The sequence below is a fragment of the Azospirillum himalayense genome, from assembly GCF_042657465.1.
In the GTDB taxonomy this organism is placed as follows: domain Bacteria; phylum Pseudomonadota; class Alphaproteobacteria; order Azospirillales; family Azospirillaceae; genus Azospirillum; species Azospirillum himalayense.
Window position 1 is genome coordinate 1 of the sequence record NZ_JBHSLC010000002.1, and the last position, 48,297, is coordinate 48,297.

The following is a 48,297-nucleotide window of genomic DNA, read 5'->3' on the forward strand; positions in this document are numbered from 1 at the left end:
AACTTCTCGCCGGTGATCGGGCAGGTATCGGGATGGTAGGACATCGAGGCGAGCGCGCGGCTGAACGCTTCCCGCTCCGCCTCCATCTCCGCGACGCGCGCGGACAGGGCGACGATCTTGCGGCCCATCTCCTTGGACACCTTAGCGACGCTCACGGGTCCGCAGTCGCGTCCGGTCAGCCAAACGAAGTGGTTGCAGGCGTACCCGTCGTCAGCGACGGCATCGGCGACGCTGAACAGCGGGGCGGTGTCGGTGGTCATGGGGTCAGTCCTCCTCGTCGGTGTCCAGCGGGCAGTGGCGGCGGCTCTTGGCTGGCTCGCCGTCGCGAAGTTGCGGACAATCCGGGTGGTTGCACTCACCGTCCTTGCCGGCGGCGCAGTGCGTGAGGGGCTTGGTCGCCTCCCCTGCGGAGGGGGCGGAGGGGAGGGAGTCGTCGTTGTCTTCGTCCTCGTCGCCGTTCTCGGCCTTCCACGCGGCGTAGGCGTCGGCGTTGCACTTCGGGCAGGGATGGAAGAAGTCGCTCTCGTCGAAGCCTTCGGTGAAGATGTCGATGTCGATCATGTGGCCGTTGCGGCAGACGATGCTGTTCGGCTCGTCGGCATAGCTCATGGTGAACTCACAGCCAGCCGTTTGCGGCTCTGGGACACGGTCGGTCCAGTCGTCGGCGTCGGTGTATTCCGCCATGGCATCGTCGATGGTCAGGGCTTCCCGTCCGTCGCTCACCCACAGGTCATTGTTCCAGGTGAGTTCGGCCAAGGTGATGTCGGCGGCGGGGTAGATGGCCGCGCACTCGCGAAGGAACTCCCTCGCCCCGTCGTGGCTCTGCTTCGGGATCTTCGTGACCGGCACGTTCCCCGGCTCCCGGATGATGATCCAGCGACGTTTGATGGTGTCGTCGGCGTCCTGCCCCTGTGCCGTGGGGGCGGCGGAGATGCCCCGGCAAGCCATCTGCTCGTCGATGTAGTCAGCCACCGCCTTGGGGTCGCTCCACCGCCGGGCGAAGTATCGAGCGTCGCTGAGCAGGCGGATCGCGGCGTCTGCCAGTCCGTCCGCCGCAGTTGCCGGGGCGGCCTCCTGCACGGAGGAGCGGCGGGGGAAGGCTTCGGACAGTGCGTCGATCAACGCGCGCCCGGCACCCGGCTCAGCGGTCTTGCCGATGACGCGGGCGACCTCGGCATCATGCAGGATGATCCACCATCCGGTGTCGTCCCCCAGGTGCCCGGCCGTCTCGGCTTCCGCGGCGTGGTGGGCGCGCGAAATCTCGCCGACGTAGAGGCTGGAGCCGTTGCCCAGCCCGAAGGACAGGCCAACGTCAGGCCCCTCGTCCTCCCCGCTGGAGTGCCACGTCACGCGGCCCGGATGGTCGATCTGCGCGAGGGCTTCGGTGGTCTTGTCTTCCATGGGTGTCTCCTCAGGCCGCGGGCGTGGCGGCATCGACGGGCTTGACGGTCAGTTCGTAGGCCATGCCGTCGCCGCGGGTGACGTTGAGCGTCGCGCCCTTCGGGGCCTTGTGCAGGACGTGCTCAATCACCGCCCCGATGCATTCCCCGGTGGCGTCTCGGGTGTCCAAGGCCACCGTCCCGTCTTTGCCGACGCGGGCGATCCGGATGCGGTTCGTCAGCGGGGATGCGTCGATGCGGATCTTCTTCAGGTCCATGGGTGTCTCCTTGCGCTCTGCGCTCAGCGCGGCGCGGGGGTGGTGAGGTTGGGCTAAGCGGCTTGCCCGGCTTGGGCGGACAGCGTGGCGAGGTCGGTGTCGATCAGCGCGGCGATCACCTCCAGCACGGCGTCCTTGCTCGCCTGGAACTCCGCCTTGCCCATTGCCTTCGCCGACTGGCTGCGGGCGGTCCACACCGTCACGGTGGCATCCGACACGACCACGACGGCATAGCTGTCCATCGGCTTGACGAAGGCGGCCAGCCGGACGGCCTCCGCCTTGGACGAAGCGACGAGCGTGCGGCTGTCGGCGTAGCCGGCCCGGATCAGGGCGAAGCGGCGCAGATGGTCAGGGGTGGGGAAGTCAGCGGATAGCCGCTCGGGCAGGTTCTCCCACGCCGTGTTGATACAGGCGAAGTAGTGCTTGTGCGAGGCGGCGGAGCGGTCTTCCTGCTCCACCAGACGGTAGACGGCGCCGACCGTGAACGCCTCGTCACAGCGCCGTCCGAAGCCCGGCATCGGGGTGAATGCGTCTCCCTGCCACTGGAACGGGATCGGGTTGGTCACGGCACGCACTCCCAAAAATCGCTGTTCTTCCAAAGCTCCTCCGCCTGCCGCCTTCCGAACTCTGGAAAGCCAGTCTTCTCGCGGAAGAAGGCGTCTTCGTCGCCACGTCGGTGGACGCCATTCCGCCCCCTGTGATGGCCGAAGCAGAACGGAATTCCGTTCCGGTCATCGGAGCGCCGGCCGGCTCCACGGATCCCGACCCACGGGTTCAGCAGATGATGGACCTCCACAGGTCCATCGCACTCGCCAAGCCCGGCCAGACAGCAGCAGTAGTCATGCAGGCTGGCGATGTGCTTCGGGTTCACGTATCGGCCCGGCTTGACGCGCCCGACCTTCCCACCCTTTGGGATAGCCAAGGCGCTGTAGTCGATGCCGCTGGTCTGGCGGGGCTGTTGGCGGCGCTGGAGCATGGCCGTCACTCCGCCGGGTGGGCCGGGGTGACAAGGAAGCGCTTCCGGTCGCCCGCGTAGTTGATGACCTCTTGCTTCAGCGGCTTCGGCAGATCGGCGATGTTCGCCTTGTGCTCGCGCCAGAAGCCCTCAAGCTGCTCGACCGTCTCGCAGCAGTCGAAGCCAAGCTTCAGCGCGGCGGCGGCGCCCTTCTCTCCTTCGGTCGGCTCGGCGGCCTTCGCGGCGTAGAAGGCTTCGGACTCCTCCCGGTACTTGCTGTCGTCGAACTGGCCCATGTAGATGTCCGCCGCCAGCCCCAGCAGCAGGGAGGCTTTGCCAACGGCGTCCGTGACCGCCATCTTGAACGCCTCGTCGTTGGGCGCCGGAGGGCCTTCCTTTCGGTGCTTGAACAGCACATCGCCGCCGTACTGGACACCGCTTTCCCGCCGCTGCCCGGTGTCGTCCACGTACCAGAGGCGGGCGCCGACGAAGACCAGCCCGTCGTGAACCTGAGTGTCCACAATGTCGTATCCCCAGCCGGTTCCGCACGGGCCGAACGCCTCGGTGAGCATCTGATAGCGCCACGTCGGGTCGATCTGCGTCCCTTTGAAGCCGGAGCGGGTGAAGGGCTTGGTGGCCTTCGGGTCCGTGCGCTTCAGCTTGTTCCAGAGAGCGAGGTTGTCGGTGCCCATTGTTAGCTCCGGCGAATGGTGAGGGAGGTGCAGCCGTTGCCCATCATGGCGAAGGGCAGCGTGTTGCCGGCCTTGAGCGCATCCTTGATGGCAGCCTTGTCCACCTCGGTCTTGACCTTGGCGTAGCCGGCGGCGATGGCGGCCTCTTCGTCGGTGACGATCACGCCGGGCTGGCGATTGCCGACCGAAACGGTAGCCTCGGGAAGCGTCAGCTTCTTCATGCCGGCGGCCTCCATCGCGGCGAGGATGGCGCCCCGCATCGTGTCGGCGCTTTCCTCAAGCCGCTTGGCCCGCTCCGCGATCTCCTTGGACCGCTCACGGGCGGCCTTCGCCAGCATCTCGTAATCGCCGATCTGGCCGATGACGGCGGCGATGGCCTTGTCCAGATCGGTTTCGCCTTCCAGCGTGTCGGCGAGGGCCTGGGCATCTTCGGCGAGCGACGGATAGCGGCGGACCAGCTCGTCGCGCAGGATGGCGGCGGTGCGCGTCTCGTGGCGCAGGGAGTTGATGGCGTTCATTGGCGGAAACTCAGCGGCTCGGAGGCGTTGAAGATGCCGGCGACGTCGCGCCCGGCGTCGAGAAGGCTGTTGTCCACCCACTCCAGGCCGTCCACCTTGGAGGACATGAGGTCCTTGGTGATGGCGTGAGCGCGGACGATCAGGCGGTGGAGTTCGGCGAGCTGTTCGCGGCACTCCGGGTCGGTCGTGCGGGTGACGAGCATTGGCCTTACTCCGCGGCGATGCTGAAGGTGGTGGAGCGGTTGGCGACGAAGCTGTCCAGGGCGGCGAGGCAATGCTGCTTCGAGCCGTACCCGACAAGTTCCCCGTTCCCGAACGTCTCGGTATAGGCGTGGACCGTCCACAGACCGGCGGGGCCGATGGGGCGGTTCGAGTAAGCCGCCTGGAACCACAGGCCCGTGGCCTTCGTGGCGGCATCAATGGCGGCGTCGATTTCCTTGTCCATGGATCACCTCACAGGGCGAAGAGGAAGGAGAGGAGCAGGAGGAGCGCGGCCAGCTCGGCCAGGAATTGCCGGGCGGTCATGTCGCGTCCCTCACGACGGCAGGAGGAGGGCGAGTGCACCCGCCCAAATCGCGATGGTGAAAGCGGAGAAGGCGACGGCGCCGGCAATCTTGACGTCCGTGGCAAGCTCCGAACGGGCGCGCTCAGCTGCTTCCAAGGGTCCGGCGACGGCGGGGTCTTCGAGGGCGGAGCGCATCACGCGGCCTCCTCAGTAGGCGATGGAGATGCGCGGCACGTCGCCTTTGGCGATGGCCGTGACGGCGGTCTTGGCGGCGCCCTCGGACAGACCAGCGGCAACCATGGCGGAGACGGCAGCGTTGTTCACGCTGGCCCGATGCGCCCGGTCGGCTTCGCGGCGGCGCTGCGCCTCTTCCTCGGCCTTGCGCTCGTCCTCGATCCGCTGGCGCTCCTTGCGAGCGGCCTCCTCGGCCTGCCGCTGTGCGCGCTCTTCTGCGGCCTTGCGCTCCTCTTCTGCCCGGAGCGCGGCCTCGATGCGGTCACGCTCCGCCTGTTCGGCGGCGGCCTTGCGCTCGGCCTCGGCCCGCTCCTCCGCTTCCTTGGCGCGGCGCTCGGCGTCCAGCCGGTCCCGCTCGGCCTGGGCGGCGCGTTCCTCGGCTTCGCGCTTCTCACGCTCGACACGGGCCTGTTCCGCAGCAGCGCGCTCACGTTCGGCCTGGGCCTCCCGCTCAATCCGCTCACGCTCGGCAGCGGCGGCGCGTTCGGCCTCCTCGAGCTTCTTGCGGGCTTTCTCCTCAGCCTCGCGGCGGGCCTGTTCGGCGGCGCGGGCGGCGGCTTCCTGCTTCTCGCGCTCGATCCGCTCGGCTTCTTCGCGGGCGGCACGCTCGGCTGCTTCCTGGCGCAGGCGTTCCAGTTCGGCGCGCTCGTCGTCACGCGCGCGGCTGGCCTCCAGGGCGGCGGTCAGCTTGGTGACGGTATCGGCCTTGGCCTTCTCGGCGCGGGCGGTGAACTCTTGGAAGCCATCGGTCGGCATGGCCACGATGTCCGCCAGCAAGGAGGCGATGGCGTCGGTGGTGTCGGGCACCGGGACGCCGAACGCGGCGATACCGGCCTCGTGCAGCTCGATGCGCGCCTTCTCGGCGGCCTCGAACTCGTCCAAGGGCTTGCGCACCTCGTCCTTCAAGGCGTCAAGGCGGTCGCGGACCTTCTTGCGGTCGGCGTCGATCAGCGCGACCTTTGCCTTGGTCTCAGCCACCAGTTCCTTTCCCATGTCGTCCAGGGCGGTCTTCGACCGGGCGACCTTGTAGGCCAGCGAGGCGACTTCCTTGCGGCCCTTCGTCGTGCTGATGTCCAGGTCGGCGGCGGCGGCGCGGGTCTCGGCCTCGACCTTTTCCAGCAGGGCGTCGATGCCGCCCGGCGCGAAAACGGCGGTCGGAACCAAAGCGGTGGTGTCGAGTAAAGCGATGTCGGTGCTCATAGGGGTGTCTCCCTTGGTCTCGGCTATCGCCAGAGCCCCCCGAGTGGATGGAGGCCCTTGCGGTAGCCGGCGGCGCTGGTGGCCGCTGGCTGATGGTCAGTCGGTAATTTTCGTGTAAGTGAAGCGACCGTTGTTCACGGTCGGTCCGCGATGACCGAAGGTTCCGTCACCCAAGTACTCGAAGATGTCCGCAGCCGTGACCGGACCTTCGTACTGCCCGGTAAACACCATGGTTGACCCGGATCGGCCGTCATCAGAGATGTTGAAAATCCTTCCGCCGTGTGGAAAGGCGTGTCCTCGCGCCCTGGCCTCTTCCCACTCCTTCAGCCATTTGCTGCAGGCGTCCTGGCTCTCTTTGCTGAGCGGGACATATTTGGCCGCAGGTTCTTCCCACCCGCATTCGTCACAGACCAGCCGGTTGTCGGTGCAGTAGCCGCACGGCGCGCTGATGTGGCAGGAGCAATTCTCGACCTCAGGCCAATGCAGCACTCCACCGCACCCATCCGGGCATGGCGATCCGTCTTCAATGAATGCGTCGGCGCTCATCGCTGCTGTCTCCTGTCTGGTGTCCGGCGGAGGGGTGGGGAGGGATCAGGCGAGACCGGCCCTGCGGAGGGCTTCGGCAAGTTCGCGTTCCTGGCGGCTCATGGGGCTTTCTCCCGGAACCAGTTCAGGACGTCGGCGCACATGCCGCGCTTCATCAGCTCGTCGGTGGCGGCGTCGATGATTGCCGCGTTGGCGTAGGGAAGGGCGGGGACCGAATTCCGCTGGGTGCTGCGGATCATGCCGCACAGGTAGCTCGCGTGGTCGTCCGCGTATTCGCCACTGAGGCGGCGGTACATGCGGACGTAGCTCTTCTCGTCCATTTACGCCTCCCCCGTGCCGGTGGCTGCGGAGAGGGCGGCGCGGTCGAAAAACCAGCGCGCCGTGTGACGGAGCTGGGCAGCGACATTCTCTGTGTCGCGCATCGGCTCGTATGGGCCGACGTCTGCGGCGATCTTTTCCAGCCGGTCGGCAATCGACCAGATTTCGTCACCGCGCTCGCGGTCGATGTTGATGCTCATGGTGTCCCCTCTTGCGTCTACTCCCCTCCCTTGCTGCGACAGAGCGCGCTGGGGAGGGGGTGGTAGGTGCGGTTAGGCGGCGATTGGAGTGGTCAGCAGCCGATGCGGGCGTTGCGCAGAATGAGGCAGCCGTCGCGCCAACGGTGCCCGGCTGCGACACCGCGGTGGACGGTGTAGAAGCGCTTGGCCGTCCCGCAGGCCAGCATGGCCATCTTTACCGCCTCGACGCTGTAGCGGGCGGCGAACCCCCGGCCGGCGCGGTCGTTCCAGAAAACCCAATCCGCGCCGCCGCACACCGTCCTGGCTTTCACGGATTGCAGGGTCGTGGCCTCGGTCTTGACGCTCATTGCTTGGTTCCCCTCGTTGAAATCCCCGTCTCCAAGAAGGCCCCGGCGGCAGCGGGATGGCGCGCCGCCGGGAAGTCTAGGGAGGGGAAACGCCCTACTGGGCAGGCCACCACCCAACCGGTGGGATCGGTGATCCCGAAGAGGGGTGGTGTGAGGAGAACTCTCGCAGAATTCTGCGTAGGCGTCAACCGTAATTCTCGCAGAATTCTGCGTTTTGGGAGCTTTTGCGCGGCTGTCATACTCGCACGGGTGGCGCTCGCTGGGGCGCAAACATCCTTGGGTATGCGGAAGGTAACTAGATGAAGTGGCTCGCTGCGGCGTTGGCTGTCGGTTTGGTTTGCTGGTCTCACCCAGGAGGCGCGGCAACGTTCGATGCCCTCACGCTGGAAGGCGCTATCGCCTGTGCGTCACCATCGGCGTACAGGGAAGCGGAAAAGGCGGCCGGCGCGGACGACAGGAAGTGGCTGGAGTCCACCGGATGCGCAACTGTGAAGTCAGGGCTTCAGTTGTCTCTCATTGAACTGGGGAGCCAGTATCAGCCGCTCGCCAAGGCGCGATTTTTAGATGCCGGCGTGACTGCCTACATCGGGCGTTGGCACTACCTGTCGGTTGCCCAGCCGACCCAGAGCGATCCTTCTGGCGGCACCGCGAAGGATATCAGCACCAAGATCGTGGCGCACTTGACAGCCTGCGCCGGGAACTACACTCAGCCCCCCAGGGGATATCGTGCCTTTGGTGCGAATTTTTACATATTCGAAAGCTATGATGGCGTGCGGCTGGAAGTGGAGGCCGTTACCTACTCTGACTCCCTGGCCGGTAGCGCTTTTAACATCTCCTATGCCCATCGGGCTTTGGACGCATTTAAGCGTTGCTCAGTCATCAAGAGCAAGCCGCTCAGCACGCTTTTGAAGAAAGCTAAGCCGACGCGGGTGACGGTCATCTTCCCTGATGCTGACTGAGTGCCCCCTAAGCTAGGGGGTTGAGAGTGCCTGCGGAAGCCCATCGCCTTTCTGGCGATCCACGAAAATCAAAACAAATTTCGCGATGTCACGATTTGACACCTGAAACATTCGTGTCGTGACTGTTGAGACTCAGCAAAGGCAGCGCAACTGTAGCTACGCGTGACAACCCGTCGCGGTGAGGTTAAAGTCTTTGATCTGCCCAACCTCATAGCCATCATATCATAGCCCGATATGTCATTGCAGTTGCGAAATCAACTGAACGCTTGCGTATGAGGTAATCTGTTTGTAACGTAAACGTCACGAAGCTGGCGGCCCGTGGTTTCCAAGGCAACGGGCCGCCGCCGCTTCCAGGCCGGCGCACACCGACCGTTCCGCTCCGCCATCCGTAAGTACGGGCGGCGTCATACTATCGTATGCCAACGGTGTGCCATGTCCAAGACCGTCCGAAACTCCTATTCATTCGCGAACTTAGCCATTTCAACAAGCCGATTATGTAGTCGGATGAATGGCTTATCGGCGCAAATCGCATCGCAATACGAGAGTCGATTATGCGTTTGCGAATTACTGGACTGGTCAATGCTGAAAAAGCTCGGGTGTGTGGACGGATTATAGGAACGCATACGTATGAAATCGTGCGGCGCTTGACTGTGTTCCTATTTTGTTCCAACCTTGAGCGCAGATATGGGAGGCGAGGTATGGCCCTGGGCGAAAACCTGTCGAAGCGATGCAATGAATGCTTGGCAGAGCCGGATTATGCAGATGACCCGCTCGCTAAGAAGCTGCGAACCCTATCTGATGACGCCATAGACAGGTTGTTTGCCGTTGCCGAGGCTGAGGTGACTAGGTATCTAGACAGTATCCAGGCTACCCGCGGGATGCCTGATCGGTGATTGCTCGATCAGCATCTTCGTCGGTTAGTCTAGCCGCATCAAGGATCATTCTCTCCCTGACGTTTCTTGCGGCGTCTTCTCCAATAAGCGCGGCTACCGGAAGGTTTACCGCTCGCGCAAGGGCAACGTAATTCACCATTGTCATGCTGCGCGTTCTGTTCTTCGGGTCTTCTTTGGTGAACATCCGCAAGGTGGACTCAGGAAGGCCGGCTTTTTTGCACCAGTCTGTCGGGCTCTCAATGGCCCCTGCTGCCTCAAGCTCCTTAACGAGCTTGCGCATGAGGTCCCGGAGGCGCTCTGCTTCGATATCGTCCATCCCGGCATTCTGACCGACCCGCAGAAAACTGCGAGCGCAGCGTTCTGCGATATTGCTCGTTGACAGAACGCAGAATTCTGCGATCATGCGGTCATGACCAACGACCCCATGAACCGCTATCGGCAATCGCTGCGCGATACCCTCGACGATCTCGTGAGAAGGAAAGTTTTCACGAGCCTCTCTGATTGGTGCGCTCATGCGAAAATCCCAGAGTCCACGCCGCGCATGTTCCTGAGCGGTCGGACAAAAAGCCTGACCATTGAGACATGCGCAGCTTTGGCGGCTGCGGCGGACATGCCCATCGCAAATCTTCTTGGAGAGAATTCCGGTTCTCGTCGCCGCAAGGCCGCTCCCCACGAAGCTCGCGCATAAGGACTCCCACCATGAGCAACCTCGTTCACCCGTCCGGTGCCGTCGTCCACATGGCTGGCGAGCGCCTGAACCTCACCGACATGTGGAGGGCCGCCGGTTCCGACCCGTCGCGTCAGCCCGCGGAATGGCTTCGCTCTGCCGACGCCCGCCGGTTCACAAGTTTTCTGGCCGAAACCCTCAACCTGGGAATTACCCAGAATGAGGTGCCCGAGGGCGGTGATAGCCATTTCGGTTTGGTCAAGACCAAGCGTGGCGGCAAGAACCCTGGTACTGAAGCGCATTGGCAGATCGGACTTGCCTACGCCAAGTACCTTTCCCCGTCCTTCCATGCTTGGGCAAACGGCGTCGTCCGCGAGCGGATGGAAGGAAAGCCGGTCCCGGCTTCCGACGAACTGACCCGCCGCATCGACGGCATCGCCCGCACGACGGTCCACAAGGTCACGGCCATCGAGAAGGTTGTCACCCTCATGGCCCATGCCCTGGAGGAGCGCGACCGGGAGATCGGCGAGCTGACAGACATCGTGAAGGGGCTGGTGAAGTGCGCCGACAGCCGGTTCGCCGCTGTGGACGCGATCCCGGCCTTGCAGGTGGCCGTTGACGCCAAGGTGCCCGTCTCGGGCCGCCGCCCCATCGTTCGCGCCATCAGCAACAGCTTGGCCCGGCACTGCGAGGCCAAGGGGCATGTGATCCGGCGGGACGCTCGGGGGACCAAGCTCTATCCACTCACCGCGGTCCACGACTGGAAGCGTGACGGCGGCGACGCGGAGATCCGCAAGCTGGTCGCGGCCAACACGATCATCGGCCCGCTGTTCGCCATCTGCGGCGGAAAGGTCTGAGCCATGTCGGAACACGCCTGCCTCCTGGCCTCCCGCCTTTACGATCCCTTCGGGCACACGGATCGCCACTTTACCACGCGCCAAGCGTACCGGCCCATCTGGAACCGTGTCACGCGCGCATGGGGACGGGTGGCGTCCTCCTCTCGGGGGATCGCCTACCGCTTTGTCGTGATCGCGATCTTCGCTGCCCTGATGGCCGCGCTCTGAAGCGCAAATCGAAAGGCACCACCCATGTCCACCTTGCAGAGCAATTGGTCGGCTTCTGACGTCTTCAGTCCGCGAGAGCATGAGATTGCTCAATTCGCCGCTCGCGGCCTGACCAACAAGGAGATTTCCAAGCGCACCGGCATCACGCCGGGAACCGTGGGGCACACGCTTCGCGCCGCTCTCCTCAAAGTCGGCCTGAACCGCAGGACGCAGCTCGTCCAGATGTTTCCGCCTCTCGAAAAGCCGGAGTTCGTCACGCTGATCCCGAAACGGGAGCGTGACGTGATGGAGTTCGTTGCCAAGGGCGACTGCAACAAGGAAATCGCCAGCAAGCTCGTCATCTCCGAGGCGACGGTGAAGGTGCATCTGAAGTATGTCTTCGCCCGCATCGGCGTCCGAAACCGCACCGAGGCTGCCGTCTGGTGGCGCGCTCATGCTCACGGCCAAGTGAAGGGCGCCTGAGCCATGCGGTACGCCCTCGTCTTCCTCGCTCTGTGGGCCGCTTGCATGACGCTCATCGGTGGCTTGGCCGCCGCTGGTGCTGGCGTGTGGCTTCTGGCCCGCGCGATCATCGGGGGCTGACGCCATGCCCGCCACGATACGCACGAGCTTCGAGCGCAGCGGCGCCGGCCAGCATCTCCGCCTTGACCAGCGGGGCGTCTTCGTCGGCAGCGGCGAGGCGCAGGGTTTGCGCTTCGGTCAGGAGTTCAACGGGGTTCTTGAGGGACATGACGGGTTCGTCTCCGGTTTCGGCGCGCAGCTCGATCTGGATGGCTGTCGCCATGAGGCGGATCCACCAGTAGCCGCCGACGCTGTGGTAGCCGGCCTGACTGCGGAACCACTCCGCACGCTCCAGGCCACTCGGAACGCGGTCGGTGCTCACCTACTCGGTTCCCTCTGCAGCCTCTTCCGGCGGCTCTGGGAACTCTCTTTCCAGTTGAACACAGATGTGTTCACAGAAGTCGGCCTTATGAGGCTCGCGCTCTGCAATGCACATCATAAAGTTTTGAATTGCCACGCAAAGCATGCGGCTGGTCGGGGAGATGGGTTTGTCTTCCATGACCGTCATTCTGCGCATCGGGGGTTGCAATGAACATCGGAATACACGGAAGCGCATCCGCCAAGCGCGGAAGCAAGGCTTCCATGCTGGCGCGAGGCGGTGCCGATTGCGCGAAGCGATTGGCGGCTGCCCTGCGCCGGTACTTCCAGGAGAAGCACGGGTACGAAAAGGTCCGTGAGAAGGTCGCCGCCGACTATGGCGTGAGCGACCGACAGGCGGGCACGTGGCTGCGCTCCGGACCGCCCATGCCGCGCTTCGCCCAGATGATCGCCCGCGAGGGGATGGAGTTCGTCTCCCGCGTCATCCACCCCATCGCCACTGTGAAGGACATCCATGGACGCCGACTGGACACCCGGCAAAACGCCCTCGAAGCCCAACTCGCCGCCGAGCGCGCCGACCTGGAAGCAGACGTTGCGTCGGGTGGTGCAATCTCTCGTGGCCGCCGGGATCGCGCTGTCTCGGTCATTGGGGCGCTGAAGGCCCGCCTCCGCCGGGAGGTCGCGTGATGCAGCATCACTTAGATACCCTCCACGATCTGAGCCTCCAGCCGCCGATGGACGAGCGGCCGCGCGCCCTGGAACTGGCCCGCCTCGCTGAGCAGGCCATTGCCGCCGGATATCCGGTCAAGCGGCTCGCCGGCTACGAGGTTGCCGAGCACAACATCCGCCGGGCTGAGACGATCTTTGCGGAGGCATCAACCAAGTCCAAGCGCCGGTTCAACGGCTCTACGGGCGTTCGCAAGATGAAGAAGGCGGACGCCTGATGACCATTCTCGGCATTGACCCTGGCCTGTCCGGCGCCCTGGCCTTCATCGACGGCGCTTCCGTCCGTGTCTACGACATGCCGGTCCTCTCGCTGAAGCGGAACGGCAAGGCCAAGAACGAGCCGGACTTTCTGGAACTGGCCCGCATCATCCGCGAGGTGGAGGGCGTCCCGTCCTTCGCCGTGGTGGAGCAAGTCAGCGCCATGCCCGGTCAGGGCGTGTCGAGCATGTTCGCCTTCGGCAAGACCTACGGCGGCATCCTCGGTGTCCTGGCCGCGCTCAGCATCCGCACGGAACTGGTCGCGCCGGTCGCCTGGAAACGCTGGCACCGCATCAAGCCGGACTCCGGCAAGGACGCCAGCCGGGCCGCCGCCAAGAACCTCTTCCCCCATCAAGCCGGGCTGTTCGCCCGCGTCAAAGACGATGGCAGAGCCGACGCCACGCTGATCGCGTCGTGGGGCCTGCACCAGACGAAGGAACTCGCCGCATGATGCAATTGTCTCCTGCCGTGCTTTCCGCCCCAGCCCGTACCGCCGTGGCTGCCATGGTGAAGACCGGCCAGCCCGCCGTCGTACAGTACGAGCGCGGGGAGCGGAAAGCCTACTACCGCACCACGGGCGGACGCGAAAAGCCCATGGACCCGATGGCCGTTGACGAGCTGGTCAAGGCCGGCATCGTCGCCGACCGGCAGGACGGACTTTTCGCCGGCATCGGCCAGACCTACGAGCCGCGCCAACACGCCGTCCTGAAGATCCGTCTCGGCGGCACCCGCACCGACAAGGCGACCGGCGCCCGCTTCCGCAAGGCGGAGGTGGAGACGACCGCGGGGGCCTTCCAGTGCGAGGTCTGCGCCCGCCAGAGCAAGGACGCCGACCCGCTGGACGGCGACAGCATCAAGGCCGAGGTCCGCCGCCTGATCGCCGAGAAGCGCCCCATGCTCGGGGGTGAGCAATGAACCCCGAAACGCAAGCCATCCTCGCCGCTCTCCCCGGCCCTGGAGAGCGTGGCGAGACCATCCCGGCGGTAGCGGTGAAGGCTGGCCTTCCCGCCTGGAAAGCCCGGTGCGCCATGGCCGCACTGAAGGTCATCGCCCCCGGCTCTGTAGAAGACATCGGGCCTGCATCCACCAAGCGCGGCGCCACTGGCGAGCATCTGTATCGGAGGGCGTCATGAGTGACATTGGCGGTATCGCCGCGGACCAACTGAAGTCATTCGTTGAGCGCATCGAGCGCCTGGAGGAGGAGAAGCGCGGACTCCAAGAGGACATCAAGGAAGTCTACGCCGAGAGCAAGGGCGCCGGATTTGACAACAAGATCGTTCGTCAGATCATCCGGCTTCGGAAGATGGACAAGGCTGACCGGCAGGAAGAGCGAGCGATCCTTGAGCTTTACTGCGAAGCTCTGGGAGATGAACTGTGATCGGCGCCGATGAGATTTGGAGAGACGTGGTCGGCCACGCCGGCTTCTACCAAGTAAGCAGCCTTGGTCGCGTCAGAAGCGTTGCGCGCATGGTTCGCGTGTCCGCCGGGCGAGGCTGTGCGTACGATCGCCCTGTCCGGGAAAGGATACTGCGATCGACGGTCTCGCATGGATACCCGTCTGTGACGCTTTGGAGGGGGCATGTGCCGCGCGTCGAGCGCGTTCACTGCCTTGTCCTGGAAGCTTTTGTAGGGCCGAGACCGGACGGCTTTTACGGGTGCCATCGCGACGACGTTCGAACGAACAACTCGCTAGAAAACCTCTATTGGGGCAGTCCGACAGAGAACTGCGCCGACAAGATCGCCCTGGGAAACCAGCCGCGCGGATCGCGCATCCCGTGGTCGAAGCTGAGTGAGCAGGACGTGGCGTCCATTCGAGCGCTTCGTGGGAAGGCGTCGCAGGAAGCTATCGGTAAACTATTCGGCGTTCCGCAGAGCCGTGTCAGCAGGATCGTGAATGGTGAGTGCTGGCGGCACGTCGCATTCCAATCCAATCAGTGAGGACGCGAAATGTCCGCATCATCCAACCCAGTTGCCGATCTCCGCCGCTTCCGTGAGCGCCTGAAATCGGCCCGCATCGACCAGAAGATGACGCAAGGCGACGTCGCCCGCCGGATGGGCAAGGACCCTCGCACCGTCCGCCGCTGGGAGAACAACGAAGGCGAACCGTCCCTGACGGAGGCCGCGCTGTGGGCTCACGCCGTGGGCGTCCAGATGCTCCCGCCGGTCCCGTTTGATCTGGTGGCCCGTGCCGCCGGAGGGCGGGGAGCCACGAAGGCCAAGGCCCTCACCGCCATGCAATCGGCCCTGCACGCCGACCTCGCCGCCACCCGAAAGGAACCCCGTCATGCTTGAGCCGAAGTATCGCGCCATCCTGGAAGCCGCCCTTCGTGACGCGGGCATCGACCCGTCCTACCGGGCGCCGTTCATCCCGACGAAGAAGTACGCTGAGCCCGTGATCGTCGTGGCCGAGCCAGAGCCGGAGCGCTGTGTGGTTACCGATGGGCGGCGGCGCGGAGGTAGGGCGAACCCGGTCTCCGAAGACGACCTGCGCCGGACCGCCGATCTGTACCGCGAGCATGGCTCTTCCGTTGCCGTGGCGAAGATCCTCGACATGCACCCGACCAACGTGCTGGCCCGCCTCCGGAAGGCTGGCGTCAAGGTCGGGAAGCCGGGCCGGCGCAAGGTGGCGAAGCAGGGAATGACGGTGATGCGCTGCGGCGCCTACGAGCGCCCCGTCTGGTCGCCGGGCGACATCATGGCTGCGGCGGAGTGACCGGCTATGAGCAAGTCCCGCAAGCCAGCCGCCACCGGCTTCCGCGTCCCCGCGCTCGTTAGGAACAACGCCGCATACCGATCCCGCGTAGAGAATGCCATCCCGGCGGCAATCCTGAACTGCGTCGTCACGACCGCCCTTGCTGAGGGCATCGCGCCGCCGACCATGACGGTCGCCTACACCCCGGCGATGCGTGACTTGATCGCCGCCGTCGATGACCATTTCCGCGGGCTGCCGTGGCCCACGCGCCGGCTGCCGATCGACGCGGTGGATGACATCGTGGCCTACGCGGTGACCAAGAACGGCGTGAGCATGTATCCGCGCTCTCTGGTGCTGGCCTGCTTGTATTGGCTGTCGCCCATCGTGGCGGATGTTGGTTGGCAGCGCCGCGTCATGAGCCCCCACTTCATGCGGGCCTTCCCGGTGCTTCTCGCCGATGCACAGGACGCCGCCGACCATGAGCAAAGCAGCGATGAGGCCGGCTGGATAGCCGAAATCATCCGCACGCGCCTGGAAGCCATCGGCCTGTTCACCGCCTCTCATCCGGTGAAGGAGGCCGCGTAATGGACCACCGCACCAACGCGCGCCCGCATCTGTGGGGCATGGAGTCCAGCGAGGGCATGCGCTCCATGGGGAATGGCGACTACACGGCCGCCGGTATCCGGGCATGGTGGGCAACATCCCGCCAGCCCGAGGGCGCCATGTCCAAGCATATGCCCGCAGAGTGGTGGACGGTCGGGACCATCAACGGGAGGGCCGCATGAAGACGCCCCTCTGCCCCTGGTGGCGCACCCAGCGCGAGTTGCGCGCGACCTACGCCGCCTCCTACGCCATCGGTCGGGCAAAGCTCGCCGGTACCTGCCCGAAAGCCGCTGTGATGGAGGCCCTGAATGGTTGAGCGCGTCGAGATCGGCGATGCCGTGCTGTTCTGCGGGGATTGCCGAGATGTTCTGCCGACGCTGACGGGCGTTGATGCGGTTGTGAGCGACCCGCCTTATGGCATCGCGTTTCGGCACAGCGGAAAGGGCGCGGCGGTGGCAGGCGCTAAGTCGGTGCGTCGGCACGCAGTCTCCATAGCCGGAGATGCCGAGCCATTCGATCCGACGCCGTTCATCGAGTATCCCGCTGTTGTCTTGTTTGGCGCAAATCACTTTGCGCATCGACTGCCCCCAAGTGGAGGGTGGCTGGTATGGGATAAGCGCGATGGAATGGCAAGCAACAGTTTCTCGGATTGCGAGATGGCGTGGACAAAGGGTGTAGGCAACGCCGCACGCCTTTTCCGCTATCTCTGGAACGGAGTGTGCCAAGCCGGAGAGAAGGGAAATAAACGACATCACCCGACTCAGAAGCCAATCGCCCTTATGCAGTGGTGCATTTCGCAACTACCAATGAATGCTTCAGTGATCCTCGACCCGTACATGGGAAGCGGGACAACTGGAGTTGCTGCCGTGCGGTGCGGACGACGCTTTATCGGATGTGAAATCGACCGCCGATACTTTGACATAGCCTGTAGCCGCATTGAGGCTACTTACCAGCAAGCCGACCTCTTTATGTCCCCGCCAGCGTCGAGGACAGCTTGCCCTGGCCTGTTCGACGCCCCGGCCATCCAGACAGCTGCGGAGTAGGGGCCATGACCTACCACCGCGATACTGCCCAAGACATCGCCCTAGAGCACTGCCTATGGGCCAAGTGCCAGGGCCTTTCGCCCCGCTCCGTGATCCGCTCTGTCGGCGCCCCTGTGATGACCCGTGAGGTTCCACAGTGGGACGACGCACTCAGCAGCGTCCGGGCGGCCCTGTTCCTGATGAACAATGACCGGAGCGCCGCAACATGAAGGCAAAGAGCGGCGGAGAAATTGAGGCGCTGTTTGTGCAGAGGGCGACGTCATTCGTCAGGTCTCTTGGTCTGGCCGCTGACGTCGATCTGGCAAGCGCACTTCCGAACCTCTGCCAAAGCGACATAGAGCGCCGGATGCTTGTCGAGCTGTCCTACTCGCCGCCATGGCATGACATGAAGCGAATGGGCGAGGTGGTGATCCATGACCACACGATGGGCGGAATGCCTGATCGGCAGGTGGTGATGGCCCCACAATACCCGGTCGGTCGGTACCGAGTGGACATCGGCATCATTGTTAACGGCTACGACGGAGATCGTCTTCTTATCGCCATAGAGTGCGACGGTCACGACTTCCACGAGAAGACCAAGGAGCAGGCCAGCAGAGATAAGCGCCGCGACCGGGCTTTTCAGAAGATCGGGTGGATGGTCTTTCGCTTTACGGGATCGGACATTTTCCGCAAGGGCGAAGAGTGCGCCGATGAAGTGGCGACCTTTGTCGCGGAATGGCTGGACGCTTCTCTCGACGCGCACCTCAAAAGGCTGGGGGTGTGATGAGCGGATATTATCTCATGCACCGCGGATGGATGGACAACCCGGCCCTTGGCGGGAAGCGTGACCCGTACTGCAAGCGGGCTGCGTGGGCGTGGCTCATCGAAGAAGCTGTTTGGAAGGACACCCGCGCCAACGTCGGCGGCAAGTGGGTTGACCTGAAGCGTGGCCAACTCTGCTGTGCCTACCGCTATCTGGCTGAAGCCTGGGGGTGGTCACTCGGTGCGGTGCAGCGGTTCATTGACCGTCTTGAAACCGATACGATGGTGATGCGTATCGTCGCGAACGGGCGACTGATCCTAACCATCTGCAAATACGACGAATATCAAGTGTCGGCGCGTATCGGCAATGCGTCCGATGATACGCAAACCGATACGCGACCGATACGCGACCGATACGCGACCGATACAAAAGAGAATACAGGGAAAGAACTTACCAAAGAGGCTGAAGCCTCTTTGGAGAGCGCGCCAGATGGCCAGCCCGTGGATGCTCCGCAGTCGAAGGCCAAGCGGTCACCGTCTTCTGCGCCGAAGGCCACCCGCCTCCCCACGGATTGGACGCTTCCAGCCGATTGGCGGACTTGGGCTGTCCACGAAGGGGCCGCCCCGGAACTGATCGCCAGGGAAGCAGCGAAGTTCAGCGACTACTGGCACGCCAAGGCCGGAGCCAACGGGCGCAAGGCGGACTGGCCAGCGACATGGAGAAATTGGATTAGGCGAGCACTGGAGAACAGCAATGGGCGACGTGGTGGATCTTCAATCGGGTCGCGGAACGGCAATGGCTTCCTCGGCCTCCGTGAGCAGCAGCCTAGAAACGGCCTTGGAAACCCCGACGACGATCAGCTTGGATGGGGAGGTCCGTCCTTCGACTTGGAAGCCGCCAGCTACGGTCGGGCCTGAAATGCGAGGTGAGGCAGCCGCTCTAGTGGCTCGCATCGACGCGGCGATGGAGCTTTCCCCGCAGTCGCGCGTTCGGCAGTGGCTTCTCGACCTTGCCCCTCTGGTCGCCGTGAGCATCTCGGCATCGGACGCGGCGCAGAAGCTCGACGCCTATGTCGGGATGCTGGAATACCCGGCCGCCGTTTACACCAAGGCGTCGCTCGCCAAGGCCGCCCGGCGGTTCAAGTTCTTCCCGACCTTCGCCGAGCTTGCGGATTTCTTCGATGGCCAGCTTTCCGAGGTGCGGATCAAGCGCCAAAGGCTCCAGGCCATCGTGAACGCCGCCGCCGGCCAGAAGCAGATCGCCGCGCCGGAGCCGCAGACGCTGGAGCAGCGCCAGCACATGGGCGCGCTGTTTGGGAAGCTGGCCGACGCCATCGGCACCGGAAATTTCAACGAAGTGATGGCCGCCGCGGACAGCCGCCGGTCAGTGGAGGGCGCATGACCCACACCACCCGCACCGCCCAGCCGTGGGGAGCCGCGCAATGACCGCAACGTTTTCCGCCAAGAGCCGTGACGACCTGGAGATGTTGGCCGAAGCTGCCTCCTGCATGCCTCCCCGGCAGAGGGTCGCCGTCGCCGCCCGCTGCTTCGCCGATGGCCTGATGGTCATGCCGCTCTGGGTGCGCATCGGCCTCGCTGTCGCGATCTGGCGGCATGGCCGGCTGCTCGCCTACTTCGCGTTCTTCTCCCGGATGGACAAGGCCAAGCCCGGCGCCGCTGACGACGCCTGGGATCAGATCATCCGGCACATGCTGGACGGCAAGGACACCGAGCAACCCGGTTCGGTCGGCGGCTTCTGCCAGCGGGAACTGGACATGTTCGTCGGATACCTGCGCGACGCGCGCCGCATGGAGGGCTGACAGCATGACCTGGATACTGATCGGCTATCTGGCCTGGAGCGGCTACTACGCTGGCGGCGGACCCTTCACGGCGGAGTTTGCGACCAAGGAAGCCTGCCTCTCGGCTGCTGCCATCATCGAGAAAGATCCGAAATTCGGAACGGACGGGATGCGCGCTCGCCACGCTGTCTGCGTTCCGAAGGGAACCCCGCAATGACCACCACCCGAGAAATCTGCGATGCCCAGAAGCGCGTCGCCTCCCTTGTCGCCTCCGGACTGGCAGACAAGGAAATCGCCAGGGACATGGGCCTGTCACTCGGGGCGACGAAGGACCGCGTTAAGCGCCTTCTCAGTCACGCCGGAGCCCGCAACCGCGTCCAACTGACCCTGTGGTGGCTGCGCCAGACCGGCCAGCTTCGGGAGACTGCCCAATGACCGACCTCGAAAAGCGCATCCACGACCACGCCCGCGTGAACATGCTCCTCGCCAGCCAAAACGCCGACCTCCGGGAAGTGCTGTCCGACCTGCACGAGGCCGGGGTGATCCCCGACGCGCTGCGGAGCCGTTCGACCGAGTTGCTGGACCTCTACGCCAAGCCCCACGCTTGGTACCGGGAGTACCGGGCCGGGGTGGAGCGCGAGCACGCCAGGGCGTCGCTAGTCAGGGCCGTGGAGCCCATCTGCGCCGTGATGAGCCGTGGATCGGAGGTGGCCCGTGGCTGACGGCCGCTTGCAGAACATGGTCGGCGACCTGATCGACCACTGCGCCTATCTCGCCGCCCGCGAAGGCTATTCCGGTGACGAGGTTCTTCGACGCGCGAAGGATCTAGCTATCGCTGAGGTCCGCCGGCAGGGCAACGCTGCCATCGCCGAGTTTTTCCAAATGGAAGCCGACCAAACCGATCAAGGGAGCCTGCCCCGTGCTGCTGAGTGACACCCAGATCGCCTTGGCCGAGATCATCGAGCCGTTCGAACCGGAGCAAGTCCGGAAGGCCGGGACGAGCTACGGGCTTTCCAGCTACGGCTACGACGTGCGGATCGGCAACGAGTTCGTGACCTTTCTGCCGTCTGACAAGCCGCTTTCCCCGGAGACCATCAGCGAGCGGGACGTGGTGCGGGAGCGCGCCGACAAGTTCGTCCTGCACCCCGGCGCCTTCGTGCTGGCCGTCACCGTCGAGTACCTGCGCATGCCGCCGGACGTGACGGGCTTGGTCTGCGACAAGTCGAGCTGGGCACGCTGCGGCCTGTCCGTCCAGAACACCGTCTTGGAACCCGGCTGGCACGGCGAGGTGACGCTGGAACTGCACAACCAGTCCCCTCGCCCCCTGCTGCTCACCGCCGGTCAGGGCATCGCCCAAGTGCTTTTCGTCCGAGGGGAGCCGTGCCGCACGACCTACGCCGACCGAGGCGGGCGGTACCAGGGGCAGAGGGGCGTCACACTGCCGAGGAGGTGACGAATTGCACGGGGCGGCTGGCATTCTCATCAGGATAGCGATTGCCGCCGCTTCCGTGGTCGCTGGATGGCATCCGCCCGAAAGGATGCTTCACGATGGCCGAGGTAGCCAGAACGCATCACACGGCCTTCTAATCGAAACTTTCGATCCGATGATGGATGCTTTCCGATGGCTGATGCTTTACAGCGCTCCCGAACCCAGCCTAATCGGCCCGCGACCATTCCCAGCTTGACGCGGAAGTGGCAAAGCTTATCCTTTCGCGCGCGCGCGAGCGGGTGTATGGTGGCACCAGATGTGGGATATCTGGGGGCGCAGATGGACATATTTAGCGATGCTGAGTGGTTCGCCGTGGTGTCCCACGTTGGGACGGAGAAGTACGAACTCGCGGCGAAGGAGCTTGGGCGGCAGGGCTACCGGGTGTTCGCGCCAATGTGTCGCAGGGAGCGGCGCCACGCTGGGAAGGTCGAGGCTGTTTTGCGCCCGCTGTTCGACCGGTATCTTTTCGTTGGCCTGACGCCGGAACAACCGTTCCACCCCATCACGAACACAAGGGGCGTGGCCTTCGTTGTCCGTGGCCTTGGTGGCGTCCCGTGCCGGGTGTCTCATATCCCGCTGCGCCGGGTGAAATCGCGCTGCGACGCCTTCGAGGACGGCGTGATCGACTACACGCCGAGCAAGCGGAAAGAGCTTTCAGTCGCGCTCCAGAAGGGCCAGCCGGTGCGCATCTCCTCCGGCCCGTTCGCGGACTTTGTCGGCATCTTCGCCGGGGCGTCCGGTAGCGTCGTGCAAGTCGTGATTGACCTGTTCGGTCGCCAAACTCCCGTTTCGATGGAGCCGCAAGATATTGAGGCTTTGCAGGCTGCGGCATAACAACATATCGCTTGACACCCCCGGTGGAGTGCCTTAGCTTGTCCTCAACAGCGGTGCCGTGGCAGTGAAGCCACCCGGCACTGCGGTAGCCATTCCGACCCATGATGCGACATTGCCCCGCCGGTTAGCCCGAGCGGGCTTTTCTGCTTTGGGCTTAAGCGGAAACATCTTTCCGAACACCGAGATACGGCAGGCATCGCGTCAGGCGTCCCCGCGCCAATCCCCCGTCCCCCGCGCGCTTGCCTGCCGTACCCCTACAGGGCCACCGGCCCCACGCTGGAGGCCCCCTATGCACGATGACAGCGACTTACGCGGAGCCGCCGCGCCGTCTCCGGTGGCGTGACGTGCCCGGAGAAGTGAGCATGGTCGCCGCTCCGCCTCCCAAGCTGACGGAGATCACGGAGACCCCGGATAACCGGTGGTTCGCCCCCGAGAAGCTCTGGGCTGGCACCCACCCGATCAACCAGGGCATAGCTATTCTTGCTGCTGCTGTGGTGATGGTGGTCGCCATTCAGAATGCCGGCAAGCTCAAGCCGCTGGTTATGGCCTACTTCGGTCGCGCTCCACGGGAAGGGACATCGGATGCCCCCAGGGCATTCGTCCCGCCGCCCGAGCCGACTGAAGCCGACAAGCGAAACGAGGAAGTCCTGTCGATCCTCTCGGACATGGCGAAGAAGCTCCAGCGCGTTGACCAGAACGTCCACAACGTGGTGGCCGAAGTCCGCCTCTTGGAGAGCGGCGTCGGCGACCTGAAACGGCGTATTGGCGACATCGAGGGCCGCTTAACCACGGCTGTGACCAGGGAAGAGATGCGGATAGCCCTGGATTTAGTCAGCGAGCTGGTCAAGGCCCGGTGAGCGCAACCGGCGCAGGATGACTAGGGCTTACCCCACGGCTCTAGGCGATGATACAGGGCAGAGCAGGCAAGGGCGATGTGTAGCGGAACGTCCACCAGTCCACCGTCACCGCGTCGCTTTCCGGTGGCGTAGCCATTCACGGTAGTCTCGCCGAGCCCCAGGGCTTCAGCGGCTTTCGCCTGACTGAAGCCCATAAGATTGAGCCATTCGCGAAAATCAGAGTTTGTCATGTTGTGGTGGCGGCCCTTAGCGGGGCGCATCCTCCTTCTTGGCCGCGGTGACGGTGTAGAGCCAGAAGCGCATAGCCTTGTTCACTTCGTCGGCCTCAAACATTTTAACGGTGCGCTTAGCCTGCCACGGCTTTCCGGTGGCCTGATTGATCGGCTGTTTTTCGACAAGGAAGCCGGGGCGACTGGAGTCAATGACGCCGCGGGTAAAGATGCTGCCCTCACGGACGGTGTAAACGTGACGGGCGGTGGTTGCTTCGTGGTGCAGCATTGGGGCCTCCGTTGTTGATGAGATGGTTATACCGCACGTCGCGCGGTGTATCAATGGGAAAATACCGCGCGAATAGCAGAAAGTTTGAGCCCTACTGCAATTGGGCATGAGCGCGGCTGAACGGAACCTCTCCAGGCTCCGGCGGCCGATTACGGCAACCGCTCCGCGCGCGGGATTGCAGCGCTGGGGCCTGGGGAGACTGAAGCATGCACGATCCCATGACGGTCGCGTTCGAAATCAGATCGCCCATCAAGCGCAGGACGCAGTTATTCCCCGAGGGATACCGAAACTCGCTGGTGACGATCTGGCACGTAGACCCGGAGACGGACGGCACGGATAACAGTTGCGGTTGGACGTTCCCCAAGCTGACGAAGGAGCAGCGCCGCCGCATCGCCGACCTAGCACACATCGAGGCACGGGAGCCGTGGTTCCAGCGGGCCGCCATCAAGTCGATGGACGACCAGGTTCAGGCCGAGATGCTGGTGCGCGGCGCCATCGTGCACGTTGCTCGCGTCCTCGATCTGAAGGTCTCCTTCGCGCAGGCCAGCGAGTGGGCTTGCCTCTGGACGCACAGCCCGACGAACTTCCGCGGCTCGCTCTGTCACCTTCCCGGCTGGCACAGCAACAGCGAAAACGACACGCCGTATTGGCGCGAGGACACGGCATCCGGCCTGTTCGCCAGCATCGCCCGCAACATCCTGCGGGAGCAGCGGCCATGGTGGCGGCATCCTCGCTGGCACGTCCACCATTGGCGCTTCCAGGTTCACCCGTGGCAGCAGTTCAGGCGGTGGCTTCTGGAGCGCTGCGACGAATGCGGAAAGCGGTTCGGCCACGGCGGGGTGTTCCAGATCGGGCACCGCCTGGACAGCAAGACCGGCCGGCACGTTCCCGCTCGCAAGTGTGCCTGCTGCGCGGGTGTCGGTGTGGCTGCTCAACATCCTGTGGAGGGCTGACGCCATGACCGGACGCTGTGCCGAGACCTGCATGTCGGACGACGGGGAATGCACCTGCCGCCCCTCTTCCCACGATGACGAGATGGCCCGCGTTGATGCGCAGACCATCGAGCGCCGCCGGGCCAACGCCGTATGGGCGGAGACCACGAGCGCGATGGAGCGCAGGGACCCGCCGCTCCGGGATCGGCTGGACGAGGACGCTGTGCTACTGGCCCAACGGACAAGGGAGATGCTGTCATGAAGCGCTTTGAGACCCGTGAACAGCAGGACGGGAGCCACGTCGTCGTGAAGGGCCGGATCGGCCAGTACGGCAAGGGCGACACGATCCCGCGCGCCGTCGTGTGGAAGATGCTGGCTGGTCGCCCGGCGGACATGGGCAACGGCTACATCATGGCGGCCAAGGGCGGCTCACCGCACGTCCACTGATGGCGCTGGAACTAACCCACCACGCCGAGCAACGGTGGCGTGAACGCTGCGCTGGTCTGGACCCTGAGGCCGAATGGCAGGCTGCCCGCAAGGTCGGACAGAAGCTATGGCCCAAGCTGAAGGCATCGTGCCCTGCTCACGAGGCTGGCATGACGCGCTCGTTCAGCGGCGTCTACTACTTGTTCACGCACCGCAGCCGGATAGCTTGGGTGGCCGCGCCGCCCGAACGGATCATCACGGTCTTTCGCATGTGAGGCTGTCATGAAGACGCTGAGCCAATCCCTGGAAGACGCCACGCGCATCATCGAGCGCATCCACCCTCCCGGCCGCGGCGCCACCGCCTTCTCGGACAGCCCTTGGTCAGTGGATCGCCTGATCCCTGATGGCTGGGTCGGCATGGTGCTGGACGACACGGACGGCGACGAACTGACCGTGGAGCCTGCCCGCTGGCCGGGAGGCACCGGGGAACGTCCCGACTTTGGAGAGCCGGTATGATCTACGTCCACCCGCCCATCGTCACCCGGCGCACAGGCTCCTCCGTCTGCATGAAGCTGGAACTGAACGGGTACGAAATCAGCATCGCCGCTGACGATAGCTGCGGAGCGCTCAACACGCTGCGCCGCATTGACGTCCGGGTGTTTCGAGAGGACGAAGACGTGACCGACCGATTTTCCGCCGGCATTGAGGATTGGGACGCCGCCACCCTGCTGACGATCATGCAGCGTGTCGCCGCCGGAGAGCCGGTATGATCGAAGCCATCCGCAAGTTTGCCCTCGCTCACGCCGGTACCCAGGAGGCCGAGGTTGTCAACGCCGTGTGTGACCAGCTCGCCGAGACGCAGCGTCGCCACGCCGAACGCTCCGAACGCATCAAGCACAGCATGGCCCGCGGCGCCCGGCTGACGGATCACAGGATCAAGCTGTGACCCTCTCCATCACCATCCTATCCACCTCCTCCCTCCTGGCTATAGCCGCGGCTCTCATCGTCGCTCGGAGGTAACGGCATGGCCGGCGGAACGTACCTAGAACGCCCGTTTCGGAAGTGGTAGAAAAGAAGCGGGCCGACACGCTGTTGGAGCAGCGCCGCCGGCCCTAACCATGAACCGCTGAGTGGAGCGTGAACGATGGCTGAAGGCAGCATAGCGAAGCCGACGAAGGTTTGCAGCATTGATGGATGCGGGAAGCGGATGATGGCGCGCGGTTTGTGCGCGATGCACTACGACCGCTTGCGCCGAACCGGCAGCCCTATGGATGGTGGCAGACCTACCGGATCCCCTGGCGGATGCACGATGGACGGATGCGACAGGGAGCGGCGCTCGCATAACTCGCCGTACTGTGAGGTTCATTACCAACGATGGTGGCGCAAGGGTTCGGCTTATGACCGAGTGGCGAAGCCGGAGTTGGAGCACTCACACGGCTACATCGTCGAATATCATCCAGGGCATCCGCTGGCTACCGCAGGAAGCTCCAAATACGTCTACCAGCATCGCCGCGTGTACCACGATCACCATGGAGACGGGCCGTTCTGTTGTCATCACTGCGGCATCACCGTGACTTGGGATGACATGCACGTTGACCACCTTGACGACGACAGGGCCAACAACGATCCGGGGAACCTTGTGGCATCCTGCCCGACCTGCAATCAGGCGCGCGGGGTTGCAAAGATGCGGGCAAAGATGAGGTTGCGGGGCCTTCAGGTCACCGCGTTCGGGAGAACGAGGTGCATCACCGAATGGGCGGCTGACATAGGCATATCGCGGCAGTCACTGAAGCGCCGGCTTGCGGAAGGGTGGAGCCCAGAGCGGGCCGTGTCAGAGCCCCGCGGTAGGTTCGGCCCTGCCAGCAAGGGCAAGGGTGCTCAAGCTTAGTTAGGGGAACGAGATGGCGGGGAAGTCGAGCGATCCAATCTACTCCGATCCCCGCCATTACAAATGGCGAGCGGCCGTCCTCAAGCGGGACGGCTACCGCTGCAAGGTATGTGGCTGCGACGTGAGCGGCAAGGGCAAGGCCAGAGCTCACCATGAGAAGCCCATCAAGGCTGGCGGCGCTCCATTCGACGTGAGTAACGGCGTCACCCTCTGCAACGAACACCACGAGCAAGCGCACAGGGAGAGGGCGAGAGGTGGCGGCGGACAGAACGTCGCGCACTTCGTCATCCGTGGGTGCGATGCCGATGGATGGCCGCTCGACCCGAAGCGGCGGTGACAGCCAAGGGGTAGGGGCGTCCAGATCCTCCGGGCGGTCGTGACCGAAAAACCGGTCTGGGCCACTCTGCGCGCGTCCACAGTTCAGATGTTGAGGGCAATATCCATGCCAATGCCTCGAACTCCGAAGGCTAAAGCGGCGGTTTCTGGGCAGTCTGGCAAGAACCCTCAGCGCTTTAAGCCACGAACCGATCCGAAGGCGTCACCGCTCGGCAGCCCGCCGGTTTGGATGTCTCCGGATCAGGCGGCGGTGTGGCACCAGTTCGCCTATGAGCTTCCTTGGCTGAATGACTCCCATCGGGCTCTTCTGGAAATCGCTGTGAATGTTCGCGCCCGGTTGATCGCTGGGCAAGACGTCGGAGTGCAGGCGCTCAACCTGCTGCGCCAGTGCCTTGGGCAGATGGGCGCAACGCCGGCTGACGCGACAAAGGTGACGGTGTCGAATGGCGACGAAGAAGACCCGGAAGACGCTCTCTTCAATCGACCCAACTGACCGAGCGACCGCCTACGCCCAAGACGTCATCGCGGGCAAGTTCGTGGCTGGACCGCATGTGCGGAACGCCTGCCGCCGTCACATCGACGATCTGGCTTCGGGCCATGAGCGCGGGTTGTCGTGGGACCTGGATGCTGCCAAGCACGCTTGGAACTTCTTCGAGGGGGTGCTGAAGCTCTCCGAAGGCCAGTTTGAGGGGAAGCCGCTCGCGCTGCACCCTTCACAGGCGTTCATCATCGGAAGCATCTTCGGATGGAAGCGGGCAGACGGAACGCGGCGCTTCCGCCGGGCCTACATCGAGCAAGGGAAAGGAAACGGCAAAAGCCCGGTGGCCGGTGGGATCGGCCTGTATGGCATGACAGCCGACAACGAGCCGGGTGCACAGATCTACGCTGCGGCGGCGAAGAAGGATCAGGCCGGCATCCTGTTTCAGGACGCCTGCAAGATGGTCCGGAAGTCTCCGGCGCTGCTGAAGCGGTTGGCCTTCTCCGGCGGCCTGGGGCGCGAGTTCAATATCGCTCACCACGCGTCGCAGAGCTTCTTCCGCCCGATCAGCAAGGATGCCGGCAAGACGGGCTCCGGCCCGCGACCGCACTTCGCCCTGTGTGATGAGGTGCACGAGCATCCTGACCGGACCATCATGGAGATGCTGGAGCGCGGATTTAAGTTCCGCCGGCAACCGCTCCTGCTGATGATCACTAACTCCGGCTCCGACCGAAACTCGGTGTGCTGGGAAGAACACGAGCACGCCGTCCGGGTTGCCGCGGGGACGCGGACGCCGGATGACCTGTTCACCTACGTCGGCGAGGTGATTGACGACACGACGTTCAGCTTTGTGTGCGCCCTGGATAAGGGCGATGACCCGCTGAACGACCCGTCGTGCTGGGAAAAGGCCAACCCGCTCTTGGGCGTCACGATCAGCCGGGAATATCTGGCGGACGTGGTGAAGCAAGCCAAGGCCCTCCCCGGCAAGCTGAACGGCATCCTGCGTCTGCACTTCTGCCAGTGGACCGACGCGGATCAAGCGTGGATGTCCCGAGAGGCGCTGGAGAGCGTCTTGGATGAGTTCGACCCGGCGGAGCATGCCGGAGCTGAAGTGTTCCTTGGCGCCGACCTGTCGGCGTCTCAGGACATGACGGCGATAGGGTGTGTGGTCCAGACGGGCACGACGGAGGTGTTGCGGCCAGACGGCGGGGTCGCCGTACTGCCGACCTTCGACGCGTGGGTGGAGGCGTGGAGCCCCGGAGACACGCTGGCGGAACGCGCCATGCGCGACAAGGCGCCCTACGATGTCTGGGCTCGGGATGGATGGCTGAACGACCCGCCAGGGAAGATCATCCGTATGGACTTTGTGGCGGCCCGTGTCGCGGAAATGGCGACGGAGTACCAGATCAAGGCGCTTGCCTATGACCGGTACGGGTTCAAAGCGAAGTTCGAGCCCGAGCTTGATGCGATGGGTCTGACGATCCCGCTTGTAGAGCACCCGCAAGGTGGCGTCCGTCGCGCCAAGCCGACCGACGAACAGGTCGAGGCGGCCCGGTTGGACGGCGCAGAGCCGCCGCAAGGGCTGTGGATGCCCGGATCGGTGAAGGAGTTGGAGGCTCTGATCCTGGAAGGGCGCATCCGGCTCCGCCGAAGCCCGGTTCTGATCTCGGCCATGATGTCGGCGACCACGGAACCAGACGCCTTCGACAATCGGTGGTTCTCCAAGCGCAAGGCCGTGAACCGGATTGATGCGCTGGTGGCTCTGACGATGGCGGTGGGCGCAGCGACAAGCGGCCTGAAGCCAGAACAGGAAATCGAGTCCATCCACGACATTCTTGACCGTCTAGCGGACCAGCAAAAGACCGACGAACAGGCGCAACCTACCGCTGAATGGGCGCCGCGCAACGACGATGACGAGGACTTCTGGTGATGAAGATCGGAAACGCCCTGCGCAGCTCCATCAACCGCATCTTGGCCGTCCGTCAGACGACGGAGCCGAGGGAGCCTGATGAGAGCCGGATACCGTACAGCGGTCGGACCTTGGGCGGTACGGTGGTGACGCCGGATACCGCGGTCACGGTTCCTGCGGTTTGGGCATGCCTTCGGTATCTGTCGCAGACGGTCGCCGTTCTGCCGTGGCACGTGATGCGTGAGACGGAGAGTGGCGGAGAACTGGCGAAGCGGCATCCGGTCGATTGGTTGCTGTGGAAGCGCCCGAACCCGGAATGGTCGGCGTTCCAATTCCGGGAGACGTTGACCCACTGGGCGCTCCGGTGGGGCAATGGTTATGCCGAAATCGAGCGCGATGGGGTGGGGCGCCCAATCGCGCTGTGGCCGGTTCATCCGGAGCGGGTGGAGGTCAAGCGTGATCTGCCGACGGGGCGATTGGTCTACGAGGTGAACAACGGAACCGGCGGAAAATCTGAACTTGACCAGATGGATGTCTTTCATATCCGCGGTTTCGGGGAGGGTCCGGTTGGCGTCAACGTCATCTCCTATGCCGCGGAAAGCATTGGATGGGCGCGGGCGCTCCAGTTGTTCGGATCGGCGTTTTTCGGAAACGGGATGAACGTCAACGGCGTGTTTCAGCAGACCGGGAAGGTCGATCCGACGTCTGTCGCGCGCACCCAAGCCGACCTGGAGAACAAGCATAAGGGCGGCCCCCGCCGTTGGCTGAAGGCGCTGTTCGTCCCCATCGGGTTAGAATGGAAGTCGACCAGCATCGAGCCGAATAAGGGGCAGTTCATCGAAGCGAACCAGCACCTTGTCGATGAAATATGCCGGTGGTTCGGTGTGCCGCCCCACAAGGTGGCGCACCTTCTGCGGTCAACCAACAACAACATCGAGCATCAGGGCATCGAGGTTGTTGTTGACAGCATCGCCCCTTGGGTGAAGCGCTTCGAGGACGAAGCGGACTACAAGCTGTTTGGGACGCAAAATCGCCTTGGGTTCTACACCAAGATCAACATGAACGCCCTGATGCGTGGCGACGTGAAAAGCCGCGGTGAATACTACAAGATGATGCGTGAAGTCGGCGCGTTCAACGCAAACCGCATCCTTCAGCTTGAAGACGAAAACACCATAGGACCGGCTGGGGACAAGCATATCGTCCAGTCGCAGTACACAACGCTTGAGCGGATTGGCGAAGAGCCGGCGACCGATCAGACACGCGCCGAACCGCCGCCTGATCCCTCTCCAGAAGAACGGCAAGCGATGGCCGCTATCCAGTCGATGGCTGCCATGATGGAGGTTCAGCATGTCGGGGAATGATCCGGTCATTCTGGCCCGCGCCGTTCAGCGGGACGACGGACAGCCTTCCAAGGGGCCATGGGCAGCGGTTTACGGCATCCTTGACGCCGTTCTGCGGCGTGTCGGAGCGCTTGAGAGTCGACCTATTGCCCGTGACGGTCGCGATGGCCGGGACGGAAAGGACGGGTTGCCCGGCGCTCTCGGTCCCCAAGGCCCAATGGGCGAGCGCGGGGAAACCGGCCCGATGGGTGAGCAGGGCGAGCCAGGACCGATGGGGCCACGCGGCGAGGCTGGTCCTCAAGGGCCAAAAGGGGATGTTGGCCCTGTTGGGCCGATGGGCGCCCCTGGACCGATGGGGAGCGTCGGACCGCAGGGCGAGCGTGGAGAGCCGGGACCACAGGGTGCCAAGGGCGATCCTGGTGATGTCGGCCCGATGGGGGCGACCGGCCCGGCCGGTGAGCGCGGAGAACCCGGAGCGGCTGGTGCAATAGGGCCGCCCGGCCCCGTTGGACCGCAGGGCGCCCAAGGCATCCCTGGCGATATCGGGCCGCCCGGTCCTGAAGGACCAGTTGGGCCGGCGGGTGAGCGTGGCGAGACGGGGTCGCAAGGCGCTGAAGGGCCGGTTGGCCCGGCTGGGCCACGCGGTGAGCGCGGCGATCCGGGACGCGACGGGCGTGACGGCTTGGCCGGGCGCTCTATCACGTCATCGGTCATCGACCGTGAAGCTCGTCTCGTCCTGACTTTCAGCGACGGCACGCAAGAAGTCGTTGGGCGCGTCGTTGGCCCGCAGGGCGAGCGCGGAGAACAGGGGGAGGCCGGGCCGCAGGGTGAGCGCGGAAATGACGGCCAACCTGGGGCTTCAGGCCCTATGGGCCCGCAGGGCGAGCAAGGCCCTGTTGGTCCGAAAGGCGAGCGTGGTCCTCAAGGGCTGCAAGGTCCGCAAGGCGAGCGCGGCCCCGCCGGTCCGCGTGGCGAGCAAGGCCCTGTTGGTCCGGCTGGCCCACAGGGTGCCGATGGATCAACCATTGTATGGGCCGAAGAGTACAACGCGGCTCTCACCGCCGACGATTTGCGCAACGTCATGGTGCGCGAAGCGATCATCGACGGACAGACGGTCCGGTTCCTGGCGCTGAACTGAGGAAGATGAACATGACAGTCCACCATCTGCCGGGGGCGAAAGGCCCGCCGGCCCGATCTTCTGCGCCCGGAAATCAGGGCTATCGGATCGTCAACCGTGGCGATACCGGTGAGATCTACATCTACGGCACCATCGGTGCCGACTGGTTCGGCGAGGGCGTCACGGCCAAGCAATTCACGGAAGACCTGAAGAAGCTCGGCAACGTCAAGACGATCCACCTCCGCATCAACAGCGAAGGCGGATCGGTGATGGACGCCCGCGCGATGTACACGCAGCTCGTCCAGCACAGCGCCCGCGTCATCGTCCATATCGACGGATGGGCCGCTTCCGCGGCGTCGTTCCTCGCCATGGCCGGCGACGAAATCGAGATCGCCGAGGGCGGTTTCTTCATGATCCACAATGCGTGGACCGTGGCATCCGGTGGCGCTGACGACCTGCGGCGTACCGCCGACCTACTGGACAGCGTGAACACCACCATCCGCGAAACCTACGTCGCCCGGTCGAAGTCCGACCCCGACAAGGTGAAGAAGTGGATGGACGACGAGACCTACTTCAGTGGACCGGAGGCTGTAGCCGCCGGGTTCGCAGACCGGATCGTCGAGAACATGAAGGTTGCGGCGAGCGTGAAGCACCCGGAGCGCTTCCGCAATCTCCCCGCCGCCCTTCGACCGAACCGCGCCGCCGCCGTGGCTGCGCTGAAGTCCTAACCCCTTTCCGGCCGCAAGCCGGTTCTGCCCGCATTCGCGGGCTCCCTTGCCGCGTCCTGCGGCGGAAAACCATGGAGAGTACACGCATGAACAAGGCCGCCCACTTGGCCGCCTCTGGCCTGACCTTCCCGGCCGGCGTCATCGTCATGATGGCGGTCGGGACCATCGAAAACCTGCGCGCTCGTCAGCAGGAGCTTCAGGCCGAGGCCGAGGCCATCGTCAACGCCGCCGACGAAGAGGGGCGCGATCTGACGGAAGACGAACTGGAGTCCGTGCAGGCCAGCAAGACGGAGATCGACAAGCTCTCGAAGCAGATCGCCGCCCGCGAGGCCATTCAGATCACCAACGGCCCTGGTCGCCGCACCGCGCCGGAGCCGAGCAACGGCCCCGCCACCGGCCCGCGCCAGACCATCGCCCCGACCCCGCGCAACAGCGACCCGCGCCACGGCTTCCGGAACTTCGGCGAGTTCGCGAAGACCGTGATGGATGCCGGCTCCCGGAATGAGTCCGCGCTCACCCGCATGAGCAACGTCGCGTCCACCTACGGCAACGAAGGTGCTGGTGCCGATGGCGGCTTCCTCGTGCCGCCGGAGTTCCGCCGGTCCATCTGGCAGAAGGTGATGAACGAGGACAACCTTCTGACCCGCTGCGAACAGCTCGTCACCGGCTCCAACAGCATGGTCGTCCCCAAGGACGAAACCACTCCGTGGCAGACCAGCGGCGGCATCCAGGTCTACTGGGAAAGCGAGGCCGCGCAGGCGACCCAGAGCAAGCCGGCCCTGGAGACCACGACCATGCGGCTCAACAAGCTGCTCGGTCTGGTGCCGATCACCGACGAACTCCGCGAGGACGCGCCCGGTCTGGAGAGCTGGCTGAACGCCAAGGCGCCGGCCAAGATGGTTTCGGCCATCAACACCGCCATCGTTTCCGGGAATGGCGTCGGCAAGCCGCTGGGCATCCTGAGTGCTCCGTCGCTGGTCACGGTGGCGAAGGAGAACTCGCAGGCCGCCGACACCATCGTCTTCAACAACATCTCCAAGATCTGGAGCCGGATGTATGCGCCGTGCCGCCGCAACGCGGTGTGGCTCATCAACCAGGACATCGAGCCGCAGCTCGACGCTCTGGCGTTCCCCGGCACCGGCACCGCTGTCCCGGTCTACCTGCCGGCCGGCGGCCTCTCCACCAGCCCGTATGCGACCCTGAAGGGCCGTCCGGTGATCCCGGTGGAGGCGTGCAAGACGCTGGGCGATCTGGGCGATATCATCCTGGTCGATCTGTCGCAGTACTACGCCCTGACCAAGGGTCAGGACATCAAGACCGACGTGTCGATGCACCTGTTCTTCGATCAGGCCATCACCGCCTTCCGGTTCATGTTCCGCGTGACCGGCCAGCCGGCTTGGGGCTCCTCGATCACCCCGCAGAACGGCAACAGCACCCGCTCGTGGGCCGTGGCCCTCGCCGAGCGCGCCTGATGATGCCGGGCGCTCGAAAGGGCGCCCCATCACGGCTGACCAAACACAGAGGAATGAACGATGAACCAGCATTTCCTTGAGAAGACGCAGGTGGTTTCCGGCTTCGTCCCGGTCTCCATGACTTCCGCCCAGACGGGCGACTATGTGAGCCTGAAGGACTATGGCCGGTGCGCCATCGTGTTCTTCGCCGCCGCCGGCACCGCGGGCGACGATCCCACGATCACCCTGACCCAGGCGCAGGACGTTTCCGGAACCGGCGTGAAGGCGCTGAACTTCACTCGCATCGACGTGAAGCAGGGCACGCTCACCAGCGTCGGCACCTTCACCACCGTCACGCAGGCCGCCGGCAACACCTACACCGACGCCACGTCTGCGGAAGTCCAGAAGATCTGGGTCATCGACGTGATGGCCGAAGATCTGGACATCGCCAATGGCTTCGACTGCCTGAAGGCGGCCATTTCGGACGTCGGCACCAACGCGCAGATCGGCTGCATGCTCTACTTCATGCACGAGCCGCGCTATGCGAGCGGCACCCTACCGTCCGCCATCGTCGACTGACCCGGTGCGGGCGCCTGGAAACGGGCGCCCCGCCACGGAGGATGACCAATGCCATTTGCGCTGTTCTCTCAGACCCGCGTCGTTCAGGACGGCACGGGCACGACGTTTGAGGCCGGGCAGACCTACGAACTGCCGCGCGCTTCGGTGGATCGGTGGGTGATCCGCGGCGTTGCGACGGAGGTTGCCCCGCCCGTCTCCGACCCTGTTTCCGATCTCCCTCCCGAAGGCACTGCCGGCGCGAGCGTATCGGACGAATTCGACCCGTTGACTGCCGATGAGGCCGCGCTGCGCGCGTATCTGTCAGCCCATGGCGCCACTCCTCATCACCGGACGGGCGAAGCCAAGCTCCGTGAGATGGCGCTGGAGATCGCAACGCGGGCTGCTGCCGCAACCGAGGGAAGCCAAGATGCCTGATGTCAAAGTCTCTCTTCCGGTTTTGGCTGAACGGTTATTCGGTGCGGCAAAATCGGAGGTGCGTGTTGAGGACGTCCGTTTTGACGCATCGAGCGGGACGGCGATCCTTCGCATCAGTGGAAACGACGTGCCAGACGTGGATTGTGTTTCCGCTATCTGCACGCTGAGAACGACTTGGGACGGCTCTCGGTTCGTGGAGATGGCGTTTCGTCCCGAGGAATGACCATGCGCCCTGGCTGCGACTTCTGGACCCCTGAGCCTGTGTTCTTGGGGCAGGATGTCTACGCCATCGGCGGCGGCCCAAGCCTGCGCGGCTTTGATTTCGGCAGGCTGCGCGGCCGGCGCGTCATCGCCTGCAACGCTGCGGGATACAGCCTGCCGTGGGCTGACGTCCTACTATTCCATGACAACAGCTTCTTTGAGACGAACCGGCCGTTGATAGACGGATGGCCCGGCCTTGCGGTCACCGCATCCAGGGCAGCAAAGGCGGCATCGGACCGGCTGTTGCGAGTGGAATTGGTGGAGCGGCCTGACTTCACGGTCGGCCAGCCGGTTCTGAAGCTCGGGGCATCCAGCGGGCATACCGCTGTGTCCCTTGCCATCGCCATGGGCGCGCGGCGTGTAGTTTTGCTCGGCTACGACATGCGGAAGGTCGACGGAGTGACCCACTGGCACGACCGCTATACCGTGGCCGATGACCCATACAGCGGCGTATTCCGGGACGGCTGGCGCGGCTTCAATGTCGCGGCCCTTGCCGTTGGCGTGGAAGTGCTGAACGCAACGCCCGGATCGGCGCTTGATGAGTTCCGGCGCGTCAATATCGACGACATTCTGAGGAAGCCGACATGCCGACCCTGACCGTCTCCGCTGCCGTCGCTGATCGCTCGCTGGTGACGCTGGCGACGGTCAAGGCCGAACTCGGCATCACGGACACGACGAACGACACGCTGCTCACGCGGTGGATCAAGGAACTGTCCGACAACGTGTGCGAGGTCTGCGCCGTGGCTGCGGACCAGCTCGGGCGCCGCACGTTCCTCACCGAAGCCGTGACGGTCGCTTACCGCTCGTCTGAGGTGCCGGACAGCCTTGACCCGTCCCCGCTGATCCTGCCATGGCGTATCCCCTTCAGCGTCTCCACCGTGACCGTTGACGGCGTGTCCCTGACCGTCGCCGACGACGTGGAGGTGCAGCCGATGGCCGGGCTGCTGTACCGGCTGGACAGCAACGGCGAGCGCACCCGCTGGGAGCGGGGCAGGGTGGTCATCACCGGGTCCGGAGGGTGGGCGCAGGGCGACATGCCCGCAGCACTCTCCAGCGCCGTCACAGACGCCGTGAGGTACAGGTGGTTCGCCCACACCCGCGGTGACCCTCTGCTCCGCAGCATCGACGTGGACGGCGTGGACGAGGTGACCTTCATGGACGCTGGCAAGGTCCAACTGGTCAACGGCCTGCCGGCGGAAGTGGCGTCCCGTCTGGCGCCCTACAGCAACACGGTGATCGCATGACCCCCGCCAGCACCATCGCCCGCTTGGATGCCTCTCTGGCCCGCTCCGGCTCACCTGTGAGTGTCTATCGTGGCGCGGCCTACGTGGAGTGCCAAGCCAAGGTGAAGGGTCTCTCGGCGCAGGAGTTAAGGCCGGGGAGCACGAGCGGGCAGGGCACGTTCCGCGCGATCCTATCCCCCACAGCCTTCACCGCCGATGGGGCCGCTGTGACGCTGCCCCTCAAGATCAACGATGCCGTCCTGTTCAACGGTATGCAGCGGAAAATCACCTACGTCTGGCCCGTCATGATGGGCGGGCAGGTGGTCAGGATCGAAGCCGACTTTATGGGGTGACGTATGGCCGCTACGCCCATCGCCAACTTCCGCCAGCAAATCGCGCTGGTGAAACAGGCGACGATATCGCCAGAGGCGTTCCGGAAGATCCACGCTGAGACGGCCATGAAGGCAATCGCCGACCTGGAGGCGAGGCAGGGCGTCTATCCGCGAACCACGGTGGTCGATGGCCGGCGCGATGCTGACGAAGGCTCTGTCAGGTACGGCGGCGTGATCGAGTACGACATCAGCCCGATTGGCGATGTGCTGGACGCCATCTTCGAGGAGCTTCTACGCGCTTCGCCTGTCGGTCCTGGCAAAGACGGCCACTACAAGGACGCTCACCACCTCTACATCGACGGTGTGCGCCATGAGGTCGGGCAGGGCGGCCAACCTATTGAGGTTCAGCCGGGCCAGACGGCAATCTTCCTGAACTCGAAGCCCTATGCCCGGAAGATCGAAGGCGGCATCAAGAGCAGGGCCGGCGAGAAGACGGAGCGGCGCCCCGGCTTGTCCGCGCAGGCACCGAACGGCGTCTATGAGATCACCGCCCGCGCCATGAAGCGGCGCTTCTCGAATTACCCGGTCAAGATCAGCTTCGATTACCGCGGGTTCGTCGGTGGCGAGTTCATCGGCGGGAAGGCTGGCAACAAGTCGCGCGACCGCTGGCCCTGCATTGTGGTGGAGGTGGATTGATGATCGTCCCTATTGAAGCGGCGTTCGAGGAGGCGCTAGGGGCGGTGGCAACCTTCCCCGTCCGCTGGCCCAACGGCGTCTGGCCGAGCGGAACCAGCACGTCAGATGGCGATATGCCGGTGACGAATGATGGGGTGCCCGTCCCGGCCATTGAGGCTGAAATAATCTCCGGCCGGGACGAAACGATGCCAGTCGGAAAAGACAGCGAGGGGAAGCGATCTCACCGCTTGATGGGGATGGCCCGCTTTTATCTGTCGGTCGGGCAGGGCACGGGAAGGTCTGTCATCAACGCAGAAGTTGATGCGCTGATCGCCGCTTTCGACCGCCTGACCATGATCGACAACCGGCCTGATGGCGAACGCCTCGTCACCGAAGACCCGCGGGTTGATGACGACGTTGCCGGGTACGAGGAAGGCAACCGCTATGTGCGGGTTGTCACCGTGCCGTGGCTCTACCTCTACCGGACGGAGCAGAAATGAACACGTTCCTTGTGGTCGGATCAGCGGCCTGTGTCTGGGATGATCTTGCTGCATGGGGAGGTCGCCCGGCCAAGGTCATCGCCGTCAACCGGATGATCGGCGCGTACAAGGGGCGCCTGTGGGCCGGGGCGACGCTTCACCATGAGCAGGCGGAGGAGTTCCGGGCGTCCCGCCCCGGTAAGTGGCCGCTGTTCGCCCCAGAGCAGGCCGCAGGCGTTAGCAAGACATTCCCGAAGCGGGACCAATGGAACGGCACCAGCGCCCTCTACGCTGTCCGGATCGCCCTGGAACATGGCGCTGATCGTGTCGTGGTGGCTGGGGCGCCGCTGGATGATGGGCCGCACTTCTATGAGTCTGACTCCCTGCGTCGGTGGCTGGCCCAATACCGCATGGGGTGGACGAAACACATGCCGCAGATCAAAGACCGCGTGCGGTCAATGTCTGGTTGGACGCGAGAAGCACTCGGCCATCCCTTCGAAGGTGACTGGCTGAACGACTAACCAGAGAAGTTCCAACTTTACTCTGCCCGGATGGTCTGGGCGGAGCCCTTGCCGCTGTCTGCGCGGCGTTCATCACTAGGAGTAGATCATGACCGCACAAACCAGCGCGGGCTACACTTTGTCCATCGGCACCACTGCCACCAACCCCAGCGGCGACACCTACACGCTGATCGGCGAGGTGACGAACGTCTCGGCTTTCGGCAAGTCCTACCAGGAAGTCACTCACAACCCGGTGGCGAACCGCGAGACGCAGAAGTTCAAGGGCGCCTACAACAGCGGAACGATGACCATCGATCTCGCGATGGACGTGGGCGATGCCGGCCAGGAGGACGTTCTGACCGCTCTGGACAGCGACTCCCTCTACAACTTCCGCCTGGAATACAACGACAGCGAGGGCTCCCACGGGTCCTACCGGCGTTTCAAGGCGAGGGTCATGACCTACACCGAGAACCCTGGTCAGGTGAACAACGTCGTCACCGCGCAAATCCAGCTCGGCATCCAGGGCGCCATCACCCGCGTGGCGGCGGCCTAATAAGCTCTCTCGCGCGAGAGCGGGCGGCGCTGCTGTCGGGGCGGCGTCGCCCAACCTACCCGACACCCCGACACCCCATTCACAAAGGAACCCCGACATGTACGAGAACGACATCACCGAGACCACCGAAGCTGTGACCGTCGCCGCCCAGAAGTTTGAGGACATCGGCGATCTGGCCGACCTGTCCTACAGCGAGACGCTGGAATACCGCGTTCGCCACCCGGTTTCGGGCGCCGAAACGACGTGGGTGTGGAAGCTGGCTGGGCCGGCTCACCCGGTCACGCTGGAACTGGACGAGGCCACGGCCAAGCGCAACCGCGATGAAGAGTCGAAGCGGCAGGCGGAGAACATCGCCCGCATCAAGGCCAACAAGCCGCCGCTGCCGGACAACCGCACCATCGCCGATTTGCGGGAGCGCAACGTCGCCTATGTCGCTACCCGCGTTCTGGGCTTCAGCCCCGTGAAGCTGGACGGCGCCCTGATCGAGTTCTCGCCTGACATGGCGAAGAAGCTCCTCGCCGACCCGGCCAAGGAATGGCTGTTCAACCAGATCGTCGGGGCGGTGAACGCGAAGGAGGGTTTTATCAAGAGCTTCGCGGCGATCTCCTGAGGCACGCGGAGTATCAATTCAGGCTCGCTCACACGTCCGACAAAAAGAAGGTCAGTGAGCGAGACCTTCTGACGAGGCAGTTGGACCGGGCTGATCCGGCAGCGCGGCACAAGATTGAGCGTCGCTTGGAAGGCCCGGTTTTCCCATCCGTTCTGGGCTATCTGTGGAACTGGTTCCATGAGCTATCGGATGCTCGGGCATCCGGTGGCATGGGGCCTTGCTGCATAACCTACCAGGACATAGCGGCATGGTCCCGGCTGTCCGGGCACAAGCCGTCCCCTTGGGACGTGGCAGTCCTTCGGGATCTGGACCGGCTGTGGATGTCCATCATCCCGAACCCGGAAGCCACAAGCAACCCTCCGACCACCGATGACGGCGAAATTGACAGCGTGGAACTTCGGGGCAGGCTGGAGCGGGCGTTCGATCTATTCGGATAGGCCGCCTTGATGGGCGGCCTCACGCCAGCTTCCAGCCCCGACGAAGGTACGACTTTTCAATTAGCGGGACCATTGCCAGCCCCCATGATGCGGAGCCGATCACGTAGCACAGGATCACTGCCGCGACATTCCCGCCCGATGCCGTCGCCATTGTGAGGAACGCCAACAACGGTCCGCCGATGACAAGCGTCAGGAGGGCAGCAAACCACGCGCGGACATAGACGAGGTAGAGCGGGCCGAGAAGGGCGGTGAGGATCACCGATCCAACGCCGACTGTCTCGGTGTAGCCCGCGTTCATCGGGTGAATAAAGGTTGTCATGGCGTCCCCCGTCACGAAAAAGGCGCGAATTGTGGCGCGTCTATCCGAAAGAGTCGACTCTTAGCATTCGAACCATATAGGCGCCCGGTCAATCTGCGGCGCCTTTTTCTATGGAGAGCGCCCGATGGCGACCGATACGCGCGAAATCGTCACAATCCTGACCATCGACGCCCGTCAGGCTGAGCATGGCGCGCGCCAGTTCGCCGCGGCTCTCGAAAATACGGCCAAGAGTTCTGACGACCTGGCGCAGGCCGTCGCCCGTGGGGAGCGGACGCTTGATGCGTCGGCGAAGGTCACGCGTCGGAACGCCCAGGAGCTTGAGAACCTTCTGCGCGCCTTCGACCCGCTGTACGGTGCCAATCAGCGTCTCGCGGAGTCGCAGCAGAAGCTTGCCCGCGCCGCGGAAACCGTGGATGCGCAGTTCCGAAAGGGTCTGATCACCGATCAGCAGCGCGTGGAGCGCATGACCCTACTCACGGGTCGCTCGGCTGAACTGACCAAGATCACGGACGATCTGTCGAAAGGCCTGATCAATCACGAGACGGCTCAGATCCGCTCGGCGAAGGTCATGGCGACGCACACGCAGGCCGCCGGCCAGTTGACGAATGCGCTCGGCCTTACTCGGGCGCAGATGCAGGCGTTGAGCCCGCAGATCAACGACGTCGTGTCCGGTCTGATCATGGGCCAACAGCCCATGCAGATTTTCACACAGCAATCTGGCCAAATAGTCCAGGCGCTGCAGGCTGGCGGCGCCGAAATGCCGAAGGTCAGGATGTCCGCTGTTGCCATGGCGGGGGCGTTCGGCATCGCTGCGGCGGGAGCCGCGGTGCTCGTGTCTCGACTGATTAGCATCAGCAGCGAAGGTCGGCGTCTCGACGGCATCATGCGGACGCTGAACCCTGGACTGTCTGCTACGGCAGATCAGTTGCGCCAGATCGCCTTTCAGGTGGCGGATGAGCAGGGCGTATCGCGCGCAGATGTCATGGCCGCGCTTGAGGTCGCGATCAAGAACACCCGTATCCAGTCCACGGCACTGTTGAAGGATATTTCCGAGCTAAGCGTCAACATTTCGTCCGTCATGGGCGGAGAGGCGTCGGAATGGGCCGCGAAGCTTAGCGAAGCAGCGAAGACGGGAGCGGCAGGGTTCAGTGAACTGGCTAGCCAACTTCCCGGCATCAAGGCTGACACGTTGGCCGCGGCGCGTGCTGCCGAGCAGCAAGGCGACCGCATGAAGGCACTCGGCCTGATCATGGGCGACCTTCAGCAGCGTTGGAATGGGGCTTCGCGCTCCATGAAGAACGACTTCTCCGAAGCCATGCGCGACATGTGGAACTCGTGGGACCAGTTCGTCGAGAGGTGGACTAAGGATCCGCGAGTGGCGACAGGTGCGAAGATCGTCGCACAGATGATCAAGTGGGTCACGCCGGACACCCAGAACGAGGCGCGCGCAAAGGAGATGGCGAGCGTCCTGGAGGCGCTTGACCTGAAGACGGCGCAATTGCAATCCGCCGTGGAAAAGGGGCAATCCGGACCCGGTGTGGAAATGCTCCGGCGGCAGGTTGCGGAACTTCAGGGGCAATATTATGCCTTGGCGCAGGCCGCTGAAGAAGCCAACAAGGCCACCAAGGGTGTTGGCGGCAATGGAGCGGCAGGCGGAACAGCGACTCCATCTGGCGCGCAACCGCCGGGTATGTCTGAGGCGGAAAAGGACCGTATAAACCGCGCGCAGGAAGCAACGGATCGTTGGGCCGAGGCGATGCGAAAGACGGGCGCCGCTCGTCAGGTCGCGGTTTCCGGTGTCGAGGCGTACAACGCCGCTATCGAGCGAGGGGCAACCAAAGAGGTTGCGAGAGCCGAGCGCTTGGAGGCCGAGCGTCGCGCCCAAATCGGGCTTTCGGCCAGCATCGCCGATGCCAACATCCAACTGTCGGCAAGCGCTCAGTATACGCTGGCTTCCGCATCCGCCTATCTCCAGGCTGGTGAGGCGGCAGGCGCGTATGCCGAAGCCTTGCGGCAGGCGAAGCAGGAGGAGCTTTCCACGGGCGTCAACGCCGACACCCGCGCGAAGCAACTCATGGCGGAGAAGGCGGCGCAGACGGCTCTTGCCGGTGCGCAGCAGGTTCCGGCTCTGGAGCGTGAAGCCGAAGCTCGCCAGAAGGTCGCCGCGGCGGCCATGCAGGGTGTGCAGGCTCAGCAGGCGGCGGAACTGGCCTACAAGATCGAGCAAGCCACGCTACAGGAGCGTCTTGCGCTGGTGAACGCCAACGCCGAGACGGAAACGGTCCTCCTCGACGTGATCGCCCGGAAGACCCAGGCCATCACGGAGGAAGACGCGGCGGCGCGGAAGCTGGCGGCGGCTGGGATGCTGCAACAGCAGCGTGACCAGCTCGTGGTGGGGCAGAAGCAGCTTGATCTGATGTGGGCCTCCGCCGAAGTCCGCGCCTTGGAGATGGCCCGGACGCAGGCGCTTATCGACCTGCGCAACCGGAATATCGATGCCACGTCGGCGGAGGGCGCGGCCTACCTCGCCAATGCCGAAGCCCTGGCCCGTCAAGGGCTGGAGATCGACCGCTCTGCGCAGGCTTACCAGGAGCTTGAGCGGTTCGGAGACCAGGCGCTTTCGTCTGTCGTGGACGCCACGGTGAAGGGAGAAGACGCCACCAAATCCTGGAGGAACACCATCAAGGGTCTGGGGGCGGAGTTCCAAACCCTTGCCCTGCGGATGATGGCGATCAACCCCATCAAGAACGCTGTGTTCGGGACAAACCTTGCCACGTTCGGGAGTTTCTTCGGTGGGGGAGCGGCCAACCAGAACGCCCAATCGGGCGGCATGGGCGGCGCTGGGAACCTGCTGTCCGGGGCTTCCGGCCTGAACACCCTGTCCGGTGGCGGCTTGATGGACAAGCTGTTCCCCGGCGGGGGCTTCAGCCTGACCAGTTCCATCGACTCCTTCGGTATGGGGATGGGCTTCGGGCCGGGGACCAACTTCGTCGGGCCGATGCTTCCGGGTACCCAGGGCATCTTCGGCGGGGCCAGCCTGTCGCAGTTCTTGGGCGGTGCTGGTCTTGGTTTCGGGGCCGGCTCGCTGCTGAACAGCCTTGTCGGCGGGAATGCCGTGGGCGGCACGGTCGGTTCCGGTGTCGGCGGTTTGGCCGGTGCGGCTATCGGCTCCATCGTGCCGGGCGTCGGGACGCTTCTCGGTGGCCTGATCGGCGGTGCTGGTGGCGGCTTACTCGGCGGCCTGTTCGGGAACAACAAGCCCTCCAACATGGAGGGCAACGTGTCGCTCGACTTCGCTTCCGGGAAGGCCACGGTTGGCGGCCAGACCGGCAGCAAGTACAGCCAGGAGAACCGGGACGCCGCGTCTGCGCTTGGTGGGCAGGTTCAGCAGCTTGCCGCCACGCTAGAAGCTCTGTTGCCCGGCATTCAGATCGCCGGAAAGGGGCTTGTCGCGGTCGGCTCTCGGGATGGTCTCCGGGCTGAGTACGGCGGGGAGAAGGCGGAGTTCGGAAAGGAGGATGCCGCCGGTCTCGTGCAGTGGTTCACGAAGCAGTTCGCCGAGGACATGCGGGACGGCTTCGAGAAGGGCGGCCTGACGGAACAGGTTGCCGGGAACCTGCAACTGGTGCTCGACAAGGGCATCACAGGCTCGGTCGAACAGTTCATCGCGGACCTGCAGCTTGCGGCGACCGACTTCGCCAAGGTCTTCGACATGCTCGGCAAGGCGCAGCCGGACCAGACGGCCACGACTGTCCAGGCGGCGGCGCAGAGCTTCATCGCAACGCGTGACGCGGCGGAGAAACTGGGCCTCTCCGTGACCGGACTGGCGGACAGCTTCCGGGCCGGCGCCGACCGCATCCTTGACGCCGGCATTCGAGCGGCGCAGGGGTTCGATGGCGTCGACCGGGCGATGTCGATCAACGCCACGTTCGCGGCCAACGCAACGGCGATGTTGGCCGCTGGTCAGTCGCCGGACAAAGCAATCAAGCTGTACGGCGCCCAGATGAGCGCGCTCGTCAACAGCTTGGACGTCAAGCACCTTGAGGCCATGGCGGAGGCCCTTAAGGGCATTGACGACGTGGCTGTGGCTTTCGCGACCGAAAGGAAGCGTCAGCTTGAGCAGGCGGCGCTTGACACCTACGAGGTCGACGCTGCGGCGCGCATCCGGGCGGCAAATCTCGCTCTTGGGCAGATCACCCAGGACCAGTACGACCGGATGGAGGCCGAGACCAAATGGGCAAGTGAGCTTAAAGACGCGTCAACCGACGCTATGCGCGCACGTATCCTAGAGGTCCAGGCCATCGAGAAGCAGGCCCTAGCGTCTCAGCAGGCCGCCAAAGCGGCGCAGGCCAATGCCGAGGCGCAGAAGGCTTTTGCCTCTGCGTCCACGTCGACCCGGTCCTACCTCCTGTCCCTCCTGACCGGAGAGGCCGGCGGCCTGTCTGCCCAGGACCGGTACGCCAACGCTCGAAGCGAGTACGCCTCAGCGTCGGCGGCTATCGGCTCCCAGGCGACGGCGGAGCAGCTTGCCCGCCAGACGGAGGCCGCGAAGGCTCTCGTCGACGCGTCGCGAGCGGTCAACGGCAGCACCACGGCCTACTTCCTGGATCTGGCGGACATCACTGGGGACCTCGCCAAATCGGCGCAGCTCACTCCGGACGATCCGGTGGTCAAGGCGATCAACGACCTCAAGGCATCGGTCGATGGTCTCGGCGGCGGGATCAGGGTCACGATATCTGGCGCATTGAGGGCTGAACTTGAGGATCAGCTTCGCCGGATCGTCTCTGTCGGCTTTGACCAAACGTCGCTGGACAACCTGCCGAAGCTGCAGCAGGACATCATCAAGGGTACGCTGCCTCCGCTCCGGCAAATCGCCACCATCTCGGCTGATCCGGCTTACTGGTCGTCCCTGTCGGACCTCCAAAAGCGGATCATTTCCGGGACGCTGGACCCGGTCACGCAAGCCGTGTCCGTCGCCTACGACACGGCGAAATGGGAAGCGCTGACGCCGTTGCAGAAACAAATACTGACCGACACTCTTCCGGGTGCCGTTCAGGGTGTTTCTGTGGCCTACGACACGGCGAAGTGGAGTGCTCTGACCGATCTGCAAAAGCAAATCATCACGAACACTCTTCCGGGGGCGACGCAGGCGATCAGCGTCGTTTACGATACTGCCAAGTGGGCATCCCTCACGGACCTTCAGCGGCAGATTATCACTGGAACTCTTCCGGGAGCGAGCCAAGCTCTGTCAATCGTCTACGATGCGGAGAAGTGGAACGCGCTGACTGATCTGCAAAAGCGGCTGATCACAAACAACCTCGAAGCGACCAACATCGCAATAGCGTTGTCCTACGATCAGGCCGCCTGGGGAGCGCTGAGCAGTCGTCAAAAGGAGATCATCGCGGGGACTGTCGAACCCCTGGATATCCTGACGAAGCTCAGCACAATGGACGTGAGCAACATTTCTGTTGAGCAACAGAAGTTGTTGTTCGGTGCCGCCGACGAATACACGCGCGTGTTGAAGTTGGGGTTGGAGAACAAGGGCACGTTCACCAAAGACCAGATGGACATTATCAATGCTCAGACTGGCACCATCGACCGCACCATCAACAGCATCCTCGGCGGAGCAACATCCCTAAGCCAGGATCAGCGCAACATCCTGACCGCCACAAGCGGAACGGTTGATCGGTATCTGAACAACTGGATCACCAACGATGTGACGGAGACCGTGACGAGCACCGCCATGCGCGACCTGACGACAGGTTTTCAGGTCGTGCAGCTCCAGACCACCAGCATGATCATCCGGCAGTTGGACGAGTTGGCGAGGCAGGCGTTCGTCAACACCGCGGCCATCGTGCAGGCGATCACGGGAACGCAGTGGGGTGCCGAGGCCGTCGCCGCGTTGGCGGCTGCCCCGCGCCCGACCGTGCTGACGACCGGCGACGCACTGTATCTGACCCGGTACGGAGACGTTGCCGATTGGTGGAGCAGCAACCCGGCAAACTCTCCGCTGTCCCACTATACGCAGTGGGGCGCCGGGCAGGGGCGGACCTGGGAGCGTGGGTATGCTGACGGCGGCGTGGTCGGAAACGGTCTGCCCGGCGTCGATAGCGTGGCTGCGCGGTACCGTGATGGGAGCCTCATCGGCCTTGCCGGTGGGGAGTACGTGACCCCAACGGCTGGGGTGACGGGCGAGACCAAGCCCATGCTGGACTACATCCGCCAGCATCGGGCGCTCCCGTCCATGCGGCCCATGGTCATGCCGGCGGCCAACAGCAACCGTGGCCCGTCAAACGGGGAAGTGGTCGCAGCGGTCAACCGCCTGATCGCGGTGGTCGAGGCGTCCAACCGCGAGAACACGACGATGATCCAGAAGCAAGCGCTGATGGAGGACGCCGGCCTGAAGGCCCAGACGGCGGCGCTCACCACGGCGATCACTAGGACAAAGTCTAAGCAAGCCGCAAGCGCGGCCTAATCCACCACTCAGTCACGAGGTGAATAATGACCGACGCTTACGGCGGCGTTGGCGGATCGGCTATTGCTGAGTACGCCATCGCCGAGGCGGGGGGCGGCGCCCCCTCGCTCTTAGACCTTCTCCAGTCTGGCGACTATGCCACGGTGGTCGTTCAGGAAATGCGGTCGGCCGGCTCGTCGCTGGTCTACCGAATGTACCTGTCGGATCGTGTGTGGACGACGCTTCCCACGGACACCCTGCCCAGCATGACGCTGGGTGGGGAGATCGACGCGGGACCGCTCGTCAAATCGACGGTGAGCTTTGGTCCGGGCGCGCAGAACAACGGGGAGCAGTCGGGGAGCATCGACCTGATCATCTCCCCTGATGGCGTCCCTGTGGAGACGGTTGGATACGGCGTGACCTATCAGGGCCTCACCCGCATCCGCCGCGAGAAGGTGGTGGGGGGCTGGTCCACAAAGATCATGGTCGGCGATCCCGCCTATGGCCTAGACAGCTTCACAACGGTCTGGCAGGGCGTCGGCGAGGATCTGACCGCGGACGGCGTGACCAAGGCGACGCTCACCTATCGTGACAACCGGGCGGCACTGTCCCGCGGAGTCTTGACGCCGTTTGCCGGTACCGGCGGCGCTGAGGGTACGGCGGAGATGGCCGGCAAGCTCAAGCCCCGCCACTACGGCGCGCCGAAGAACGTCAGCCCTGTGCTGATCGACCCCACGCTTAACATCTACTGCGTGAGCGATATGGCGGCCTCTGTGGCGCTCCCAGCGGCCTACGATGGAGCGAAGGCGTTGACCGTGGACAGCGCGTCGCTCACCACCTATGCGGCCCTGGCGTCGCACAGCGTGGCTTCCGGATCATGGGCGCAGGCCCGCGTGTCGGGCGTGGGGACCTTCGTCAAGCTCAGGGCCGCTCCGACCAAGCGACTGACGGTGGACTTCGCCGATGTCCAGACGGTGCCGGCGATCATCCGTGCGGTTCTTGAGGCTGCCGGGGTGGCGTCCGGCTCCATCATCATCGAGACGGAAGGCTATCCCTTCGGTAGCGGCACGGATCATTCGGCCAAGTGGCAGGAAGTTCAGGGCGTCATCCAGGACGACGCCGCGGGCTATTGCTATATCTCTGACCAAGCGACGCCCAACGACATCGTGGACAGCCTGTGCAAGGGGATCGGCTGGTCACGGTATCTCGACGCCTTCGGGAATGAGCGCTTCACGTCGCCGGACTACACGCTCGGCGACGGGGCGGTGCCCGAAGTGGACTTCACCGTCCTCTCCACGGGCGACGCCGAGACCGTGACAAACTCGGACGGCTCGTCCTATCTCGCGTTTGCCGGTGGCGACATCCTGACCATGCGCGAGTTGGATTTGCCGGGCTCCATGTGGCCGCCTAACGGCCGGGAAAGGCTCATGGCGAACAAGAACCACACGCTGATGTCGGAAAATGACGTGCTGTCCGGCGCCTCCGACGCGATGCGTCAGTACGTCCAGAAGGCCGGCGACGAAGCGACGGTGGAAAGCCCGTCTGACATCTTCGCCGCTCTCAAGACAGCTGTCGATCCTGAAGCGCTCGACACGCACATCGTGGACAAAGCCTACCTGACGACGCTTGGTGAATGGCTGCTGATCACGTCGTCGCTGTCGGATGGACGGGGTGCGCCGGAC

At 64.2% G+C, this 48,297-nt stretch carries 75 protein-coding genes (1 of these 75 only partly in view); 54 read left to right on the plus strand and 21 right to left on the minus strand.

Features of this window, described 5'->3' with window-relative positions; genetic code table 11:
* The 15 genes from ACFPMG_RS00590 to ACFPMG_RS00660 all read right to left on the minus strand — a co-directional run.
* Positions 1–260 (minus strand): hypothetical protein (locus tag ACFPMG_RS00590; RefSeq protein ID WP_376993316.1); only part of this gene is annotated, 260 nt, incomplete at its 3' end.
* Positions 261–264: 4 nt separating this feature from the next.
* Positions 265–1,401 (minus strand): hypothetical protein, encoded by a 1,137-nt coding sequence (locus ACFPMG_RS00595; RefSeq protein ID WP_376993317.1) that lies wholly within the window; start codon positions 1,399–1,401, stop codon positions 265–267.
* 10 nt (positions 1,402–1,411) lie between these two features.
* A complete protein-coding gene (locus ACFPMG_RS00600) occupies positions 1,412–1,657 on the minus strand; it encodes a DUF7446 family protein (protein WP_376993318.1) in 246 nt (81 codons plus the stop codon).
* A 53-nt stretch (positions 1,658–1,710) separates the two neighbouring features.
* Positions 1,711–2,223 (minus strand): hypothetical protein, encoded by a 513-nt coding sequence (locus tag ACFPMG_RS00605; RefSeq protein WP_376993319.1) that lies wholly within the window; start codon positions 2,221–2,223, stop codon positions 1,711–1,713.
* Entirely contained in the window at positions 2,220–2,633 is a 414-nt protein-coding gene (locus ACFPMG_RS00610; RefSeq protein ID WP_376993320.1) for a hypothetical protein, read from the minus strand. The genes ACFPMG_RS00605 and ACFPMG_RS00610 overlap by 4 nt, the downstream gene beginning before the upstream one ends.
* A 5-nt stretch (positions 2,634–2,638) precedes the next feature.
* Entirely contained in the window at positions 2,639–3,304 is a 666-nt protein-coding gene (locus ACFPMG_RS00615) for a hypothetical protein (protein ID WP_376993321.1), read from the minus strand.
* A gap of 2 nt (positions 3,305–3,306) precedes the next feature.
* The gene (locus tag ACFPMG_RS00620) at positions 3,307–3,822 is read right to left on the minus strand and encodes a siphovirus Gp157 family protein (RefSeq protein WP_376993322.1); all 516 of its coding nucleotides are present in this window, start codon (positions 3,820–3,822) and stop codon (positions 3,307–3,309) included.
* Entirely contained in the window at positions 3,819–4,025 is a 207-nt protein-coding gene (locus ACFPMG_RS00625; RefSeq protein WP_376993323.1) for a hypothetical protein, read from the minus strand. The genes ACFPMG_RS00620 and ACFPMG_RS00625 overlap by 4 nt, the downstream gene beginning before the upstream one ends.
* Positions 4,026–4,030: 5 nt before the next feature.
* Positions 4,031–4,267 carry a hypothetical protein gene (locus ACFPMG_RS00630; RefSeq protein ID WP_376993324.1) on the minus strand — a complete coding sequence of 79 codons (237 nt, stop codon included), beginning with the start codon at positions 4,265–4,267 and terminating at the stop codon, positions 4,031–4,033.
* Positions 4,268–4,357: 90 nt separating this feature from the next.
* Entirely contained in the window at positions 4,358–4,522 is a 165-nt protein-coding gene (locus ACFPMG_RS00635) for a hypothetical protein (protein ID WP_376993325.1), read from the minus strand.
* A gap of 12 nt (positions 4,523–4,534) precedes the next feature.
* On the minus strand, positions 4,535–5,761 hold the full coding sequence (locus ACFPMG_RS00640; protein ID WP_376993326.1) for a hypothetical protein: 1,227 nt from the start codon (positions 5,759–5,761) through the stop codon (positions 4,535–4,537).
* Between the two features lie 96 nt (positions 5,762–5,857).
* Complete coding sequence (locus ACFPMG_RS00645; RefSeq protein ID WP_376993327.1) at positions 5,858–6,307, minus strand: hypothetical protein; 450 nt, start codon at positions 6,305–6,307, stop codon at positions 5,858–5,860.
* Positions 6,308–6,405: 98 nt separating this feature from the next.
* Entirely contained in the window at positions 6,406–6,627 is a 222-nt protein-coding gene (locus ACFPMG_RS00650; protein ID WP_376993328.1) for a hypothetical protein, read from the minus strand.
* Positions 6,628–6,825 (minus strand): hypothetical protein, encoded by a 198-nt coding sequence (locus tag ACFPMG_RS00655; protein WP_376993329.1) that lies wholly within the window; start codon positions 6,823–6,825, stop codon positions 6,628–6,630. It abuts the gene before it with no gap.
* A 92-nt stretch (positions 6,826–6,917) separates the two neighbouring features.
* Positions 6,918–7,172, minus strand: a complete 255-nt coding sequence (locus ACFPMG_RS00660; protein ID WP_376993330.1) for a hypothetical protein — start codon at positions 7,170–7,172, stop codon at positions 6,918–6,920.
* Positions 7,173–7,471: 299 nt separating this feature from the next.
* Between ACFPMG_RS00660 and ACFPMG_RS00665 the strand changes: the two genes are divergently transcribed.
* A complete protein-coding gene (locus ACFPMG_RS00665) occupies positions 7,472–8,131 on the plus strand; it encodes a hypothetical protein (RefSeq protein ID WP_376993331.1) in 660 nt (219 codons plus the stop codon).
* An 867-nt stretch (positions 8,132–8,998) separates the two neighbouring features.
* Here the strand turns inward: ACFPMG_RS00665 and ACFPMG_RS00670 are convergent.
* Positions 8,999–9,538: a hypothetical protein gene (locus tag ACFPMG_RS00670; RefSeq protein ID WP_376993332.1), complete on the minus strand. Its 540-nt coding sequence runs from the start codon at positions 9,536–9,538 to the stop codon at positions 8,999–9,001.
* Positions 9,539–9,723: 185 nt separating this feature from the next.
* Here ACFPMG_RS00670 and ACFPMG_RS00675 point away from each other — a divergent pair, with 185 nt between their 5' ends.
* Genes ACFPMG_RS00675 through ACFPMG_RS00685 form a run of 3 tightly spaced genes read left to right on the plus strand, consistent with a single transcriptional unit; the run spans position 9,724 to position 11,217 of the window.
* The gene (locus tag ACFPMG_RS00675; protein WP_376993333.1) at positions 9,724–10,548 is read left to right on the plus strand and encodes a KilA-N domain-containing protein; all 825 of its coding nucleotides are present in this window, start codon (positions 9,724–9,726) and stop codon (positions 10,546–10,548) included.
* A 3-nt stretch (positions 10,549–10,551) separates the two neighbouring features.
* Positions 10,552–10,755, plus strand: coding sequence for a hypothetical protein (locus ACFPMG_RS00680; protein WP_376993334.1), 204 nt, complete (start codon positions 10,552–10,554; stop codon positions 10,753–10,755).
* A 24-nt stretch (positions 10,756–10,779) separates the two neighbouring features.
* A complete protein-coding gene (locus ACFPMG_RS00685; protein WP_376993335.1) occupies positions 10,780–11,217 on the plus strand; it encodes a LuxR C-terminal-related transcriptional regulator in 438 nt (145 codons plus the stop codon).
* Between the two features lie 106 nt (positions 11,218–11,323).
* On the opposite strand, the gene ACFPMG_RS00690 is transcribed toward ACFPMG_RS00685, so the two are convergent.
* Together ACFPMG_RS00690 and ACFPMG_RS00695 are read right to left on the minus strand one after the other, a co-directional pair.
* A complete protein-coding gene (locus tag ACFPMG_RS00690) occupies positions 11,324–11,638 on the minus strand; it encodes a hypothetical protein (RefSeq protein WP_376993336.1) in 315 nt (104 codons plus the stop codon).
* Positions 11,639–11,815, minus strand: coding sequence for a hypothetical protein (locus tag ACFPMG_RS00695; RefSeq protein ID WP_376993337.1), 177 nt, complete (start codon positions 11,813–11,815; stop codon positions 11,639–11,641).
* A gap of 83 nt (positions 11,816–11,898) precedes the next feature.
* Between ACFPMG_RS00695 and ACFPMG_RS00700 the strand changes: the two genes are divergently transcribed.
* The 23 genes from ACFPMG_RS00700 to ACFPMG_RS00810 all read left to right on the plus strand — a co-directional run bounded on the left by ACFPMG_RS00700 (position 11,899) and on the right by ACFPMG_RS00810 (position 22,676).
* Positions 11,899–12,321: a hypothetical protein gene (locus ACFPMG_RS00700; protein ID WP_376993338.1), complete on the plus strand. Its 423-nt coding sequence runs from the start codon at positions 11,899–11,901 to the stop codon at positions 12,319–12,321.
* Complete coding sequence (locus ACFPMG_RS00705; protein ID WP_376993339.1) at positions 12,318–12,578, plus strand: hypothetical protein; 261 nt, start codon at positions 12,318–12,320, stop codon at positions 12,576–12,578. Before ACFPMG_RS00700 ends, ACFPMG_RS00705 begins: the two co-directional genes overlap by 4 nt.
* Positions 12,578–13,069 (plus strand): RuvC family protein, encoded by a 492-nt coding sequence (locus tag ACFPMG_RS00710; protein ID WP_376993340.1) that lies wholly within the window; start codon positions 12,578–12,580, stop codon positions 13,067–13,069. Before ACFPMG_RS00705 ends, ACFPMG_RS00710 begins: the two co-directional genes overlap by 1 nt.
* The gene (locus tag ACFPMG_RS00715) at positions 13,066–13,533 is read left to right on the plus strand and encodes a hypothetical protein (RefSeq protein WP_376993341.1); all 468 of its coding nucleotides are present in this window, start codon (positions 13,066–13,068) and stop codon (positions 13,531–13,533) included. The genes ACFPMG_RS00710 and ACFPMG_RS00715 overlap by 4 nt, the downstream gene beginning before the upstream one ends.
* 214 nt (positions 13,534–13,747) lie before the next feature.
* Positions 13,748–13,996 (plus strand): DUF2312 domain-containing protein, encoded by a 249-nt coding sequence (locus tag ACFPMG_RS00720; protein ID WP_376993342.1) that lies wholly within the window; start codon positions 13,748–13,750, stop codon positions 13,994–13,996.
* The gene (locus tag ACFPMG_RS00725; RefSeq protein ID WP_376993343.1) at positions 13,993–14,556 is read left to right on the plus strand and encodes an NUMOD4 domain-containing protein; all 564 of its coding nucleotides are present in this window, start codon (positions 13,993–13,995) and stop codon (positions 14,554–14,556) included. The genes ACFPMG_RS00720 and ACFPMG_RS00725 overlap by 4 nt, the downstream gene beginning before the upstream one ends.
* Before the next feature lie 9 nt (positions 14,557–14,565).
* Positions 14,566–14,910, plus strand: a complete 345-nt coding sequence (locus tag ACFPMG_RS00730) for a helix-turn-helix transcriptional regulator (RefSeq protein ID WP_376993344.1) — start codon at positions 14,566–14,568, stop codon at positions 14,908–14,910.
* On the plus strand, positions 14,903–15,331 hold the full coding sequence (locus tag ACFPMG_RS00735; protein WP_376993345.1) for a hypothetical protein: 429 nt from the start codon (positions 14,903–14,905) through the stop codon (positions 15,329–15,331). Before ACFPMG_RS00730 ends, ACFPMG_RS00735 begins: the two co-directional genes overlap by 8 nt.
* A gap of 6 nt (positions 15,332–15,337) precedes the next feature.
* Positions 15,338–15,895 (plus strand): hypothetical protein, encoded by a 558-nt coding sequence (locus tag ACFPMG_RS00740; protein WP_376993346.1) that lies wholly within the window; start codon positions 15,338–15,340, stop codon positions 15,893–15,895.
* Positions 15,895–16,095 (plus strand): hypothetical protein, encoded by a 201-nt coding sequence (locus tag ACFPMG_RS00745; RefSeq protein WP_376993347.1) that lies wholly within the window; start codon positions 15,895–15,897, stop codon positions 16,093–16,095. The genes ACFPMG_RS00740 and ACFPMG_RS00745 overlap by 1 nt, the downstream gene beginning before the upstream one ends.
* Complete coding sequence (locus ACFPMG_RS00750; protein WP_376993348.1) at positions 16,092–16,229, plus strand: hypothetical protein; 138 nt, start codon at positions 16,092–16,094, stop codon at positions 16,227–16,229. Before ACFPMG_RS00745 ends, ACFPMG_RS00750 begins: the two co-directional genes overlap by 4 nt.
* The gene (locus ACFPMG_RS00755; protein ID WP_376993349.1) at positions 16,222–16,956 is read left to right on the plus strand and encodes a DNA-methyltransferase; all 735 of its coding nucleotides are present in this window, start codon (positions 16,222–16,224) and stop codon (positions 16,954–16,956) included. The genes ACFPMG_RS00750 and ACFPMG_RS00755 overlap by 8 nt, the downstream gene beginning before the upstream one ends.
* Before the next feature lie 205 nt (positions 16,957–17,161).
* On the plus strand, positions 17,162–17,719 hold the full coding sequence (locus tag ACFPMG_RS00760; RefSeq protein ID WP_376993350.1) for an endonuclease domain-containing protein: 558 nt from the start codon (positions 17,162–17,164) through the stop codon (positions 17,717–17,719).
* Complete coding sequence (locus tag ACFPMG_RS00765) at positions 17,719–18,615, plus strand: hypothetical protein (protein WP_376993351.1); 897 nt, start codon at positions 17,719–17,721, stop codon at positions 18,613–18,615. The genes ACFPMG_RS00760 and ACFPMG_RS00765 overlap by 1 nt, the downstream gene beginning before the upstream one ends.
* 25 nt (positions 18,616–18,640) lie before the next feature.
* Entirely contained in the window at positions 18,641–19,099 is a 459-nt protein-coding gene (locus ACFPMG_RS00770; RefSeq protein ID WP_376993352.1) for a hypothetical protein, read from the plus strand.
* A gap of 40 nt (positions 19,100–19,139) precedes the next feature.
* Entirely contained in the window at positions 19,140–19,517 is a 378-nt protein-coding gene (locus ACFPMG_RS00775; protein ID WP_376993353.1) for a hypothetical protein, read from the plus strand.
* A gap of 4 nt (positions 19,518–19,521) precedes the next feature.
* Positions 19,522–19,713 (plus strand): hypothetical protein, encoded by a 192-nt coding sequence (locus ACFPMG_RS00780; protein ID WP_376993354.1) that lies wholly within the window; start codon positions 19,522–19,524, stop codon positions 19,711–19,713.
* Positions 19,710–19,931 (plus strand): helix-turn-helix domain-containing protein, encoded by a 222-nt coding sequence (locus ACFPMG_RS00785; RefSeq protein ID WP_376993355.1) that lies wholly within the window; start codon positions 19,710–19,712, stop codon positions 19,929–19,931. The genes ACFPMG_RS00780 and ACFPMG_RS00785 overlap by 4 nt, the downstream gene beginning before the upstream one ends.
* A complete protein-coding gene (locus ACFPMG_RS00790) occupies positions 19,928–20,218 on the plus strand; it encodes a hypothetical protein (protein WP_376993356.1) in 291 nt (96 codons plus the stop codon). The genes ACFPMG_RS00785 and ACFPMG_RS00790 overlap by 4 nt, the downstream gene beginning before the upstream one ends.
* The gene (locus ACFPMG_RS00795; protein ID WP_376993357.1) at positions 20,211–20,429 is read left to right on the plus strand and encodes a hypothetical protein; all 219 of its coding nucleotides are present in this window, start codon (positions 20,211–20,213) and stop codon (positions 20,427–20,429) included. The genes ACFPMG_RS00790 and ACFPMG_RS00795 overlap by 8 nt, the downstream gene beginning before the upstream one ends.
* Positions 20,416–20,949, plus strand: coding sequence for a dCTP deaminase (gene dcd / locus ACFPMG_RS00800; protein ID WP_376993358.1), 534 nt, complete (start codon positions 20,416–20,418; stop codon positions 20,947–20,949). The genes ACFPMG_RS00795 and dcd overlap by 14 nt, the downstream gene beginning before the upstream one ends.
* Positions 20,950–21,228: 279 nt before the next feature.
* Positions 21,229–21,819, plus strand: coding sequence for a transcription termination/antitermination protein NusG (nusG, locus tag ACFPMG_RS00805; protein ID WP_376993359.1), 591 nt, complete (start codon positions 21,229–21,231; stop codon positions 21,817–21,819).
* Between the two features lie 362 nt (positions 21,820–22,181).
* Positions 22,182–22,676 carry a hypothetical protein gene (locus tag ACFPMG_RS00810; protein WP_376993360.1) on the plus strand — a complete coding sequence of 165 codons (495 nt, stop codon included), beginning with the start codon at positions 22,182–22,184 and terminating at the stop codon, positions 22,674–22,676.
* A 246-nt stretch (positions 22,677–22,922) separates the two neighbouring features.
* Here ACFPMG_RS00810 and ACFPMG_RS00815 read toward each other — a convergent pair whose 3' ends face one another.
* On the minus strand, positions 22,923–23,174 hold the full coding sequence (locus ACFPMG_RS00815; RefSeq protein ID WP_376993361.1) for a hypothetical protein: 252 nt from the start codon (positions 23,172–23,174) through the stop codon (positions 22,923–22,925).
* A gap of 206 nt (positions 23,175–23,380) precedes the next feature.
* On the opposite strand from ACFPMG_RS00815, the gene ACFPMG_RS00820 reads away from it, so the two are divergent.
* The 11 genes from ACFPMG_RS00820 to ACFPMG_RS00870 all read left to right on the plus strand — a co-directional run bounded on the left by ACFPMG_RS00820 (position 23,381) and on the right by ACFPMG_RS00870 (position 30,504).
* On the plus strand, positions 23,381–24,127 hold the full coding sequence (locus ACFPMG_RS00820) for a hypothetical protein (RefSeq protein ID WP_376993362.1): 747 nt from the start codon (positions 23,381–23,383) through the stop codon (positions 24,125–24,127).
* Positions 24,128–24,131: 4 nt separating this feature from the next.
* A complete protein-coding gene (locus ACFPMG_RS00825; protein WP_376993363.1) occupies positions 24,132–24,368 on the plus strand; it encodes a hypothetical protein in 237 nt (78 codons plus the stop codon).
* A complete protein-coding gene (locus ACFPMG_RS00830) occupies positions 24,365–24,553 on the plus strand; it encodes a hypothetical protein (RefSeq protein ID WP_376993364.1) in 189 nt (62 codons plus the stop codon). Before ACFPMG_RS00825 ends, ACFPMG_RS00830 begins: the two co-directional genes overlap by 4 nt.
* Complete coding sequence (locus tag ACFPMG_RS00835) at positions 24,553–24,807, plus strand: hypothetical protein (protein ID WP_376993365.1); 255 nt, start codon at positions 24,553–24,555, stop codon at positions 24,805–24,807. Before ACFPMG_RS00830 ends, ACFPMG_RS00835 begins: the two co-directional genes overlap by 1 nt.
* Before the next feature lie 7 nt (positions 24,808–24,814).
* The gene (locus tag ACFPMG_RS00840; RefSeq protein ID WP_376993366.1) at positions 24,815–25,048 is read left to right on the plus strand and encodes a hypothetical protein; all 234 of its coding nucleotides are present in this window, start codon (positions 24,815–24,817) and stop codon (positions 25,046–25,048) included.
* The gene (locus tag ACFPMG_RS00845) at positions 25,045–25,302 is read left to right on the plus strand and encodes a hypothetical protein (RefSeq protein ID WP_376993367.1); all 258 of its coding nucleotides are present in this window, start codon (positions 25,045–25,047) and stop codon (positions 25,300–25,302) included. Before ACFPMG_RS00840 ends, ACFPMG_RS00845 begins: the two co-directional genes overlap by 4 nt.
* On the plus strand, positions 25,299–25,478 hold the full coding sequence (locus ACFPMG_RS00850) for a hypothetical protein (RefSeq protein ID WP_376993368.1): 180 nt from the start codon (positions 25,299–25,301) through the stop codon (positions 25,476–25,478). The genes ACFPMG_RS00845 and ACFPMG_RS00850 overlap by 4 nt, the downstream gene beginning before the upstream one ends.
* A 363-nt stretch (positions 25,479–25,841) precedes the next feature.
* Positions 25,842–26,420 carry an HNH endonuclease gene (locus ACFPMG_RS00855; protein ID WP_376993409.1) on the plus strand — a complete coding sequence of 193 codons (579 nt, stop codon included), beginning with the start codon at positions 25,842–25,844 and terminating at the stop codon, positions 26,418–26,420.
* A gap of 376 nt (positions 26,421–26,796) precedes the next feature.
* A complete protein-coding gene (locus ACFPMG_RS00860; protein WP_376993369.1) occupies positions 26,797–27,249 on the plus strand; it encodes a hypothetical protein in 453 nt (150 codons plus the stop codon).
* Entirely contained in the window at positions 27,200–29,164 is a 1,965-nt protein-coding gene (locus tag ACFPMG_RS00865) for a terminase large subunit (protein WP_376993370.1), read from the plus strand. The genes ACFPMG_RS00860 and ACFPMG_RS00865 overlap by 50 nt, the downstream gene beginning before the upstream one ends.
* On the plus strand, positions 29,164–30,504 hold the full coding sequence (locus ACFPMG_RS00870) for a phage portal protein (RefSeq protein WP_376993371.1): 1,341 nt from the start codon (positions 29,164–29,166) through the stop codon (positions 30,502–30,504). The genes ACFPMG_RS00865 and ACFPMG_RS00870 overlap by 1 nt, the downstream gene beginning before the upstream one ends.
* A 682-nt stretch (positions 30,505–31,186) precedes the next feature.
* Here ACFPMG_RS00870 and ACFPMG_RS00875 read toward each other — a convergent pair.
* Positions 31,187–31,333: a hypothetical protein gene (locus ACFPMG_RS00875; RefSeq protein ID WP_376993372.1), complete on the minus strand. Its 147-nt coding sequence runs from the start codon at positions 31,331–31,333 to the stop codon at positions 31,187–31,189.
* 299 nt (positions 31,334–31,632) lie between these two features.
* On the opposite strand from ACFPMG_RS00875, the gene ACFPMG_RS00880 reads away from it, so the two are divergent.
* From ACFPMG_RS00880 to ACFPMG_RS35405, 14 genes are all read left to right on the plus strand, one after another.
* A complete protein-coding gene (locus ACFPMG_RS00880) occupies positions 31,633–32,328 on the plus strand; it encodes a head maturation protease, ClpP-related (RefSeq protein WP_376993373.1) in 696 nt (231 codons plus the stop codon).
* Positions 32,329–32,414: 86 nt separating this feature from the next.
* Positions 32,415–33,800 (plus strand): phage major capsid protein, encoded by a 1,386-nt coding sequence (locus ACFPMG_RS00885; RefSeq protein WP_376993374.1) that lies wholly within the window; start codon positions 32,415–32,417, stop codon positions 33,798–33,800.
* Positions 33,801–33,860: 60 nt separating this feature from the next.
* Entirely contained in the window at positions 33,861–34,358 is a 498-nt protein-coding gene (locus tag ACFPMG_RS00890) for a hypothetical protein (protein ID WP_376993375.1), read from the plus strand.
* Positions 34,359–34,406: 48 nt separating this feature from the next.
* On the plus strand, positions 34,407–34,772 hold the full coding sequence (locus ACFPMG_RS00895) for a hypothetical protein (RefSeq protein WP_376993376.1): 366 nt from the start codon (positions 34,407–34,409) through the stop codon (positions 34,770–34,772).
* A complete protein-coding gene (locus ACFPMG_RS00900; protein WP_376993377.1) occupies positions 34,765–34,995 on the plus strand; it encodes a hypothetical protein in 231 nt (76 codons plus the stop codon). The genes ACFPMG_RS00895 and ACFPMG_RS00900 overlap by 8 nt, the downstream gene beginning before the upstream one ends.
* Before the next feature lie 44 nt (positions 34,996–35,039).
* The gene (locus ACFPMG_RS00905; RefSeq protein WP_376993378.1) at positions 35,040–35,630 is read left to right on the plus strand and encodes a hypothetical protein; all 591 of its coding nucleotides are present in this window, start codon (positions 35,040–35,042) and stop codon (positions 35,628–35,630) included.
* Positions 35,618–36,277, plus strand: coding sequence for a hypothetical protein (locus ACFPMG_RS00910; protein ID WP_376993379.1), 660 nt, complete (start codon positions 35,618–35,620; stop codon positions 36,275–36,277). Before ACFPMG_RS00905 ends, ACFPMG_RS00910 begins: the two co-directional genes overlap by 13 nt.
* Positions 36,274–36,609, plus strand: a complete 336-nt coding sequence (locus ACFPMG_RS00915) for a hypothetical protein (protein ID WP_376993380.1) — start codon at positions 36,274–36,276, stop codon at positions 36,607–36,609. Before ACFPMG_RS00910 ends, ACFPMG_RS00915 begins: the two co-directional genes overlap by 4 nt.
* Before the next feature lie 3 nt (positions 36,610–36,612).
* Entirely contained in the window at positions 36,613–37,284 is a 672-nt protein-coding gene (locus ACFPMG_RS00920) for a hypothetical protein (RefSeq protein WP_376993381.1), read from the plus strand.
* Positions 37,284–37,763: a hypothetical protein gene (locus tag ACFPMG_RS00925; protein WP_376993382.1), complete on the plus strand. Its 480-nt coding sequence runs from the start codon at positions 37,284–37,286 to the stop codon at positions 37,761–37,763. Before ACFPMG_RS00920 ends, ACFPMG_RS00925 begins: the two co-directional genes overlap by 1 nt.
* Complete coding sequence (locus ACFPMG_RS00930; RefSeq protein WP_376993383.1) at positions 37,760–38,263, plus strand: hypothetical protein; 504 nt, start codon at positions 37,760–37,762, stop codon at positions 38,261–38,263. Before ACFPMG_RS00925 ends, ACFPMG_RS00930 begins: the two co-directional genes overlap by 4 nt.
* Positions 38,264–38,351: 88 nt before the next feature.
* Positions 38,352–38,795, plus strand: a complete 444-nt coding sequence (locus ACFPMG_RS00935; RefSeq protein ID WP_376993384.1) for a phage tail tube protein — start codon at positions 38,352–38,354, stop codon at positions 38,793–38,795.
* 97 nt (positions 38,796–38,892) lie between these two features.
* The gene (locus ACFPMG_RS00940; RefSeq protein ID WP_376993385.1) at positions 38,893–39,405 is read left to right on the plus strand and encodes a hypothetical protein; all 513 of its coding nucleotides are present in this window, start codon (positions 38,893–38,895) and stop codon (positions 39,403–39,405) included.
* The gene (locus tag ACFPMG_RS35405; protein ID WP_465252017.1) at positions 39,330–39,842 is read left to right on the plus strand and encodes a phage tail assembly chaperone; all 513 of its coding nucleotides are present in this window, start codon (positions 39,330–39,332) and stop codon (positions 39,840–39,842) included. Before ACFPMG_RS00940 ends, ACFPMG_RS35405 begins: the two co-directional genes overlap by 76 nt.
* 19 nt (positions 39,843–39,861) lie before the next feature.
* Here the strand turns inward: ACFPMG_RS35405 and ACFPMG_RS00945 are convergent, their stop codons facing one another.
* Positions 39,862–40,161, minus strand: a complete 300-nt coding sequence (locus tag ACFPMG_RS00945; protein WP_376993386.1) for a hypothetical protein — start codon at positions 40,159–40,161, stop codon at positions 39,862–39,864.
* Between the two features lie 124 nt (positions 40,162–40,285).
* Between ACFPMG_RS00945 and ACFPMG_RS00950 the strand changes: the two genes are divergently transcribed.
* Positions 40,286–46,636 (plus strand): phage tail length tape measure family protein, encoded by a 6,351-nt coding sequence (locus ACFPMG_RS00950; protein ID WP_376993387.1) that lies wholly within the window; start codon positions 40,286–40,288, stop codon positions 46,634–46,636.
* A gap of 26 nt (positions 46,637–46,662) precedes the next feature.
* Positions 46,663–48,297, plus strand: partial view of an LVIVD repeat-containing protein gene (locus ACFPMG_RS00955; RefSeq protein WP_376993388.1) — the 5' portion only. It continues 1,227 nt past the right edge of the window; the window shows 1,635 of its 2,862 coding nt (coding positions 1–1,635); the start codon lies at positions 46,663–46,665; its stop codon lies beyond the right edge, outside the window.

What these genes read in the sequence shown, in the direction of transcription:
- nusG (WP_376993359.1), top strand. Translation starts at nt 21,229, where the DNA reads ATGGTGGCACCAGATGTGGGATATCTGGGGGCGCAGATGGACATATTT.
- ACFPMG_RS00850 (WP_376993368.1), top strand. Translation starts at nt 25,299, where the DNA reads ATGATCGAAGCCATCCGCAAGTTTGCCCTCGCTCACGCCGGTACCCAG.
- ACFPMG_RS00675 (WP_376993333.1), top strand. Translation starts at nt 9,724, where the DNA reads ATGAGCAACCTCGTTCACCCGTCCGGTGCCGTCGTCCACATGGCTGGC.
- ACFPMG_RS00600 (WP_376993318.1), bottom strand. Translation starts at nt 1,657, where the DNA reads ATGGACCTGAAGAAGATCCGCATCGACGCATCCCCGCTGACGAACCGC.
- ACFPMG_RS00780 (WP_376993354.1), top strand. Translation starts at nt 19,522, where the DNA reads ATGACCTGGATACTGATCGGCTATCTGGCCTGGAGCGGCTACTACGCT.
- ACFPMG_RS00645 (WP_376993327.1), bottom strand. Translation starts at nt 6,307, where the DNA reads ATGAGCGCCGACGCATTCATTGAAGACGGATCGCCATGCCCGGATGGG.
- ACFPMG_RS00895 (WP_376993376.1), top strand. Translation starts at nt 34,407, where the DNA reads ATGCCATTTGCGCTGTTCTCTCAGACCCGCGTCGTTCAGGACGGCACG.
- ACFPMG_RS00890 (WP_376993375.1), top strand. Translation starts at nt 33,861, where the DNA reads ATGAACCAGCATTTCCTTGAGAAGACGCAGGTGGTTTCCGGCTTCGTC.
- ACFPMG_RS00830 (WP_376993364.1), top strand. Translation starts at nt 24,365, where the DNA reads ATGAAGCGCTTTGAGACCCGTGAACAGCAGGACGGGAGCCACGTCGTC.
- ACFPMG_RS00880 (WP_376993373.1), top strand. Translation starts at nt 31,633, where the DNA reads ATGACAGTCCACCATCTGCCGGGGGCGAAAGGCCCGCCGGCCCGATCT.
- ACFPMG_RS00595 (WP_376993317.1), bottom strand. Translation starts at nt 1,401, where the DNA reads ATGGAAGACAAGACCACCGAAGCCCTCGCGCAGATCGACCATCCGGGC.
- ACFPMG_RS00885 (WP_376993374.1), top strand. Translation starts at nt 32,415, where the DNA reads ATGAACAAGGCCGCCCACTTGGCCGCCTCTGGCCTGACCTTCCCGGCC.
- ACFPMG_RS00655 (WP_376993329.1), bottom strand. Translation starts at nt 6,825, where the DNA reads ATGAGCATCAACATCGACCGCGAGCGCGGTGACGAAATCTGGTCGATT.
- ACFPMG_RS00625 (WP_376993323.1), bottom strand. Translation starts at nt 4,025, where the DNA reads ATGCTCGTCACCCGCACGACCGACCCGGAGTGCCGCGAACAGCTCGCC.
- ACFPMG_RS00790 (WP_376993356.1), top strand. Translation starts at nt 19,928, where the DNA reads ATGACCGACCTCGAAAAGCGCATCCACGACCACGCCCGCGTGAACATG.
- ACFPMG_RS00855 (WP_376993409.1), top strand. Translation starts at nt 25,842, where the DNA reads ATGGACGGATGCGACAGGGAGCGGCGCTCGCATAACTCGCCGTACTGT.
- ACFPMG_RS00710 (WP_376993340.1), top strand. Translation starts at nt 12,578, where the DNA reads ATGACCATTCTCGGCATTGACCCTGGCCTGTCCGGCGCCCTGGCCTTC.
- ACFPMG_RS00615 (WP_376993321.1), bottom strand. Translation starts at nt 3,304, where the DNA reads ATGGGCACCGACAACCTCGCTCTCTGGAACAAGCTGAAGCGCACGGAC.
- ACFPMG_RS00820 (WP_376993362.1), top strand. Translation starts at nt 23,381, where the DNA reads ATGCACGATCCCATGACGGTCGCGTTCGAAATCAGATCGCCCATCAAG.
- ACFPMG_RS00900 (WP_376993377.1), top strand. Translation starts at nt 34,765, where the DNA reads ATGCCTGATGTCAAAGTCTCTCTTCCGGTTTTGGCTGAACGGTTATTC.
- ACFPMG_RS00660 (WP_376993330.1), bottom strand. Translation starts at nt 7,172, where the DNA reads ATGAGCGTCAAGACCGAGGCCACGACCCTGCAATCCGTGAAAGCCAGG.
- ACFPMG_RS00620 (WP_376993322.1), bottom strand. Translation starts at nt 3,822, where the DNA reads ATGAACGCCATCAACTCCCTGCGCCACGAGACGCGCACCGCCGCCATC.
- ACFPMG_RS00680 (WP_376993334.1), top strand. Translation starts at nt 10,552, where the DNA reads ATGTCGGAACACGCCTGCCTCCTGGCCTCCCGCCTTTACGATCCCTTC.
- ACFPMG_RS00755 (WP_376993349.1), top strand. Translation starts at nt 16,222, where the DNA reads ATGGTTGAGCGCGTCGAGATCGGCGATGCCGTGCTGTTCTGCGGGGAT.
- ACFPMG_RS00845 (WP_376993367.1), top strand. Translation starts at nt 25,045, where the DNA reads ATGATCTACGTCCACCCGCCCATCGTCACCCGGCGCACAGGCTCCTCC.
- ACFPMG_RS00750 (WP_376993348.1), top strand. Translation starts at nt 16,092, where the DNA reads ATGAAGACGCCCCTCTGCCCCTGGTGGCGCACCCAGCGCGAGTTGCGC.
- ACFPMG_RS00665 (WP_376993331.1), top strand. Translation starts at nt 7,472, where the DNA reads ATGAAGTGGCTCGCTGCGGCGTTGGCTGTCGGTTTGGTTTGCTGGTCT.
- ACFPMG_RS00735 (WP_376993345.1), top strand. Translation starts at nt 14,903, where the DNA reads ATGCTTGAGCCGAAGTATCGCGCCATCCTGGAAGCCGCCCTTCGTGAC.
- ACFPMG_RS00925 (WP_376993382.1), top strand. Translation starts at nt 37,284, where the DNA reads ATGATCGTCCCTATTGAAGCGGCGTTCGAGGAGGCGCTAGGGGCGGTG.
- ACFPMG_RS35405 (WP_465252017.1), top strand. Translation starts at nt 39,330, where the DNA reads ATGGCTGTTCAACCAGATCGTCGGGGCGGTGAACGCGAAGGAGGGTTT.
- ACFPMG_RS00765 (WP_376993351.1), top strand. Translation starts at nt 17,719, where the DNA reads ATGAGCGGATATTATCTCATGCACCGCGGATGGATGGACAACCCGGCC.
- ACFPMG_RS00920 (WP_376993381.1), top strand. Translation starts at nt 36,613, where the DNA reads ATGGCCGCTACGCCCATCGCCAACTTCCGCCAGCAAATCGCGCTGGTG.
- ACFPMG_RS00910 (WP_376993379.1), top strand. Translation starts at nt 35,618, where the DNA reads ATGCCGACCCTGACCGTCTCCGCTGCCGTCGCTGATCGCTCGCTGGTG.
- ACFPMG_RS00785 (WP_376993355.1), top strand. Translation starts at nt 19,710, where the DNA reads ATGACCACCACCCGAGAAATCTGCGATGCCCAGAAGCGCGTCGCCTCC.
- ACFPMG_RS00775 (WP_376993353.1), top strand. Translation starts at nt 19,140, where the DNA reads ATGACCGCAACGTTTTCCGCCAAGAGCCGTGACGACCTGGAGATGTTG.
- ACFPMG_RS00745 (WP_376993347.1), top strand. Translation starts at nt 15,895, where the DNA reads ATGGACCACCGCACCAACGCGCGCCCGCATCTGTGGGGCATGGAGTCC.
- ACFPMG_RS00640 (WP_376993326.1), bottom strand. Translation starts at nt 5,761, where the DNA reads ATGAGCACCGACATCGCTTTACTCGACACCACCGCTTTGGTTCCGACC.
- ACFPMG_RS00670 (WP_376993332.1), bottom strand. Translation starts at nt 9,538, where the DNA reads ATGAGCGCACCAATCAGAGAGGCTCGTGAAAACTTTCCTTCTCACGAG.
- ACFPMG_RS00840 (WP_376993366.1), top strand. Translation starts at nt 24,815, where the DNA reads ATGAAGACGCTGAGCCAATCCCTGGAAGACGCCACGCGCATCATCGAG.
- ACFPMG_RS00945 (WP_376993386.1), bottom strand. Translation starts at nt 40,161, where the DNA reads ATGACAACCTTTATTCACCCGATGAACGCGGGCTACACCGAGACAGTC.
- ACFPMG_RS00715 (WP_376993341.1), top strand. Translation starts at nt 13,066, where the DNA reads ATGATGCAATTGTCTCCTGCCGTGCTTTCCGCCCCAGCCCGTACCGCC.
- ACFPMG_RS00685 (WP_376993335.1), top strand. Translation starts at nt 10,780, where the DNA reads ATGTCCACCTTGCAGAGCAATTGGTCGGCTTCTGACGTCTTCAGTCCG.
- ACFPMG_RS00835 (WP_376993365.1), top strand. Translation starts at nt 24,553, where the DNA reads ATGGCGCTGGAACTAACCCACCACGCCGAGCAACGGTGGCGTGAACGC.
- ACFPMG_RS00915 (WP_376993380.1), top strand. Translation starts at nt 36,274, where the DNA reads ATGACCCCCGCCAGCACCATCGCCCGCTTGGATGCCTCTCTGGCCCGC.
- ACFPMG_RS00630 (WP_376993324.1), bottom strand. Translation starts at nt 4,267, where the DNA reads ATGGACAAGGAAATCGACGCCGCCATTGATGCCGCCACGAAGGCCACG.
- ACFPMG_RS00635 (WP_376993325.1), bottom strand. Translation starts at nt 4,522, where the DNA reads ATGCGCTCCGCCCTCGAAGACCCCGCCGTCGCCGGACCCTTGGAAGCA.
- ACFPMG_RS00720 (WP_376993342.1), top strand. Translation starts at nt 13,748, where the DNA reads ATGAGTGACATTGGCGGTATCGCCGCGGACCAACTGAAGTCATTCGTT.
- ACFPMG_RS00610 (WP_376993320.1), bottom strand. Translation starts at nt 2,633, where the DNA reads ATGCTCCAGCGCCGCCAACAGCCCCGCCAGACCAGCGGCATCGACTAC.
- ACFPMG_RS00870 (WP_376993371.1), top strand. Translation starts at nt 29,164, where the DNA reads ATGAAGATCGGAAACGCCCTGCGCAGCTCCATCAACCGCATCTTGGCC.
- ACFPMG_RS00650 (WP_376993328.1), bottom strand. Translation starts at nt 6,627, where the DNA reads ATGGACGAGAAGAGCTACGTCCGCATGTACCGCCGCCTCAGTGGCGAA.
- ACFPMG_RS00695 (WP_376993337.1), bottom strand. Translation starts at nt 11,815, where the DNA reads ATGGAAGACAAACCCATCTCCCCGACCAGCCGCATGCTTTGCGTGGCA.
- ACFPMG_RS00740 (WP_376993346.1), top strand. Translation starts at nt 15,338, where the DNA reads ATGAGCAAGTCCCGCAAGCCAGCCGCCACCGGCTTCCGCGTCCCCGCG.
- ACFPMG_RS00810 (WP_376993360.1), top strand. Translation starts at nt 22,182, where the DNA reads ATGGTCGCCGCTCCGCCTCCCAAGCTGACGGAGATCACGGAGACCCCG.
- ACFPMG_RS00730 (WP_376993344.1), top strand. Translation starts at nt 14,566, where the DNA reads ATGTCCGCATCATCCAACCCAGTTGCCGATCTCCGCCGCTTCCGTGAG.
- ACFPMG_RS00865 (WP_376993370.1), top strand. Translation starts at nt 27,200, where the DNA reads ATGGCGACGAAGAAGACCCGGAAGACGCTCTCTTCAATCGACCCAACT.
- ACFPMG_RS00700 (WP_376993338.1), top strand. Translation starts at nt 11,899, where the DNA reads ATGCTGGCGCGAGGCGGTGCCGATTGCGCGAAGCGATTGGCGGCTGCC.
- ACFPMG_RS00950 (WP_376993387.1), top strand. Translation starts at nt 40,286, where the DNA reads ATGGCGACCGATACGCGCGAAATCGTCACAATCCTGACCATCGACGCC.
- ACFPMG_RS00940 (WP_376993385.1), top strand. Translation starts at nt 38,893, where the DNA reads ATGTACGAGAACGACATCACCGAGACCACCGAAGCTGTGACCGTCGCC.
- ACFPMG_RS00930 (WP_376993383.1), top strand. Translation starts at nt 37,760, where the DNA reads ATGAACACGTTCCTTGTGGTCGGATCAGCGGCCTGTGTCTGGGATGAT.
- ACFPMG_RS00825 (WP_376993363.1), top strand. Translation starts at nt 24,132, where the DNA reads ATGACCGGACGCTGTGCCGAGACCTGCATGTCGGACGACGGGGAATGC.
- ACFPMG_RS00815 (WP_376993361.1), bottom strand. Translation starts at nt 23,174, where the DNA reads ATGCTGCACCACGAAGCAACCACCGCCCGTCACGTTTACACCGTCCGT.
- ACFPMG_RS00935 (WP_376993384.1), top strand. Translation starts at nt 38,352, where the DNA reads ATGACCGCACAAACCAGCGCGGGCTACACTTTGTCCATCGGCACCACT.
- ACFPMG_RS00760 (WP_376993350.1), top strand. Translation starts at nt 17,162, where the DNA reads ATGAAGGCAAAGAGCGGCGGAGAAATTGAGGCGCTGTTTGTGCAGAGG.